Origin of the sequence: Paenibacillus sp. YPG26 (assembly GCF_023704175.1) — a bacterium.
Lineage (GTDB): Bacteria > Bacillota > Bacilli > Paenibacillales > Paenibacillaceae > Fontibacillus.
Map to the genome: position 1 here is coordinate 3,027,672 of NZ_CP084530.1, position 56,274 is coordinate 3,083,945.

Sequence of the window (56,274 nt, forward strand, 5' to 3'; positions counted from 1 at the left end):
TCGGAACAGCCCGGCGCGGAAGATGAATCAGATGCTCCAGGTAGGCCCGGTGAATATCGATGCCAATGATGATCTTGCTGTCGTAATGCTCCCACATGGCGCCTATTCCGCAGCCGATATCCAGCACGCTGTCAGCGAACCTCAGCCGCTCACGGAGTGCCGATATAAAGCGGGGCTCTTCAGTCTCCTCATACATTAGAATCTCCCCCTCTTGGCTTAGTCCGTCATCCACAACTGAAGAGTCAGGCTTAGGCCGGCGTAACGGAGATGAGGTGCTTAAGCTGCTCTGAATAGCGGGCACGGACAACCCCGATCTCCTCGGCAATGACCGCGCTATGACGAACTGTACCCATCCCGGTGTGCCAGCGGTACGCAGTCAGATTCTCATTCAAGTAGGGCAGTGACAATCCCGCCAGCACAGCCCGCATCCAATACTCATAATCATGCGTATAGGTCAGACTCTCATCGAACAGACCGAGCTGGCTGAACAGATCCCGGCGGGCCATCACGGTACACCCATTGACCGGGTTGCTGTGAAGAAAGCTGCTGTAGAGCTGATGAGGTGTAAGCGGCTCACCCCCTGCCCCGTGGCGGGTGACGGACCCATGCTGGTTAATATAATTGAAGTTGGTGAATGAGATCGAGGCCCCCGTCATCTTCATGAACTGAACCTGATGCTTGATTTTATTTCTGTAGAACAGATCGTCCGAGCTCAGCCAGGCAATATACTCTCCCGATGCGTGCTGAATGCCGTGATTGAGCGCCGTTGCCGTGCCCCCGTTGGCCTTGCCCAGATAATAGACCTGCTTCATGTAAGGCTTGATCAGCCTGGTATAGCTGGTAGAGCCGTCATCCACCACGATAATCTCGAGACGATCATAGGTCTGCTTCAAGGCGCTCTTGATCGCCTGTGCAATATAAGGACAGTTATAAAAAGGAATCAGGATGGATACCTTTGGATTCACAGCCACTCCGCCCTTTCTGCCCGGTAATATTCCAGGATATCACGCAGAGACATCTCCCAGGTATACTTCGGCTCCCAGCCCAGTTCCCTTAGACGCACGGGCTGTACAGCTTCTTCAGCCCCGCTTGCCGGGGCATCACCGGCTTCAATAGCAATATTGGCAGTCGATAACGACGCATACAGCTGTGCCACTTCACCAAGTGTGCGCTCAAGACCCGAGCATACCGGGGTAACACTTCCGGTCTCTCCATGCCGAAGAAGCACCTCATATGCCGCAACGGCATCCCGGACATCCAGGAAGTCTCTGCGTTCTTCTGCAGAGGACAGATGAAAAGGCTTCTGCTCCTCCCCCTGTTCTTCATTCACGATATACTTGGCGAGCAGCGCGCATATCCCTGTGGAAGGGCCCGGTCCTATCAAATTGCCAGGTTCGGCGACCAGCACGTCTTGATGGAACAGCTTCCCCCAAGACAAAGCCGTCACTTCTTGTACCGATTTGCTAAGCGCGTAAGGATGTGTCGGGGCGAGCGGCCCGCTGAGCGCGAACTTGAGCCGGGAACCGGCGACAAGGATACGGCTTGAGCAGCCGGATTCCCGCAGCGCCTGAAGGAGATACAAGCTTCCCATGATGTTGCTCTCCATGTACAGCAGGGGTTCCCCCCAGGATTCCGGCACAGAATTCTTGCCGCCCAAATGCAGAACATACCTGGGCTTAACCCGCTTGACCAGCTCCCGAACCTGCTCCCTGCGGGTAAGATCACAGCTAATATACTCGACGCCCGGCTCGCTATACTTTGCCGCATTGCGGACGGCCGCCGCGACATGGTAGCCCTTGGCGACAAAGTAACGACAAGCGTGACGGCCGGTGAATCCGGCCGCGCCTGTGATAAGAACATTAATTTGGCTCATACTGACTCATCCATTCTGCAAGCTCCCGCAGCATGACCGGATAGGCAGGAAGCTTAAATTTGACATCAGCGCGGGTGGATACCAAGGTTCGGTCAAGTTCCGGTTCATCAGTAGGGACAATGCGGACATCCGGCTTATTCCAGATCTCCTTGAACATGTGCAGCAGCTCATACTTGCTGACTGTGTCCGGATGGGCCAGATGAATAAGACCCGATAGCTCCGAATCCAGTGAGGCATCTATCACTTTAGCCAGTTGGAGCGTGGTGACTCCGTTCCACAGCACACGCCGGTAGCCTGACACATCTCCTGTCTGGCTCAGGAACCATCCGAGGAGACCGATCCCCGAGGGGCGGATCTCCGGCCCGATGATCGAGGTCCGGATGGTCAGATGGCCTTGGCACCGGATCTCTCCAAGCGCCTTCGTGATGGCATAAGAGGAAGTCCCGTCGGGCTCCTCTTCCTCTGTATATTTGCCGCGGGTGCCCTGAAAGACACAATCGGTGCTGATATGAATCAGCCGGGCGTTGATGGATTCAGCCGCGCGCCACAGCCGGTGCGGCAGGAAGCCATTGACGTGGTAAGCCCCGATTTTGTCCGCCTCTGCAGCCTGGTTCAATACCCCCACCGCGTTAATGATGACTTCCGGCCGCACGATCTCCACCGCCTTCTCCACGGTGGTTAGGTCGTTCACATCCAGAACGAGGCCCTGCGGGTCCTGAGGATTCCGGGTTGTATAGAACACCTGATGCTTACCCTGCTCCATGAAGTAGCGGACCAGCAGATGACCGGCCATCCCGCTGCCGCCAAATATGAGCAGCTTCATGACAAGAAACCTCCTCGGATGAGGATGTCTTTAATCTCCTCTTTGGTCATCAGATTCTTCTCGGAGCTGAAGCTGGAGAAGGATACCTTGGGGCAATGCTGATAATATTCTTTCAGATCCGGAATATTCAGGGTAGGGAGAATGACCAGATATTCTTCGTCATAGACAACTGTGGTCTGACTTTCGAAGTCACTCATAAGAATTTCGTGAATTTTCTCACCTGGACGGGTTCCAGTCTCAATAATCTCCACATCCTCCCTGCCCGAAGCTTCGATCAGCACCTCGGCGAGATCAACGATTTTGCAGGTCGGCATGGTCATTACAAATATTTCGCCACCAAGGCTCTCTACGGAAGCTTTGAACAGAAGCTTGATGGCATCAGGCAGGGTAAGAAAGAACCGGGTCATCTTCAAATCCGTGATTCGGACCTGTCTCTTCTGCTCAATCTGGTTCGTGAATAAATGAACAACGCTTCCGTTCGTCCCAAGCACGTTGCCGCCCCGGACACAGACGAACTTCGTGCGTGTAGGAAGCAGGTTCGCATAGACAATGAGCTTCTCCCCGATAGCCTTGGTCATTCCATAGAAATTGGACGGATTGGCCGCCTTGTCGGTGGAAATATAGATCACTTTCTTCACTTCATTCTCCATTGCGGCATCAATCACATTCTGAGTGCCGATAACATTTGTCTTCAGCGCTTCATAAGGCTGGTCTTCACAGACCGGTACATGCTTGAGCGCAGCTAGATGGAAGACATAATCAACATTTTTGCAGGCTGCTGTCAGCGCCTCCTTATCCCTGATATCACCGATCCGGAAGGTCAACCGGTCATCTTCAAAAGCGCGGCTCATGGCTACCTGGGTTGATTCACTTCTCGAGTAGATAATGATCTCTTTGGGCTGCTGGGGGAGCAGCTGCCTGATCAACTCATACCCCCAAGAGCCGGTCCCGCCAGTGACTAATATGACTTGATTATTAAACATGCTGTTTCCCTCCAAGCAAGAATTTAACTACCTTCTCCGAGACGTGATCTGCCAAATAGCCTTCTGGACATTCCCAATTCCGGTCCATCTCCGTCATCAGCCTTACCGAATCCGCGATGCGCTCCGCATGCAGCCCCGAGATAATGTTGCTGCCGCAGTCGACAGTCTCGGGACGTTCTGTGGTCTTGCGAAGTGTCACTGTCGGCACATGCATAATGCAGCACTCCTCCTGTACAGTACCGCTGTCCGTCAGCGCGCACATGGCATACCGCTCCAAATGAACAAAATCAAAGAATCCAAAGGGCTCATGAAATTCAACAAGCGGGTTCATCTGCAGCGTGAAATCCTTCGCTATACGTGACTTGGTTCTGGGATGCAGACTGCAGATTAGCCGGCGGCCGTAGACTTCGGCCACTTTATTAAGACCCTTCATAATTTCAAGCAGATGCTCCGGACGGTCCACATTCTCTGCCCGGTGGGTGGTAACCAGGAAGTATTCTCCGGGCTTAACATTCAATCTTGCCAGAATATCACTGGCCAGTATCTGCGATTCGTAGTGCTTCATGACCTCATAAATGGGGTTGCCCGTCAGCACAATCCGGTTGCTGGGCACTCCCTCCTGGACCAAATGCCGCTTGCTCTGCTCGGTGTAGGGCATGTTGATGGTAGAGATGGCATCGATCACCTTGCGGTTCTTCTCTTCGGGCACATCAAGATCAAAGCACCTGTTGCCTGCTTCCATATGCACGACCGGAATTCCCATACGCTCTGCGAGGATCGCGCATAAGGCACTGTTCGTATCTCCCAGCAGCAGCACCTTATCAGGCTTCTCCTTCTCCAGAATCGCTTCGGCCTGCAGGAACATGGCGGAGAGCTGTCCGCCGAGGGAAGCCTGCCGATCCTGCAGCACATAATCAGGAGAACGCAGACCGAGCTGGGTGAAGAAAATCCCGCTCAGACTCGAAGTGAAGTTCTGACCCGTATGCACGAGAATATGCTTGTCGGCATATCGGTCGAGCATGGGAATAATCAGACTTAGCCGAATGATTTCTGGACGTGTTCCCAGAATCGTCATTATCCTCATGTGCTCCGCTCCTTTCTATGATTTTGAGCTTGTAGTTAAGGGAGCAGCTCCAATAAATACATCCTGTTGGATGGTTCCCACAGCCTCCCGCTCTTCCGGCTGAATCAAGCCGTCTTTCTGGACCGCTTCCTATGCTTATGGGCGCCAGACAGACTCCTCCGTCTGCTTCTTGAACGCTTGTGATCCGCTGCCTTGGCCGACCGGCCCGCCTTGGATTTTCTTCGGGGTGTCTCTCTGAGTGCAGCTCTCCTCCGCTTCGCCCGCAGAATTCTGCTCTTCCCTTCATGTCTTCGGTTGTGCCCGGGCCGGCTGCGCTTTCTCTTCCTGTGTCTGCGTATAGACTTGGCTGAATGCTTGGAATGCCCATCCCCTGCGCGATTCGGCCCCGCGGCTTCCGCCGCTGCCGGCTTAACCGGGATACAGCGCAGCCCCCTTGTATCTTCTTCCAGTCGAATCAGCTCCGGATGCTGCAGAGACCACTGAACCAACAGCTGCCTCAGTCTCTCTTCATAGGTCTGGGGGCCATAAGCTTCATTCACCCGCTGCAGATTCATAGCTGCCGTTCCGGCTGCAAGCACTGAATCACCAAGCAGGAGCTGCACCCGGCCGGCTAGCTCATGAACATTCCCCGGTTCTGCCAGCAGATACCCGCAGCCCGCTGTCTCCAGAATTTCCTGAAGCCCGCCAGAAGCGTAAGCAACCACCGGCTTCCCGTAGATCATAGCCTCAAGGGCTGTTAATCCGAATCCTTCAGGCACGAGACTCGGCACAACCACAATGTCCATCGCAGAGTAAGCAGCTTCTACCGATTCCTCGAAGACCACAAAGGTGAAGCGGTCCTTATAAGCCGAGACATTCACTTTGGACAGACATCTCGCGTAGAAATCCTGGTCTATTATCCTTCCAATCACCAGGAAATGGACACTCTTATCGCTATTGCATATGGACAGTGCCATATCTATGAAATGCTCCAGACCCTTCTCCTTCGTCAAAAAAGAAGATATATATCCAATCACACGGTGATCTGGACGGAGCCCAAGCTCCGACCGCTTGCCTTCGCGGATCTGCTCCCACTGCTGCGGATGGACCGACGCAGGATCCCAAGAGGGGAATAGAATCCCTACCTTCGGGGCTGCCGCCGTACCTTGGAATACGGTGACCGCGGATTCGGAAATGCCTGTGATCCACGTGCTGTACTTGTCAATCAAGCCCACAGCCAGGGGGGTGTATTCGTTGATGGTGATACTCTCTGTGATATTCCAGACTACCGGGATACCTAGAGAGGAGGCTGCCATCGCAGGCAGAACATTGACACAGGTGTTGACCAGGACAAGATCAGGCTGCTCGGCACGAATCATCTCGGCTAATTTCTTCAACCCAGGTCCGCTTCTCAGCCGTTCCGCGTCAGTATACAGATTGGCTGATGGGGTATACATTTCGTGAAGCAGCGGGTAAGCGTGTATTCTGGTTCTGATTCCTATTTGTCTGGCCCGCTTGGTCAGCTGTCCCTCCTGCGGGGCAGCCAGAACACAATCGAAGTAGGTAGACAGCTTCTGGCACAATAACAGCAGCAGCTTCTCAGCCCCCGTAATACTTCGGGTGTTGCATACATGTGAGAACAGCAGCAGTTTTGCTCTATTTCCCATCGTCATAGGTTCACCTTCGCTTCACCGAAGAGGAACGGTTCACCTCCGTCTGTACCTGAAGTTCCTTAAGCTTCTCCGTACCTGAGATTCTATCAACCGACAATCACGCTCAGCATTTCATGGATCCGGTGGGAGTAGGTGTGCTCGGCGTAGGTTCTCTCGAGCCCCCTTAGAGCAATATCCCTCCGCTCCTTCTCATGGGTCAGATAGTAATCGACCTTCTCCAGCAGCTCCTGCGGGGATTCGTATGTCTCAATCTCAATCCCCGGAGTATAGAAGCGGGCAAGATCCGCTCTCTGGTCAATCAGCTGCAGCGTTCCGCTGGCGGAGATCTCAAAGGTTCTCGGATTAGGCGAGTCAGCCGTCAGCTTCACCGCATTGTTATTAATCGTGTCGTCGTCATGAGCACGGTGCAGATTGATTACTATCTTCGAACCGCTGTATACTTCGGCAGTCTCTTGCGGCCCCATCCATTTGCCAAGCTCAATACGGTCCGCATACAGAGGGTATTCCGGCAGACGATCCCACCAGATTCCGTTGATCCCCAGCCCACGCTCCATCAGACTGCCAAGGATAGGAGTCAAGAAGTGGATCCGGTTCCAGTAGCCCGACCCGGTGAAACTGATCTCCCTGCGGAAGGCGGATACAGTGCGAATCGGCTTATAATGCTCCGTGAAGGCGCCAAACGGCAGGTAGTGCACATTCTTGCAGCCGATCTGCCGGTAGAAATCCACACAATTGCGCTCAAGTGTAAATACATAATCATAGTGGGGAGTTAGATGAACGGTGATGTCTGTATAGTAGGGATCATCCGTGAGCCAGACTGCCGTCTTCACGCCCATCGCTTTGATCGCCTCTACCTCTTCCACCCTCAGATCCATTCCATCCAGCGAGAGGAGCAGATCCGGGGCATGCTGATCCGCCAGCTGGGCAACAGCCTGACGGGGATCGGTCACAATCACTTCGGCGGTGAGTGAACGAAGCGTCGCAATGACAGCTTCATCAATGGGCGAGTAAGGAAATCCCTTACCTGAAGCCACATATAGCACACGGATGTTCCGCACAGGAAATGAAGTCCGGTACCGGTTCACGATAACGTCCGCACGGCCCCGAAGGTACCCCTCATCGTAACCGTCCTGCAGACCGGCGGCTCTTCCCCGCCCTCTCGGATCCGCTCCGAGATCAGCCGGGACACGCAGCGCTGCGGTCTTTACCTGTTGTCTCAACATATCTTCACTCCTAAACCAGTATTGTGCTGTAGTTCTGCCGCAGAGCTGATCTTGTTCACAAAGGCACTGCCGCAGCGAGCAGCCTGCTGATGCGGTCCCTGAAAGTATGATGCTTGCGGGTCGTCCAGAGCGACCGCCAGGCCATGGTGATCCGTTCCTGCTCGTGCTCCAGATAGTAGGTGATTTTGTCCTGAAGCTCCCGCTTGCTGGAGAAAGTCTCGATATCATATCCAGGGCGGTAATAACTTGTCAGGTCTTCCCGGATATCCGTGATCTGAAAGGCTCCGCAGGAGCTGATCTCATACGTGCGGGGATTGATGGAGCGGCCAGCCAGGTTCCTGCTGTTCCGGTTGTCCAGCCCTGCCTCTGTCGGCCGATGGACGTTGATGACAATCTTGGCTCCGTTGTAATAACGGACGGTCTCCTCCGGATCAATCCAGCCGTGCTGCACACAAGCCGCAAGCTTCTCCTTATGGCGCAGCCGATCCCAGAAGCCGCCTGCAATGAGCACTTTTTTGCCTTCGAGGAAAGACGCCATATCATCAAACAGGGCAACTCTGTTCCAAAAGGCGTTGCCAATGAAACAAATATCATACTGATACGGGGACTGAACCGGCTGAGGTCTGAACAAATCCGCACTGGCTGCAAGCGGAAGATAGTGTACGCTCCGGCATCCGAGCTCCTTGTACAGCGTTACACCTGCGAGCTCGTGTGTAAAAACCGCATCGTAATGCAGCGCGAGTGCTGCTGTCTCGTCAGATAAATACGGATCATCCACGAACCAGACCGCGGTCCGGATTCCCATGGCCCGGAGCTCGTCGATATGGGCGGCATGCTCCGCTGGGAACACATGAAGACCGTTCATGACAAGCACGAGATCCGGACGCACCGATGCAGCCTGGGCCAGCATCTCGTCAGCCTGGGTGACTATACACGCTGCCGCCGCTTCTTCCAGCGCATGTATCACGCCCCGGTCAATGGCATCAAATCCCTGCCGCACATACATCACCCGCAGATTACGGATCTCCGGTGCTTCCACTGGTATTTGTCCAAGTACAGCCTGACAGCCTCCGAGACGGTAACCATCCCAATAACCGGGAGGAACGCCGTCACGCCGATCAGCTTCAAGCAGAGTCCTCACAGCCCTCATCCTATCTGTCTTGGTTTAATGATCCTTATACATATATGCACCGGGGTCACTTGTATCATGGACGACTACCCGTGGCGGGGAAAAATTGGCGGGTGTCCAGCTGCTGCGGCTTTCGCGTTGGACAGGGGTGCGAATTGGCGGTGTCCAGATCGCTGCGGCTCCCGGATCGTCCCTTCGATCGCTGTTGTCCCCCGATTCCCATGATTGAGCTGAATAGGGTTGGAATCCGGGGACAAAGGCGAGCGCTCCGCTTCTACGGGACGATTCCGGGCTCCTCCGCTGCTTCGTGCCGACTGCTCCGCTCGATTGCTTCAAGTTGCTCAAGCGGTATTTTACGCCCTGGGGTGTTAGGCAACTCAAGCGGCCTCTATATGCGGGGAGTACTCTAGCAGCGGGGTTTATCAGCAGAGAGTTACTGTGCTGGAGAAACGGCTTTTCCTCTCTTCACAGGCAGGGATGTTAGGGACGGTCTGCCTGGCCATTCTGCTCAACAGACCTGTACTGCAGGCGACTCACGGAAGTCCTGCTGCTTTGTGCGAATTAATATTAGACAGCTGAACGCTGATTGTTAAGCCTGGATTGAAATTTTACTTTTTGATTAATCAAGAAAAATAAGGATATTAATAAGGAATACAGAATAGTACATAATGTACACAGTGTACACTATGTACATATCATGTAATACGTGATACGATAGGAGGTGAGGAGGGATGTTCATGCAGACGTTATTGGCCACAGAGGTTCGGGCTAATATGAGTTCCTTTATTGATACTGTGGTACGCGAGAAGCCACAAGCTGTTCGTCGGAACAGAGATGTGATTGTGGCAACATCACAAAGCCATATGAAGTTTCTTTTAGAGGCGTATAAGTTGAATTTTGCATACGAACAAGATGAGGATGGCCAATTTTTTGGCAGCCTTCAGGAGATTGACTTTATAGTGGCTGACGGTGCTTCGTTAGAAGAGCTTAGAGAGAATTTAGCGTACCAGTTGATTGAATATTCTAAAGACTATACTGTGGATTTCCAAAAATATTTCGCTGCCCCTAACACAAAAATACACGCACCATACGTGCTCCGAGTCTCTCTCCAAGATGACGTGGAATCCGTAGTCGCACTTTTACACGGATAAAATGCCAAGTTGGAAAGACCAGGAAAGATGGTTAAAGAAAAATGGTTGGACAATGGTGAGAAACACCGGACGTGATATCATATACGAGAAAACCAATCCTGATGGAAGCATTATGCGTACAGCAGTCTCCAAGGGCACTGGAGAAATCGGTAAGGGACTTTTTAGAATGATATTGAAGAACCAATTGGGAATCGACAAAGACGAATGGGACCGTTTAAAGTAAGGACCCGAGCCCTGCTGGACTTTCCGTACAGCAGGGCTTTTTGTTCATCGTTCATTACAACACTTGCGAACACTTCCGTAGCAGGTTTATAAGCGGTCGGCTACTGCAACGCCGCACACCTATTACAAGACAATAAGAAAGAGACTGGCGGGAGGCGCTTCCCTATCAGTCTCTTGGTGTTGAATGATCTATCAGGCTGGGCAGGCCTGAGGATTGGTTTAGCGGTCCGGGTCGCGGTACGCGAGACGGTGGCCGTCCTCGAAGCCCTGGGCGAAGCCGGCATTGAAGCCCTCCTGGTACGTCTCGTTATAACCCTGCTGATATTCAATCACAGGATCTGCTGCGGGAACCACCCGCCGAAGGTCTTCCAGACGGCGAAGCCTCTTTTTCCGCCGGGAGCTTCTATGCTTTAGCAGTTTGCGCTTCAATGATTTGTGCTTTAAGACGCTTTTGCGTGTCCGGCGGGCTGCCGATCTGCCTGGACGGGCCCTTTTGACTCCTTGTCTGCGCAGCTTGCGCGTGCGAATTCTGGTCTTCCTCGACACGAGAAGCCTTCTGCTGCGGCGGGCTGCCGAACGCTTTTTCCTTGCTGCCATTCACAATTCCTCCTGTTCTCCCCGGGCTGCATATGCTGCATGATCTAGAGCTTCGTTGATCCACGGCGTTGTAGGAGTTCCATAATATTGGCGATTCAGCCTCACGCCGGTCAGCATCTGGGCCATCGCGCTCTGATAATTGCTTAGTACTCTTATGTTCTGATACAGCTGCTTCGAGGCTGCTTCGGATTGCTCCGCTACATCCGCGATGCTGTCCAGGATCCGGGCCAGAGCTTCCTGGCTCTTCACCAGGGATTGAACCAGCTGCAGCTTAACCTCATGCTCGGATGGGGTGGGAGCTGTCATTTATCCATATCTCCAAAATCAAAGCCTCCCCCGCCTAACATGCCTCCCATACCGCCGGAATCGCCTGAATCCTCCTGGGACGCAAGCACGGCTTTCAAATTGCTGCTTAATCCGGTCTGAAGCTTCGTAATCCCCTCCAGCACCTCTATAATCTGCTCATGGATGGTTATCGGACTCGCCAGCTGCTTCTCATGATCGTCAAAGCTGTGTCCATGCAGATGATTCAGTGTCCAGTTCCGCACCTTCTCCGCTTCCACGGCCTTCGCTTCCAGCATCATCGCTACGTTCCACTGGATTTTGGCAGAGGCATCGAGCATATTTAAATAGGCTTGATTCCGGCTCATATTATCAACCCCGCTTTGGTCATTCTATTCTTCATCTTCCGTGCCCATTTCCTTGATCACAAGGCCCAGATGCTCGGCAAGAGCCTCCTGAAGATCGGCCATTGCGCTAAGATACGAGACTACGCTTTTGTTCACCCGTCCCGCATTCTCCATCAACCCGTCTACCCCATCAAAGGACGGCTCTGAATCAGGCAGGTCATGCACAATCTGTGCCATCCGGACGGCGACCTGTCTCTCAGCATCAATAACCCGTGCCATCTGCTGATGGGAGTGGGACATATGAACAATCAGATCCGTGATTTTCTGCTCCACCCTAGTTCCTCCCTGCCGGCTGCCTTCCCAGCTCTCCGGTATTTTCTTCTACTCCAACATATGCGCGGGCAAAAAGGTCCGTTCCAAGCTTGGAGATCTTCATTCCATTAGATAGATAGTTACCGTGATTTACAAATAATCTGAGCTCAGCCCATTCCGGGGCAGAATAGGAAGACCTTCCTGCAGATTCTGAATCTCCTCCGGCGCTTCGTCCTGGAACCTGCCGGCAAGTCCCCAGCTTTCCGCCGCATAAGGGGTAATAAATTCCCTGCATGTATTGTGCCGGACCTGAATCAGCCGCCCATCCGGCAGACGGAACAAGGCCCCTTCATGCCCTTCCGCCTGCAGCTTACCTGTACTAAGCCTCAGCCTCAGCTCTTCAGCCCGAATCGGCCTACCCAGTGCAAGCTGCCTGATCTCCAGCATAGATACCCTAACAGGAGCCGGTATCCCCTCCATATACGGTGTATAGTTGATCACAGGCCGCTTAACCCCTTCCTCCAGCCAATAAACCCTTCCCTCTATAACGCTGACCAGAATATGAGCCGGGACAAAATCCGCTGATTTCTGATCTAGATTCAGCATTCCTCCGCCGTAATCAGAAGCCTGTAGCCGCTTATGGAAGTCTCCCCATTTGGCCTGTAACAAGCTGCGGTCCTCTTCACTGACTGCATCATCTGCCCCAAGACCAGATGCCCCGCCAGCAGGAGCCCCCGCCTGATAAATGAAAGTGTCTCCCGCGATAACCATCACCCGCCCGAGATGACGAAGGCGCATCATCCAGTCCTCCCATCCGGCATTGCGGCCGCATCCTTCTGCCAAATATCCTGTCTTCTCCAGCATCTCCCGCTTAATCAGAACGCAAGAGCTTGCTAGACGATCAGCAGGCACCCAGCGCTGACTGTCCGTCTCTGCGGCAAGTGACCCCATGTCAGATAGCGTACGGTAAGAAGCCTCCATCCCCTGCGGTCCTTCCATAGGGTGCATAACCGGGGCGACTGCCCCGATATCCGGCCTGCTCTCCAGACACTGGACCATGTTATGCAGCCAATTCCCCGTAACCCGCATATTCGCGTCAAGCCATACGATCTGGTGTCCCTTGGCCATCATCAATCCTGTGTTCACCGCCCCGGCAAATCCCCGATCAGCCGAGTGGGTGCCAATCCGAATGTTCCCTCCACGTCTACGCAGAGCGGATGCTGTTCCATCGGTCGAAGCATGGTCTACTACAATAATCTCATAAGGCATACTTGTATTTGCCTCTATGCTGTCTATACAGCTCATCAACGATTCCCGGCTGTTCGATGTGGGAATGATGATGCTGGCTCCTTCAAATCTCCTTGTAAAAGCTTCCTGTCCGAGCCTGAGTCCCTGCCGATACCCGGCTTCCCACCCTCGGCTGAACTGCTTGTTGCGGCGCGGCGCGGGTGCGGATTCAGGAAGCATGGGCGCAGCTGTATGCGTTGACACGCTTATTGTGTGTCCTGCCGTACCTGGCTTGCTTCTGGCTCTGTGCGGCATTAGGCGGCCCTCCTTAAGGCAAGCGGTATATAACCCTTAGCGAATTGTTCTCCAGGGCAGCGGCCTAACCTCTGCTCTGGAAGAACATTAATAAAAGGAGGGGATGCCCTTCGGCTCCGCCCCCCCATTTTGGACAATCTTCTTGCTGCAGACTTGCTATAATCACGGACTAACAAACAGAAAGTATTGTTCGCTCCTCACAATCCCTCCCGGTATTCCCCGCTTTCAATCCGGCGGCTCCATTCCTCTGACTGAGCATACCAGCTTACCGTGCTGCCTAGACCCTCTGCCAGATCAATTTGGGGCTTCCAGCCGAGCTTAGCCTGAGCCTTGGAGGGGTCAATCGCATACCGTCTGTCGTGTCCAAGCCGATCCTCTACGAATTCCAGCAGACTATGCGGCTTGCCCAGCAGATCGAGAATAGACTCAGCCAGCTCGAGGTTGCTCATCTCGTTATGCCCCCCAATGTTGTATACCTCTCCGGGGGTCCCCAGATGCAGCGCCAGATCGACGGCTCTACAGTGATCTGTGACATGGAGCCAATCCCGGATATTCTGCCCGTCACCAAATATGGGAATCCTGCGATTCTTGAGCGCACGTGTAATGATCGTTGGGATCAGCTTCTCCGGGAACTGGCGGGGACCATAATTGTTGGAGCAGCGGGTAATGATAACCGGAAGCCCATAGGTATGGTAATAAGACCGGGCTATCAGATCCGAGCCTGCCTTGCTTGCGGCATAGGGGCTGTTCGGAGCGAGCGGGGATTGTTCTGTGAAGAATCCATCCTCTCCGAGAGTTCCGTACACTTCGTCTGTTGACACATGAACGAACCTCTTCACTTGATGCCTTCGCGCTTCTTCAAGCAGGTTCAGAGTTCCTATCACATTGGTCTGAGCGAACAGTTCAGGGGTCTGGATACTCCGGTCCACATGCGATTCAGCGGCAAAATGCACAACCGCATCAACCTGATCCTTAAATGCCCCGCGGATCTGTTCCGCAGACCGGATATCCCCCCGAATCCAGCGGTAGTTCGGATTACTCCGGAAAGACTCCGTATTATCGGGATTTCCGGCATAAGTCCCGGCGTCGAGATTGACAATATGAAGGGAAGGGTAGTTCCCAAGCATATACTCGATAAAATGGCTTCCTATGAAGCCCAGCCCTCCTGTAACAAGCAGTCGGGTCACAGCTGAACCCCCTTCATCTGCTGATTGGCTTCCTCCAGAGATTCGAACGTTCCCGCATCGCCCCACCATTTGCGCAGAACATCATATTCAAGCTTGCCCCGCCGGGCATATACATTGTTCACGTCCGTAATCTCCAGTTCCCCCCGGCCCGAAGGCATTATGCCGCGAATAGCTTCGAAGACCGTGTCATCGTACATATATATTCCTGTGACACAGTAGCCGGACTTCGGCTGTGCGGGCTTCTCCTCAATATACGAGATCAACCGTTCATTCTGTTCATCGAATACGGGTACTCCATATCTTCGCGGGTCATCGACCTGCTTAAGCAGCACCCGTGCGCTTCCGTAAGGCTGCTGGAGAAATCTGTCTACGAATGGGGTTAGATCATCCAGGAACAAATTGTCTCCAAGCAGCACGACAAATCTCTCCCCTGAAGCGATATAACCCCGAGCCAGATCAAGAGCCTCGGCTATCCCTCCGGCGGCTTCTTGTATTCGGTAAGTAAGGCTGACACCCAGAGCCTCTCCGCTTCCGAAATAATCTGTGTATAAGCCAGCCGACTGTCTCCCAAGAATGATGAGAATATCGGTGATGCCTGCCTGACGGAGTCGGTCAATAGCGTAGCTCACCATCGGCTGCTTGCCCACGGGGAGCAGATGCTTGTTGATAAGACGGGTAAGCGGACTTAGCCTGGTCCCTGTCCCGCCCGCCAAAATCACGCCTTTCATGGACCCTCCTCCTTCGTCATGAAGTCATTTTAGTTATATAAATATCAGGGGATCTACGCCCCACTTCTCGATATACAGCCGTCTCCCCCTGCTGACCATCTCAGCCCACCCTTCCGGATGTCCCGCCTTGAAGCTGGCACTGCCTTCATGGTGGATGAAGGCATCTCCGCAGATCAGCAGCCTGTAGCCATGAGCTCTTGCCCGGTAGCAGTAATCGTCGTCTTCATAATGGCCGGGACTAAATCTCTCATCGAGCTGTCCTACCGCTTCGAACACGCTTCGCTTCATCAGAAAGCACAGGCCTACAATACGCATAGTCTCCTGCCATTTGGCCGGATCGGGCACGTTATAGGCAGCCGCGAACCGATAGAACTCTTCGGGTCCGCTGTAACTGCACTCAACCTGCTGCCTGCCGCTCGCATAATTAGTTACGGGACCAACGATCCCGATATCCTCGGCACTATACAGGGCCGCCACGAGATTGGAGAGCCAGCCTGGCCCGGCAAGGCAATCATTGTTAAGCAGCATCAGCTGGTCCCCGCTGGCAATCGACAGCCCCCGGTTGCAGGCGGCCGGGAATCCCGTATTCGAGGGCAATGAGATGAAGATGAGTCCCTCCCGCACACAGTATTCTACGGTCCCGTCATCCGAGCCGTTATCTACAACGATGATCTCATAAGGATCCGGAGTATGCTGCCGGATCGACTCAATACATGAAGACAGCAGGTGAAGCCCGTTATAGGTCGGAATAATAATACTCGTTAACCTGTTCATATGGAATTCCTCGCTTTAGCCAGTTCGGCCCGTCCCTGAGAAGTGAATCCCAGGCGGGGTCCCGCGCTGCTCATCGCTTCTCCAAGCGCTTCGATATGATCGCCCAGAATCATCCTTGCCACCCTGTTGCCGCTTCCTGTATTGCCTGTTCTCACACGATTGTTGCGGATTACATCCACAGCCATGGGAGCTGTGACTACGAGTCCATGCTGGATGGCCAAGGCCTGGGCTTTGGGCGGCACAGCCAGGGCAGCGGTTCCTATATTCTCAACAGCCCGTCTTGACAGAGCATGAGGTACCGCAGTTAGCGAATTGGCCCTGAGATCCGGCCTACCGAGTACAAGATTCAGGAATGACTTGCTGCGTGTGACTTCATCCTGCCTGGAGAAGACGGGCAGCCAGGGAGTAATATTGTTCAGGGCCAGATCAGCCCCCTGATCTACCGCATAGAGGAAGGCGCCAAGCTCCACTGCCGGGATGACCAGGTCCCCGTCAGTGAACAGCAGAATATCTCCTCGGGCAGCTGCCGCTCCCAGAGAGCGGCCCACATCGTGACCCAGGCGCTCCGGGAAATGCAGGATAGTCACTCCCGGATGCTTACGGACTTCCGCAAAGCTTCCATCCCTGCATCCATTAAGCACAACAATGATTTCGCGGAAAGGCAGCTTCGCAAGCTCAGATAATACCGCCGAGATCGTCTTCATTTCATTACATACCGTGACCACGGCCGAGGCGCTTCGCCTAAGCGGAAGCGGAAGACCGCAATGCACATGCCGGGATACGGAGGCATACCCCTTGGAGTACGCTTGCAAGATCGGAGCCAACCGGGTGAAATGCATATTCGCCAGTCCCGATCGGTCGTGCCATGCCGCGTATGTCATTCGCATGTGGTCAACATTTCGTTGTTCACGGCGGACTGCAGCGGCTCCATCGATGCCGGCCCGATAGGCTTTAAGTTCAAGCCTGCCATATGCAGCCTGCCGCTTGCGCGGAACCCTCCTTCGGGTCCGTTGTCTGGCCCCGAAGCGGACTCCCGCCTTATATTTGAAGCTTCGAGCCCTGGATCTGCGGTTAGCCGCAAGTCTCCGCCGGAGTGGCCTTCGTCTATTCCTCATCGGAGCCTCCCCCGCTGACGGTCCATATCATCGTGGCCTGCCCGGGGACCCAGCTTGTCAACCAGCCAGCACACGGCCTCCAGATGATCCCCGGTCACAAGGGATGTAAGTGAATCCGTCCCTTTTATGCGCGGTCTGGAAGCATTTAATCGTCCTACAGGAACCGGGTGAACCGGCTTTATCACGAGTCCTAAAGTCACCGCCATCGCATGAGCCAGCGGAGGAATCTCTAGCGCTGGATATCCGATAATCTCCACAGCATGGCGGCTTAGCGCATGTGGAACCGCGGTTAAGGATGCTCCTCTGAGATCAGGGCGTGAGACAAGAGCGTTCAGAGTATGTTTGGCCAGAACCACGGGATGCGCATCCTTACGGTCCACAGGACCGCTGTAATCATTGAGCGCCACATCAGTTCCGGATAACACCGCATTAACAAAAGGCCTTAGATGACGCGCAGGTATCTCCATATCGGCATCAATGAAGAGAAGAACTCTGCCCTTGGCGGCCTCGGCACCGACACGTCTGCCCACATCGTGTCCGAGCGGATATGGATAATACAGGAGACGGGCACCATGCTTCCCCGCTATTTCTGCGGTCCCGTCAACCGAGCCGTTGGCTACCACGATAATTTCACTGCTCGGATGCACCCTGGCTGCCTCTTTCATTACACCTGCTATCGTACGCCGTTCATTCATCGCGGGAATAATGATGGACACCAGCGGGTCGGGATCATTAACGACATGCCAGCTCTGCTTGGTTCTTGATCTCGAACGGGAACTTCGGCGGATCCTGTTCACGGTCGTCTTGTTCCGCCTGCTCTCCATGGCCATCCACCTCCCTGTGACTGAATTGTTCCATGGACTATACCTTAGCTTATGTCACACCGGATATCTTGTAACGGCAAACGTACAATTGTCATCGACTGCATTTCAGCCCGCCTGGCGGAATAACAGTCCCTGTTAGCAGACGACTCATCTGCAATACAGCCAAAAGGCTGATCAGACACCGCTGAGTGGTGTCCGATCAGCCCTTTGGCTGCTTTTATCAAATCCCCGCCTAAATTCAGCTCCACGAAGCCCAATTAAGCAGTCAGGACTACACGCTGCAGCTGTGTATCACTTTGGACAACCCGGCCCCCATTAGGTCCGCCCACCGCGCCGCGCAGTGCTGCCATCTGAATTCGCTTCTGGCAAGTTCTCTCCCTGCCAGCCCGAAGCTACGCTTCAGCTGTTCATCTCCAAGTATCCGCAGCACACTGTCTTCAAGGGCTATATTTGCGCAGTCCTTGGGCAGCAGGATACCCGATCTGTCGTGCTGTACAATTTCGGGAATTCCCCCCACCTCTGAGGCTATTACCGGCACAGCTGAGGCCATAGCTTCCAGGTTAACCAGCCCGAAGGCCTCATTCTCAAGTGAAGGGACAACCACAACATCAGCCAGATTATATAAATCCGCAACACGCGGATAAGGAACATAGGATAGGAACGACACATGTTCACTCACCGGCTCAGCCAGCTTCTTCAAGCTTCTTACATAAGCCGTCTCCCGGTTCACTCCGTAGAAGGCACTGCCGACGATCAGAGCAAGTGCGCTCTGCTCCTCTGCCACAATTCGGGGCAGCGCGGCCAGCAGCCGGTGAATTCCTTTTCCCTGAAGCAGTCTGCCGACGAAAAGAATAATCTTCCGGTTCTCCCATCCATACTCGGACAGTCTTGCACGTCTAAGGGCCTCTCCTGCCGGTGTCCAGCGAGGGGTGAAGTCTTCGAGGCTGACACCCAGCGGATTCACATGCACCGGAGTCCTTAGCTTGGGGAACCTGCGCAGCACCTCTTCACGCAGATAGCAGCTGTTCACAATAATGCCGTCCACACTTCCCAGCATCAGGTACGCTTTGCTTTCTGGAAGACAGGACGGACTGATGAAGGTTGTGGAGTGAAGCGTCAGATTAACCCGAATATGAGGCAAATGCCTCTTCAGCCCATAAGCCAGCGCAGGACGGTTATGCACATCGGCGGTATCCGGCATCCAGTTCCTTAGATGACGCAGAATGCCGGGCAGGTACGCAGCACCTCCTGGGATCCGATAACAGGGTACTGTCCCGAGCATGCCCTTGGCTGGCAGGTGGCCTCCCGATCTGCTGAACACCCGAATATCGAATTCGCCGGGTACAAGGGGCATCGTCTTCTCAATGACGCGTTCTACGGAGCTGCTCCGCCCTGATGGAATGACAAATACCCCCGGCGTAATGACGGCCACCTTTTGCTGAACTGACAACTTAAGTCCCTCCCTAATCCGGCTTTTACAATCTTAATATATTGGGGGAACCGGGGAGGTGTGACACCGTCCCAAAACAGGCGTCTGCCGCGGAACAGTCGTCCATTCCTTTTAATCATCTATACATAGACTGACATAAGACACTTGAACAACAGGGAATCACCGAAGATGAAGAGGAGGACCGGGCATGAGCTACAGATATGTGGGTATTCTGCTTAATGCTGCGATGTACCGCGGCGTGCCTAGGCGAAAAACCGGACAGGAATCACTCTCGAACTATGAAGAAGCGGCGGCAGAATTCGGCTTGATCCCTGTGTTTATCCATATCGGCGATATCCATATCCGTAAGGGGCGGACAGCTGCCTACATCTATCAAAACCATCAGTATGAGCAGGTGTCCATGCCCATACCTGATGTCATTCATAATCGCGCTATCTTTCAGAACAATGCCGCCCACCCGACAATCAGGGTTCTCATTTCGAGAGGTGTAGAGGTATTTAACGTGAACAATCGTTATGGCAAAGATGTCATACACCGCCTGCTGTCGGCCGACCCCTTCTTAAGAGACAGTCTGCCTGACACAGCGGTGTTCTCCTACCCAGCCCTTCGCCGTTTCATGGAGATCCATCACGATCTGATTCTAAAGCCATGCCGGGGGACGGTGGGAAGAGGAATAATACGGTTACGTCATGACAAGTCCGGTTGGAGAATCACTTATCCCTCATCGATGCGCAGGCCGGCCTGCATCCAGCACAAGCTTCGCAGAGGAGAGCTTCCCCCCTATGTGCAGCAGTATCTTCACCGGTTCCCATATCTGATTCAAGAACGGATTCCACTTGCAGAAAGCAAAGGCCGTTCCTTCGACTTCCGGGTGACGGTGCAGCGGGGAATGACCGGAGAGTGGGCAGTCACCGGCATGTTCGCCAAAAAATCCCCGCCCGGCATGTTCGTCTCCAATCTGGCGGGAGGAGGCAAGGCTTGCCCTGTACCCGAGCTCCTTGCCGAGGTTATGCCCTCTTCCCAGACCTCCGTAGTTATTGCTCAGGTGGAGCACTTGGCTCTAACTATAGCAAGTTACTTATCGATGAAACTTCCGCTCCTTGCAGACCTCGGGCTCGACATTGGAGTAACCCAAGATGGCCGAATCTATTTCATCGAGTGCAACGGACGTGATCAGCGGTACGGCTTCAAGAAGGCTGGCATGGGCGATATTTGGAAGGCAACGTACCGTGAACCTATGGCCTTCGCCTGGCACCTGCACAACCGCAGGGAGTGAATTGATTATCGATGCCAGTAATGCTAAGCAGCCAACAAAAGACGTGCATTCCCACATTGGGACTGCACGTCTATTTATCTTTTATACATATGTCTTGACCATTACTTCATATTAATCAGGACCTAATTACATAGCCATCGGCCACTATGAACTCCCTGCTTGTGCTGCCTTCAGAGATATCTACCGTAATAGGGAACAACTTTGCAGCTTTATCGGAAGGGAACCAGATTCTCCCCACTGCGGCAAGAATGAGCAGCCCTTCCTCATCGCCCAATGGAGAGAATGTCGGTCCCGCTGACTTATAGGACTGGAGAGCATACTCACCTCTCAGTGTGTCGGACAATGCTATTACATCCCGGGCGGGCAGACCTATTTCACTTATGTTTTTAACATCTGCAGCCGTAAAAGGGCCCGTATCCTCATCCTTCAAATCATGCCGTGCGATGAATTCCAGAATATTTCCCACAGCATCACAGAAGTAGATTGAATCGGAATGCCAAGTCTCGTGATACTGAATATCCTGCCCGTTAACCGAATACACAGCTATCCCTTTGTGCTGCAGCCAGCTCAGCGCCTGCTCACATTTCCGCTCAGGAATGTTGAACGCAAAATGGTAGTACGGAGACTCATCCAGATGGGAACGCGTAAAGGTAAGTACCGACTCACCGGCCTTGAGCGAGATGACCTCCTCCGTTTCGGTTAGAATCGGCTGTTCCAGCAATCCATGATAAAACGATTTGACGGCTTCGATCGAGTCCGTCAGCAGCTCCACCTCTCTAATTCGCATAACTCTACCTCCGATTTCACTATTTTTTAATGTGCCATCCTGTGGATTAGACAAAATTTAGTAATCTTATCATAGTTCCTAATTCTCAATATTTTGCTGTCAAAATCCGATAAACTAATAAAAAGATGTCTGTTCGAAAACGCAAACTTACCGAGAGGTAAGGACGCAAAGCCACAGGCCAGAATAAAGCAATGGCGGCTGGGTTGCCGAAAACAGCAATTACCTTACCAAGGGGAGATTTGCTGTATGATCAATGAAATGGGTCTATCACAAATGAGCTACGAAACCTTAATTACAGCATACCAAAATGCAGTTAGGCTTGAGCTGAATCAGGAGTTCCTGCAGCTGCTTAAAGACGAGATTGAACGAAGACAAACCCTGGAAGAAAGCGATCCATTCCCATCACTTTAATTGCAATTGGCACCTTCAAGCGGGATTATTTTGAGACAAAGCCAGACCGTATGAACATAATGCTATCATCCATATACACTATTTTCCATATGTGGTTCAAGCAATTGTGGATCAAAATAAGGGGTAATGGTTGATTTCATGCGGGTTCTATGTCAATATAAGCTTTGTCTTATCTGTTTGTAAGGAGGTTGCCCCATGGCAAAAAAAGTGATGAGGCTGATGACCGAGCTTTCCTCCCGGAAATGGATCTCTCAAATTATGGGTCACTTTTCCCATTCCGGATTCAGCCGTCACATCATTCGCACTTTTGCAAGAACTTATAATATTCCGCTGCACGAAGCGGAGAAAGATATTAGCGAATACCGCTCCCTGAATGAATTCTTCTCCCGCCGTCTGAAGGCGGGCATGCGTCCGATCCCTGATGTTCCAGATGCCCTGATCAGCCCCGTTGATGGACTGATTACCGGCATGGGACCTGTCAATGCAGGCTTAATCCCGGGGGTCAAGGGACAAGATTATTCTCTGGCGGAGCTTCTGGGCCATTCTCCACATATGGAGACCTATAAGAATGGGTACTTCTTCGTGCTCTATCTGAGCCCGACCAACTACCACCGCATTCATGCTCCGGTTACAGGCCAGAAGGTCGAGAGCGAGCATCTGAAAGGCCGGGTATTTCCGGTCAATGATTTTGGTCTGACTCATATGAAAGGCGTGCTTAGCCGGAACGAAAGGCTGATCACCTACATCTCCCATGAACGGGGTGAGGTCGCCGTCGTTAAGGTTGGAGCCATGAATGTCAGCAGCATCAAATATACAGATGAGACCGCGAGCTCCTGGAACCGCGGCGATGACATGGCTTATTTCGAATTTGGCTCCACGGTTGTCCTGTTGACCGAGAACGGAACCTTCGAACCTCTGCCAGACCTGGCCATCGGCACACCTGTGAAGCTGGGTACTCTGCTCGGGAGATTCTACCGGGATTAAATGTGATATCGAAAGGCATCAAGCAGCCTCGGGAGAGACGGCTTGATGCCTTTTTGGATTTCCTGGAATATGCAAGCCTTCATGAAGTAAGCCGGACCCGTTGAAGAATCTGCCCATAAAAAGAAGCTGCCGGATCCCCAGCAGCCTCTTGACAGCACGTCTGTGCCGAATATGTGATTGACTTGACATAACTTAAGTATTAGAACCAGAATTCTTCACGTTCAGCAGCTGGCCGAACCCGGCGCATACGATTCCGAAAAATGCTGCAACCTTGAGAAAAGCTCCCTCTGCTGCGCATCCGCCGTCTTCTGCTCATAAGTGACACCTCCTCCCTTACTTACTTAAATTTAACATAAATAACCATTACCCCGCTACTCTTCTCTTGAAACATCATCTCAAAAAAATATTTAGCGGATCTCCGAGGGACTCTTGCCTGTATATTGCTTGAATTGGCGGCTGAAGAAGAAAATATCCCGATAACCAAGGGCATCCGCCACCTCCGTCACGTTCATACCCGCATGCAGCAGAAGATGCTGGGCACGGTCAATTCTGCACTTGATAATATAGGATTGAACGGAGGCCCCGGTCAGCTCCTTGAATTTGATCGAGAAGTATCTGGCCGAGAGACCTGCTCTGGCAGCGAGATCTTCAACCCGGTGAGGGAGACCTGGATGCTGCAGCACATAGTTGGCTACCTCGTGAATGACCTCGGTCAGCTGATTGCTAACCTTCCTCTCTACAGGGCCTTCCCGCTCCTGCCGAAGCAGATAGATCATTAGCTGTTTCAGAATGAGACGGGCTTCTTCCTCAGCCGCATAAGCTTTAATGAGGAAGAGCCGCACATAACGGGACAGCATATATTCGAAATCGAGTGTATCCTCAATCACCCGGTAAGCTCCCGGCACCTCGGATACAGGCTCGTCAATATCAAAGTGAATGTAGGTCAGCACAAGCGGCTTTTGCGGATTATGCGTTGCACTCGTATAGTCGCCCGGGCGGAACAGGAAGCAGCTTCCCCGGCTGACCGGAATCGAACGGCCGTTCAGAACTACGGTTCCTTCGCCGCTCCATACGTAGAACAAATCGTAATTCTCAAGCGGTTTCTCCCGCTTCTGCCATTTCCATCCGGGTTCACAGACGATCTTGGCAAAGGCAGGCTTCAGCACAAATGAAGACGTAGAAGCGTGAAGCATGACACTCCTCCTATGAATAATGACATTCTCTTGCTTGCGGCTCTGTTTATATTAAGTATACCTCGTATTCAGCTTTTCTTGTACAAGCCTCCAGGATTTCGTAAGCCGCTGAATTCCCTCGGCAAGCTCATGAATATCCAAATGCGCAAAGGAGAAGCAGGCCGCGGGCAGAGACGGAATCAGCCCATAAGCACGGGCATCCCTGAAATCAACGCCGTTCCCGGCGGACAGCTCGCACAGCTGCTGGAATTCCGCTTCAGAGCGATGCCACAGCGCATAGATATGAAGCCCGGCATCCGCGGGCAGCACGCGGAACAGCTTCTGCATCTCGCCTGCTGACAAGAGGCTGCAGAGCGCATCATGCCTGGCGTGGTAGATTCTCCGCATCCGGCGAAGGTGCCGGTCATACTCGCCCCGGATCATGAACCGGGCGAGCGCCCGCTGCTCCAGCGCTGCCGGCGGGGTTGGCTCATACAGCGCCTTGGCGCAGCGCATCGGTGTAATCAGCCCCGGCGGCAGCACCGCATAGCCGATGCGCAGTGAAGCGAACATCGTCTTCGTGAACGTGCCGATGTAGACGACGCGCTCGTCCTTGTCGAGCGCCTTGAGCGGCTCAAGCGGCCGCCCGCCCCAGCGGAACTCGCTGTCATAATCATCTTCGATGATGACCGCATCCTTCCGGCGGGCCCAGGCCAGCAGCTCCTGCCGCCGCGGCGAAGACAACACGGCGCCGGTCGGGAACTGCCTGCCCGGCGTAACAAAGAGCAGCCGCGCCTGCCAGTCCTGCGGCACAATCCCGCTGCCGTCAATGGCAGCGGGCAGCGGCCTGCCGCCGCAGGCGCGAACGGCCTTGACGATCCCGTGATAACCGGGATCTTCCACCACGGCCGGCTCTCCTTTCCCCAGCAGCAGCTGGGTCAGGAGAGCAATGGCCTGCATGGAGCCGCTGAAGAGGCATATTTGCGCAGGCTCCGCAGTGATGCCGCGGCTCCTGCGCAAATGGGCAGCTATCGCGGCCCGCAGACCTTCATCCCCGAACGGATCTTCGGGGATGAGCGCCGCCTCGCTTGCCACAGCTTCCTTGCCCGCATAGGCAAGCGCGCTTCTCCACTCGGCATGCGGAAAGTGCCGCATATCCCCTCCGCCTTCCGCGAAGGAGATGCGGCCCCTGTCTATGTCCGTGCGAGCCGCTGACTTAATTCTATTTCCCTCCCGCAATCCAGCATGATGATCCCGGCTAACGAGCTGCCAATCCAGCATTCGCCTGCCCCACGGAGACAACGGGAGCTCAGCCTGAGCAGGTGTTCTCTCCGTTACCCCGGTAAGCAGTGGGGCCACATAGGTCCCCTTCCCTACCTCTGGCAGTACATATCCTTCTGCAAGCAGCATATCGTAGGCCTGGGCTACACTGCCTCTGGATATTCCATACAGCTGCGCAAGTTCACGGCTTGAAGGCAATCTTGTCCCGCCAGGCAGCGTCCCCTCATGAATAGCTGACCGAAGCGCGTGATACAGCGCCAGATATTTATAGCGGTACTGCCGCAGGCAGGCTTCCCAGGGGAGTATCAAATCCACGCTCATCCACCTCTCTCTGGATCTGCAAATCCAATCCATTTCACACTATCCCCAATGAATAATTCCTTTTCTTAAGCTCAGCTTATACAGATTGAACTCATTTTTCATTAATCAATGGACCAATAATTTTACTGTAAATTGGTTCTTTTTATATGTCAATTTCAGTTTTATGCTGAGAGTAACAAACAGCAGACGGCGTCAGCCACTCTATTCACTTAAGGGGGATATCAGATGAGAAGGAAAGAATTCACAGTAACCGAGGAGCAGGAAATTGAGCAGTTTCTGTTCTCGCAGAGCTTCGGGTTTCTCGGGACCACGGACCAGGACGGGTGGAGCCGGGTTACCCCGCTAAACTTTGCTTACGGACAAGGGGTGTTTTATTTCCACGGCAGTCTGGCCGGCGAGAAGATGAAGCATCTTACAGCCGATAACCGGGTAAGCTTCACTGTGGCCGAGGAATATGCGCGAATTCCCTCTTATTACACCGATCCGGTCAAGGCTTGTCCGGCAACGGCTTTTTTCAAGAGTGTGATGGTGAAGGGCAGAGCGGAGAGGATTACGGATCTTACCGAGAAGGCTGAGGCTTTGACGTTATTTATGAAGAAGCTCCAGCCCGAGGGAGGATATGCCCAGATTGATGCGGCGGATCCCGCTTATGCCGGTGAGCTGAAGGCGGTATCTGTGGTGCGGATTATTCCTGAGCAGATTACAGCCAAATTCAAATTCGGACAAAATATGAACGAGGAGAAGCGAAGCCAGATCACTCAAGGACTCCTGGAACGCAATCAGGGCAAAGATAGGGAGACGGTACACTTGATGACACAATTTTGTCCTTTTCATAAGGAATAAGTGCCTTTTTTGTCCGTGACGGTTCCGTGGGTAGAATGTTATAATGTTAGGCAGTAAAAACCGGAACTATGGAATCCACACAGACTGGAAGGATGAAACGCGATGAACCCACTTGCCGAACAGTTAAACGAGAATATCAAAGCTGGTAATGCCAATGTGTATGAGGTGCTCTCGACACTTGGAAGAGAAATCTACTTCCCTAAGGAAGGCATCTTGAGCCAATCTGCTGAAGCCACAGCGAATGCCAAGAAGTACAATGCGACGATCGGGATTGCAACCGAGAACGGCGGACCCATGCACCTTGCCGTATTTCAGGAATCGCTGTCTGAATTTGATCCCAAGGATCTGTATCCTTATGCTCCTCCGGCTGGCAAGCCCGAGCTTCGCAAGGTATGGCGCAGCAAGATGCTGCAGGAGAACCCTTCTCTGGAAGGCAAGAGCTTCGGCAATCCTGTCGTGACGAACGCGCTCACCCACGGACTCAGCATAGTGGCGGATCTCTTTGTGGGTGAAGGAGACGCGGTGATCTACCCGGATAAGAACTGGGAGAACTACGAGCTGACCTTCGGAATCCGCCGTCACGGTCATATCGTGAACTACCCGCTGTTCACAGAGCAGATGACTTTTAACAGTGCGGGTCTTCGTGAAGCATTGCTGGCACAGAAGGACAAGGGCAAGGCTGTAGTCATTCTGAACTTCCCTAACAACCCGACCGGCTATACTCCCGGGGAAGCGGAAGGCCGTGAGATTGTTGACGCCCTGTATGAAGCGGCAGAGGCGGGCATCAACTTGGTTGTCGTTACCGATGATGCCTACTTCGGACTGTTCTTCGAAGACTCCATGCATGAATCCTTGTTCGGCAAGCTGGCGGGACTTCATCCGCGGATCCTTCCTGTCAAAATTGACGGAGCGACCAAGGAAGAGTACGTATGGGGCTTCCGCGTTGGCTTCATTACATTTGCCAGTGACAATCAGGAGGTGCTCACCGCGCTGGAACAGAAGACCCTTGGCATTATCCGGTCGACCATTTCAAGCGGAGCTCATCCTTCCCAGACTTTTGTCCTTGAAGCGCTTAAGTCTCCGGAGTTCGGATCTCAGAAGGAAGAGAAGTTCGGCGTGATGAAAGGACGGGCTAACAAAGTCAAGTCCCTCCTCGACAGCGGCAAATACGGAGATGTCTGGGACTACTACCCGTTCAACTCCGGTTACTTCATGTGTCTTAAGCTGAAGGATGTCTCTGCGGAGGCCGTTCGTCAGCATCTGATCCATCAGTATGGAGTCGGCACCATCGCGCTGGGAGAACATGATCTGCGCGTTGCTTTCTCCTGTATCGCGGAAGAGAATCTGGAAGAACTATACGACCTTATCTACCAGGCGGTTCAAGATCTCCAGCAATCTTAAGCTCAACCAGGCCATGGCCCAAGCACAGAACCCATCCCTGCCATACTATACCGTGTACCTATACAATAGTTCAGGGAAAGGGGTTAACTCTCATGGGTGAAATCAAAGAGTCAAGAGGCGGTTACGGTGGAATTGGTGGTGCATTTACAAGCACAGGTGCAATCCTAGTCCTGTTCATCCTGCTTGTGATCATCAGCCGTACCATTCTCCTCTAAAATATGCTTGGAAATCCAAAAAGTCTGCCTCCCCAGTATCTACTGCGGGAGGCAGACTTTTTTTGGCATTGCGGAGTAGAAATGTTATTCATCTTCCTCTTCCAGCTTCCAGCTGCGTGCGAACCGGCTTCTTAACAGAATCACCAGGATTATCCCCGCTGCCAGGCTGAACAAGAGCATTGCCGGCCGGGTGTAACCGAGTACAAGCATAGGCAGCCACGTGATTACAGCCAGAGCAGCTTGGACCCGGAACATAAGGCGCAGGGCTGCCTCAATATGGGCCCCTTCCGGCACGGGATAGAATGAGGCTGCCGGGGAATCGCGGTGATACTGGCGAAGTGTGCTGAGCTGCATCCCTGCCGCGAACAGGAAGAACAGGTAAATGACCGGTCCCCAGATTGAATTACCCGTCCACCATACAAGCAGCATCGAAAGCAGGGTCAGCCTGACAATAATGCCCAGAAGTTCACTTCGGACGAAGGTCTTGATTAAGAGATAACGGAAGGCGGTATCTTGTCCCCAAGGAACCGTGTTCCCCATCCCGGCCAACCAGCGGCGCGGGTATACCTTCTGTCCTTCCGCCGGTATATCAACGAACCAGCCAAGCAATAGCAGCACCCGCGAGGCCTGCGCCTTCTCGGTCGCAATCAGCATCTCCCAAGGAACCTGATGCTTCACAGTCAGACGCAGGGATAATACATAATTGACCCCGACTAGAATGGTGAAAAGCGCGCTTCGCAGAGGTGGCTGCCAGATCCATGCCGCAAGCATTAGAATAACGAGGCACCAGCGTAGCAGGCGGTATCCGCTTCGGGCGCGGGCAGAGCTCATCCGCAGCTCCTGCCAGGCGCCGTAGGAGCTGATCATTTTGAGCACAACAAGCGTAAGAGCCATAAGCCAGAGCGGCTTCGGATCCGGACTGCTGCGAACATACAGCGGCCACACAGCGATGAGAAGGATGAAGAGTCCGATTAGCTTATATATTATCCCACTGCGGTAAGCCGGGGTGAGATAAGGCTTCATCCTGTATTCCTGAGGCAGCAGGAATGTAAGGTCCGCTGGCTGCAGATACGTTCTGAAGCTGGCATACACCGTAAGCGGAGCAAGCAGAATTAACATAATCCAGCGAATGGGAAGCTCAGGGGGAATATGCTTCAGGAATGAGGTGTACCAGGCAGCAAAGGCAATGAACAGAATAAAGGTAAGCACAGCCACACCGCTTTGCACCACATAAGGAAAATACGGGACGATCTTCCCCCAAAAGGCGGCTCTCCGGCGGCTGCGCAGTGTTCTTAAATCCATGACATTACTCGCCGCCCTTCACTAGAGCATAGAAGATATTCTCCAGTGACTCTCCCGGTGCGTTCGCTTGCTGTGCAATCTCGTCCAGCGTCCCCTGCGCAACTACAGCTCCCCGGTGGAGAACTACGAATCTGTCACAATAGTGCTCAATCGTGGACAGAATATGAGAGCTGAGCAGAATCGACGCCCCGCTTCTCTTCATCTCCAGCATGAAATCCAGCAGGGAGCGAATTCCCAGCGGATCAAGCCCCAGGAACGGCTCATCGATAACATAGAGCGGCGGACGCGCCACGAAGGCGCTCATGATCATCACCTTCTGCTTCATCCCTTTGGATAAATGCATAGATAAGCTGTCTGCTTTCTCCCTCATGTGGAACAGATCCAGCAGCCTCTCCGAGCGCTCACGGTAAGCCTCCGGCTCAACGCCATAAGCCCGGGCTGTGAACTCCAAATGCTCACGGACCGTCAACTCTTCATACAGCAGCGGAGATTCCGGCACGAAAGCCAGCGAGGATTGATAGCTCTGCGGCGATTCATCCCTTGTCTTGCCCTGAACCAGAACCACCCCTTTATGAGGTGTCATTAGCCCAAGAATGTGCTTCATGGTCGTACTCTTTCCCGCTCCGTTCAGACCGATCAGACCGACCATTTCGCCCGGCTTCACATCAAAGTTAAGATTATGCAGCACCGGCTTCCCCAGGCTGTAGCCTCCGCTAAGCTCTTCAAGCTGCAGTACAGGTGTTTGTTCCAAGATCAGCCCCCCTTTACCAGATCAGATCAAATCACTTCGATTCACTTCACTTTAAATCGCTTCAAATCACTTCAAATCACTTCAATTCATACTCCTAACCAACCTGCCTGACAGGAACCCTACGAACGAGGCGGCTGTTTATCCTTGAGCCACTTCGGTGCACCCTTGTTCTTACGGTCACGGTGACGGTCCAGCTTCCGTTCGCTGACCTTCGATTCACTTCGGTTAGCTCTGGCATCCCCACCTGCCGTGCGGCTGATTGTACTGTTCTTGTCCTTACTTCCCATGCTTGCAGGCCTGACTCCGCGTTCTGGACGTGGTCTACTTGCGGAACCCGCCCTTGCTCCTCCTGCTTCGTGAGGATCAACGATACGTCCACCATACAAGGCGCGCTGAATGAACTCGATGCCAAGCTCCTTCGCGAACTTGCGGATGATGAATTCCTCACGGGGAGTAACGAGAGAGACGGCTAGTCCCTTACGGCCCATTCGCCCAGTCCGTCCCGAGCGGTGCACATAATGCTCCGAATCGATGGGCGGATCATAGTTGATAATAAGGCCTAGGTCTTCAATGTCCAGCCCTCTTGCCGCTACGTCACTGGCAATAAGCAGCTGGATGCTGCCTTCACGGAACCGCCGCAGCACAAGGCTCCGGGTCGTCTTGTCCGCATCGCCGTACAAGGCTTGCGCGTGAAGACCAACAAAGTTCATTTTGGCTTCTACTTCACCAATGTCCTGGGTGTTGTTAACGAATACGATGGCTTTGGGCGCATTATAGGTGCGGACGATACGCCGCAGCGTATCCACCTTCTCCCGTTCCTCAGTGACAAAATACACATGATCCAGGGTCTTGGACGTACGCTGTTCAGGTTCAATTCCGATCTCCGCCGGATCCTTCATCTCCCGATAGGCCAAGCTTCTAATCTCAGAGCTTATGGTTGCAGACAAGAAGAGAAGCTGTCTATCCCGGAGAGCTGCCCGGATAATATGCTCTACATCTCCTGAGCCGCCAAGCTGAAACACCTGGTCTACCTCATCCACAACCAGGGTCTTGACCTCATGCATCTTGAGCTTCTTCACAGCCAGCAGTTCCTTAATTCGTCCAGGCGTTCCCACTACAAGCTGGGGATGAAGCTTCAGCTTCTCAATCTGCCGTCCAATAGCGGCCCCGCCAATCAGAGCCTGTGCATGGATGCCCAGGGATTCGCCATAGCGCTGGCTTTCCCGAAGAATCTGCATAGCCAGCTCTTGCGTTGGCGCAAGAATTAGAGCTTGAGGCGATTTGACAGCCGGATTGATCCGCTGCAGGATTGGCAGCAGATAGGCCAAGGTCTTCCCCGTTCCGGTCTGCGACTGGGCGAGCACATCCCTGCCCTCCAGAACGGCCGGAATCGCCTGGGCTTGTACTTCGGACGGCTCTGTAATCCCGTATTCGGCCAGCTCCGAGGTTAATGCCTCATTCACACCGATTGAAGGAAACGTATTTATTGTCATGTAAGTATCATCCTTTATGTTTAAAGTCATTTAAAGCATTATGCAGTCACCGAAATGCGCGATATTTCCATTATATGCGAAACCTTCGATACCAACAAATCAAGATACATCCTCAAATCAAAAAAAGCCTCTCACTCCACGCCCGGAGTAAGAAGACTTGAAATTTATTTCTTATTCAAAAGTTTATAGCTGAGCCTGTCGGCCAAGCGGGGGAACAGCTGGTATAACTTGATTCCCATGCCTGCGGCCCACGGCAGATCAACTTCCGCTCTCCGCTTCTGGATCACCGAGACGATAGCAGACGCTACCTTCTGCGGCTTCATCATGAACCATTTCACATTCTTCACATAGCCGCCACCTGGATCTGCCAGCTCGAAGAAAGGCGTATCGATCGGCCCGGGATTCACTGTGGATACCGTTATGCCGAACTCTTTGACTTCCTGTCTCAACGCGTTGCTGAATCCAAGCACCGCATGCTTGGTGGCTGTATATGCAGTGGATTTGGAGGTCCCCAGCTTGCCCGCTATAGAAGCAATATTTACAATTTGGCCAGTACCTGCTCTCTTCATGAAAGGCAGAACAGCCTTGGTACACCGGACAATCCCCATATAGTTCACATTCATCATATCCGCAAATCCCTGCACAGGCATCTCATCACAATACTCGAATTTGCCGTAGCCGGCATTGTTGAGAAGCACATCAATTCGCCCATAGGATTCATAGATCCTATCGAATACCCTGGCCACCTCGTCATCGCTGCCGACATCCAGAGGAATAATCTCATGCTGTCCTGGAAGCATGGCGCCAACCTGTTCCAGCTTGTCCACTGAACGGGCAGTCAGAATCACAATGGCTCCCTGCTCAGACAGCATTCTTGAAGTCAAGGCTCCTATGCCGCTTGATGCCCCCGTCACAACAACTACCTTATCTCTCAGCATCTCCACCCGCATCCTTTCCCCATTCGGCGGTCTCTTCTCCGTCTCTCTGGAACCCCCGTTCCATATGCCGCCGTAGATGGTTCTATTCTACGAGATCATAACCTGAATATCCAGTTCGCCTACCCCATTGATCGTAAGTGGAATGAACAGCGCCTTGGAAGATGAACTGTCAGCACTGCTTGTTGATTTCACAACTTTGGGTGGAGTAATATCCACGGTGAAGCCCTGGTTCGACAGAATCGTACTCGCATTACCACTAATCATATTCCCCAGCTCTGAAATGGCGCTTGTTCCCATCTCGTCCATCTCTGTGATCACAAAACCACCCATCATGAGCGATACGATTCTCAAAGCGACATCCTCCTGCAATCCGAAGACCACATTGCCGCTGAGCTGTCCCGTCATGCCAACTTGAATCCATATGTGGTTATCCATATGAACAACATCCTTAATTCCAAGACTTCCGGCGGAAGGTGAAATTTGAATCACTTGTTCAATTACAAGCTTCGCGGATTCTAAAAAAGGATTGATCACTTCTGCCTTCACATAAATGCGCCCCTTTGCTCTGGGAAATTCCGCTTTCGCAACAATAGTCCCATCTTTGGTTAATTAATATTATACTTTATTCCTAGAAATAAATCATTACAAATTCATAAATACAAACCCTGTGAAATGAAGAGATTAAGATATATGGTCCTGGTCTCCTGATACATTGCCCTGATGAGGTGAATAGCCTATAATTATAGGAAAAGATTACACTTTTCTGATACGGAACAAGCAAATGTGATGTGTTCGAGCAATAAGGAGGAGTCCTATGAACATAAGTCAATTGGAGACGCTCATAACCATCTCCAAAACAAAAAGTTTTCGTAAGGCGGGCGAGCTTTTGAATCTGACCCAGCCTGCAGTGTCCGCTCAAATCAAGAGTCTTGAGGACGAATTTAAAACTGTTCTTGTTGATCGCAATCAGCCTGTCACCTTAACGGACCGGGGTCAGGTTTTTCTTGAGCATTCTGAACGGATTGTGGATATTGTGGAGGAATTGAAGCAAAAGCTCTCTGATATGGAGCATATTCCGCAGGGCCATATCGTGCTGGGTACCACCACATCGATTGCCATCCAGATTTTGCCTCGCATTCTGTCCTATTTCCAGGATCAATTCCCGTTAATCAAGACAAGCATTCAATCCATGCCCTCTTCCCAAATTTATCAGAACGTGGAGAATGGACTTGTGGATGTGGGGATTGGGTATCTGATCGAGCGAAATCCGCAGATTCATGCTTCAGCCCTGTATTATGACACCTTTGAGCTTGTTGTCTCCCCTTTCCATCCATTGGCACAGGCAAGGAACCCAGTTCTGAAAGATCTGCAAGGTGTGCCGTTAATTCTTCTCTCACCCGATACCGTTGGACGCAGATTCGTAGAGGATGTATTCAAGCAGCATCATATCGAGCCAAATGTGGTGATGGAGCTCTCAAGCAGCGAGGAAGTCAAGCGGATGGTCGAGATCAACCTGGGTGCCGCAATCATATCCAAGCAGTCCATTTCCCGTGAGCTTCGGCTTGGCACACTTCGCATTGTTCCTATCATCGAGCTTGAGGTTACCCATCCTGTCGGCGTTATCTATAAATCCAGTCGTTACATCAATTCGGCCATGCAGCAATTTCTTAACGATCTAAAAGGAATGCCGGAGACCCATTTCATCAGTTCAGAGTAGATAACGACGTACTGGCCCATTGAAAGGAGTATACAGCTTATGAAATTTGATCTTCACACTCACCATTTTCGGTGCGGCCATGCCGACGGAAATATTCGAGACTACATTGAGGCTGGAATTGCCGCTGGTCTTCAAGTAATTGGCATTAGCGATCATACGCCTTATTTCGGGAGTCCGGAGGAGCAGCCTTTTCCCCGAATTGCTATGGCCAAACAGGAATTAGTCAACTATGTGAATGAAGTACTCGCACTCAAGACGGAGTATGAGGGGAAGATCGACGTCCTATTGGGGATTGAATCTGACTTTTTCCCGGAGCATGCTGAGACTTATCGCCAAGTACTTGCTTCCTATCCGTTTGATTATATTATCGGCTCGGTTCACAGTACTTTTAATAGCAGCATCTTCAATAAATCCCGCTGGAAGGGTCTTCGGGACAAAGAAAGAATTGAGCATAAGGAAGAATACTACAATCTGATCCGTCAATCGGCGCGCAGTGGAATGTTCCAGATTCTCGGTCATATTGATGCCATGAAAGGGAACTACCCTGCCTTCTCCGATATTCCAGCAGAGGCAGCGATCGAGGATACCTTGAAGACGATTGCAGAGTCCAATGTGGCTATCGAGATCAACACCTCCGGTAAGACCAAGCTCAGCGGCGGCTGGTATCCATCAGATGCGATTCTGGAGCGGGCTTTGTTCCACAAGGTTAACGTCACTTTTGGATCAGATGCCCATAAGCCTTTCCGGGTAGGCGATGAATGGGCAGAGGTCGCCAAGCGTCTTAAGGAGATCGGGTTCAAGGAATGGGTATACTACAAAAACAAACAGCAAATCTCCGTGCCTCTCTAGAGTACGTCTTATCATACAGTCATAGTCAAAAGAGATCCGAGGCCTGACCTGGCATGGCTTATACCGCGCTACACCTAACCCCCTCCCCACCGGAGCGGGGTTAGACGTTATGTACAAAAAAAAGAGAACCCGAGAGGTTCGCCTCATCAGGTTCCAAAAACATTCAATATATTCAAAAGGGGGTCATGCTTCTATCTTACCCGCTTTCTGTTAGCGTTTAATAACAGCAATATTTCATTTGTGTAACAAAGCGTAAGGGAAATGTTAAACCTTCAGGGTAAATGTAATCAGTCTGGGATTACCATGCAAATTCATGCCGCCTTGGGGCTCTTCCTCTCTGCTCATCCCACAGTTCATCATGACCTTCCGGGAAGCTCTGTTGCTCTCCTCACATCTCCCCTGTATTAGCTTAAGGCCCAGCTCTTGAATTCCTAACTCGATTATAGCGCGAACCGCCTCGGTCGCGATCCCTTTGTTCCAGTAGGCAGGAGATATGCAGTAACCGAGAATGGCGGTTCCCTTCTTGTCATCCCATTTCTGCAGTGAGACCAGGCCGATCAGGCTCGTATCTTCATGCAGACAGACTGCAAAGTGCAGTGTGGACAGCGTGCGGTTGGACTCCTCGAAATATCGGTAGAGACGTGAGGGAAATAAAGCAGGAAAAGAGTGAAGGCCAAGATGCGGATATACGGAAGGATCTGAGATGCAGTTATACAGATTGGTTTTGTCTTCAGAGGTAATCTGTCTAAGTATAAGCCGATCGGTGCGAATTAAAGGGTAGTTCTTCCTGATGGCGGCTTTATCCAGCATATAAGCTCCCCGGATCACAGTTAAATCTCCTCAATCCCTTCATCGGATTCCCCGCCTTTGTCGCTTTTTACAGGATTATTGCGTGGCCCCCCGAGCGGTCCGCCCAGTGGTTCTTCCTTAAAGATCTGACGGAACACCCCAATCATGGATAAAGCATAGGCCACCGTTACAAAGCTGAATAATATTTCCATAATTACAACCAGCCGGCTGGTATCGTCCACGGGCCTGATATCCCCATAGCCTACAGTAGCGAAGGTGGCCAAGCTGAAGTAGAGAAAGGAGATCAGCTGAGAGATCAGGCTGTCACCAATGTTATCACCCTTAAATGCGCTTTCACCAAATGTTTTGTAGATTGACGTATACACCACCATGAAGAACAATATACACATCACTGTGGCGCTAAAAATACGGATCACCGTTGACTTAAGCTGCACCTCTTTGTTCACCGACAGTGCAATTCTGTGGAAGATGAAGATGATATAGAAGATCACCGAGAACAGCACGAACAGCAAAATAACTGCCCTCATCAAAGCGGGCGGGGCAAGTACAGAGGCAAAATCAATGAGCCCCAGCAAATCCTGCAGGCACAAGGCAATATAAATGATCACAGGTGCCAGAAGAATAACCCTTCCCGTAATACGCTTATCCACCCTGTAAAAGAGGACAGCCAATACAATTAAAGCCACCGCATCAAGGAAAAGTATTAGCGTCTGCATGTCAATCTACCTCCTCATTTCAAATTCTGCAGGAGAATCATTACCCTTAACAGGGTATGTCCGTACCATCCTAAATATGGGACCCATCCGGCTAAAGGGCTTTAGCTAGCTAACCATATTATACAAAAAAAGGCCGCTCCCTTCGACAGGGAGCAGCCTCTTAATGAAATTCTTCCTATACGCTGAGCCAGCGCTTGAACATATGCTTGGTGGTCTGCTTATTCATCTCGGCAATAGAAGTCGTCAGCGGAATACCTTTCGGGCAGGAACGCACACAGTTCTGCGAGTTGCCGCAGCCCTCAATGCCTCCATCCTCCATTAACGCTTCCAGACGTTCTTCCTTGTTCATCTCCCCGGTTGGGTGTGAATTGAACAGTCTGACCTGCGAGATCGCTGCCGGACCGATGAAGTTCGTCTTCTCATTCACGTTCGGACAAGCCTCAAGACACACCCCGCAGGTCATGCACTTGGACAGCTCGTATGCCCATTGACGCTTCTTCTCAGGCATCCGGGGTCCCGGTCCGAGGTCGTAAGTACCGTCAATTGGAATCCAGGCCTTAACCCGCTTGAGTGCATTGAACATCCGGCTGCGGTCAATGACCAGGTCACGAACGACCGGGAACGTCTTCATCGGCTCCACACGGATCGGCTGTTCCAGCTTATCAATCAGGGCCGCGCAAGCCTGGCGCGGTTTGCCGTTGATAACCATCGAGCATGCCCCGCACACCTCTTCCAAACAGTTGGATTCCCAGCATACTGGAGTCGTGTGCTTGCCGTCATGATTGACCGGATTACGCTGAATCTCCATCAGCGCGCTGATTACATTCATACCGGGACGATATGATAATTCGAACTCCTCTGTATAGGAAGCCGAGTCCGGCTGATCTTGGCGTGTGATAATGAACTTCACTTTTTTAGCAGCTGTTGTCTGCGCCATAGCCTGTTCCCCCTTCTATTAATCCTTCGAATAGTCTCGAACGCGCGGCGGGATCAAGGATACATCCACGTCCTCATATGCGATTTGAGGCCCTTCCGGCGTCCATGTAGCTTTGGTTGTCTTCAGGAATTCTTCATCATTACGATCCGGGAATTCCGGCTTATAATGGGCACCGCGGCTCTCATTGCGCAGCAGAGCTCCAAGTGTCATGGCTTCGGACAGCTCGAGCATGTTCCACAGCTGACGGGTAAATGCCGCGCCGCTGTTGTTCCAGTTCGACACATCATTGATATTAATGTTCTTATAACGGACTTTAAGTTCCTTAATCTTGTTAATCGTCGCTTCAAGCTTGCTATTATAACGAACGACGGTCATATTATCTGTCATCCACTCGCCGAGCTCTTTATGAATAACATAAGCATTTTCGGTACCATTCATGGCAAGGATATTCATGTACTTCTCTTCCTGCTGCTTCTTCGCACTGCTGTATACGCCTGGCTGGATATCTTCAGCTGATTTCTTAAGACCGCGGATATATTCCACTGCCTTCGGACCAGCCTGCATGCCGCCGAAGATGGCAGATACGAGCGAATTCGCGCCAAGCCGGTTGGCGCCGTGATATTGATACTCACACTCTCCAGCCGCGAACAGGCCGGGAATATTGGTCATTTGGTTGTAGTCCACCCACATGCCGCCCATGGAATAATGGACTGCCGGGAATATTTTCATAGGAATCTTACGCGGGTCATCACCCATGAACTTCTCGTAGATCTCGATAATACCGCCAAGCTTGACATCAAGCTCCTTCGGGTCTTTATGGGATAGATCAAGGTACACCATGTTCTCCCCGTTAATCCCCAACTTCTCATCGACACATACATGGAAGATCTCGCGGGTTGCGATGTCGCGCGGCACAAGATTGCCGTATGACGGGTATTTCTCTTCAAGGAAGTACCACGGCTTGCCATCCTTGTAAGTCCAGATGCGTCCACCCTCACCACGTGCGGATTCCGACATCAGCCGCAGCTTGTCATCCCCTGGAATGGCGGTCGGGTGAATCTGTATGAATTCACCGTTCGCATATTTGACACCTTGCTGATATACAGCACTCGCCGCTGTACCTGTGTTGATGACAGAGTTCGTGGTTTTACCAAAAATAATACCAGGGCCTCCCGTCGCCAGAATGACGGCATCGGACATGAAGGTCTGGATCTCCATGGACCGCAGGTCCTGAGCACAAATTCCGCGGCATACGCCCTCATCGTCCAGCACTGCCGAGAGGAACTCCCAGTGCTCATGCTTGGTGACAAGTCCTGCGGCTTCATATCTGCGAACCTGTTCATCCAAGGCGTACAGGAGCTGCTGCCCGGTAGTAGCGCCTGCGAAGGCGGTCCGGTGGCGCTTCGTGCCCCCGAACCGGCGGAAGTCAAGCAGGCCTTCCGGTGTCCGGTTGAACATGACGCCCATCCGGTCCATCAGGTGGATAATTCCAGGTGCCGCTTCACACATCGCCTTAACCGGCGGCTGATTGGCAAGGAAGTCTCCGCCATAGACGGTGTCATCGAAATGCTCCCATGGTGAATCACCTTCACCCTTGGTGTTAACTGCTCCGTTAATTCCACCCTGCGCGCACACGGAGTGTGACCGTTTGACCGGCACGAGGGAGAACAGCGTTACATGTACTCCCGCTTCCGCAGCTTTGATGGTGGCCATCAAGCCGGCTAGACCTCCGCCGACAATGACAATACTTTGTTTAGCCATAATCTATCGTCACTCCCTTATTATCCAATGAATGTTCCCAGGGTCTGAAGCAGTGCTTCGCCGCTCGCCTGAAATTCCGCATTACGGAATGCGAACAGCGACCAGATGAACATGATTGATACGATTACGAACAGAACCATGCAGATGTTGGAGGATACGCGCTGCGCACGAGGACCCACCGTTATTCCCCAGCTGACGAGGAACGACCAGAGACCGTTCGCGAAGTGGAACGCAGCTGACAGAATCCCAATCAGGTAGAACACAAAGTACACCGGATTGGTTACAATGTCATGCATAACGCCTCCCAGCTCTTCATGTGATACATGCCCTAACGCTACCTGTACACGAGTCTCATAGAGATGCCAGATGATAAATACAAGAACAATTACCCCTGTAACCCGCTGGAGCAGGTAACGCAGATTCCGCTCGTTGCGGTATCTTCCGTTGTTCGGCGAAGCCTGAAACGCAATGTAGAGTCCATAGATCGCATGGTAGATTAAAGGTAAGAAAATACCAAAAATTTCAAGAATCAGCACTAACGGCAGTCCGTTCAGGAAAGCCACACTATCCTTGAACCCCTGCGCCCCGCCCTCTACGGCAGAAAAATTCGTAATCATGTGTTCCAGAATGAAGAAACCTAGCGGTATAACACCCAGCAGTGAGTGCAGTTTTCTGGAATAAAACCCTTTCATAATTGCGCATACCCCTTTCCGGAATCCATCGTAACCGGCAGTATCAGAGACTGGCCGATACCATGTGAACAACTTGTGTCAGTTTTATGTTACTCCTTTTGAACTTATAATGGAATTGCAATATAATTATTAAATGTTATGTTATTTATGCATAAGGGGGCCTGACCATGTTAGAAGATCTACTTGTCTATATCACAGTGGTAGAGCAATCGAGTCTTAACAAAGCTTCAAAGCTGCTTAACCTGTCCCAGCCCGCCCTGTCACGCAAGATCGCGAAGCTTGAGGAAGAACTGGGGGTTCTGCTCTTCAACCGCAACGGCAAACGTCTGGAGCTAACCCGTACAGGTCAGCTTGTCTACACGTATGCCATCGAGCAAAGGCAGCGTCACGTGCAGTTTCTGGAGTCGATCTCCAGATACAGGCAAGCGGAGCGAAGCGTCCTGACTCTGGGAGCCAGTCTCACCACTATTCAGACTACGCTGCCTCCTCTGGTCGAGGCGCTCATGAATAAATACCCGGATACGGAGCTCAAGCTCGTTACCGGCAAGACTCATGAGATTGTGTCCAGCGTACGGGACAGAAAAGTCGACTTCGGCGTTGTGGCTTCATCCATTGAAGAGCCCGGCCTGCTGTGTATTCCACTCTTTGAGGACCATCTGGAGCTTGTCGTTCCCGTTCAGCACGAGCTGCTGCAGGAAGAACAGATTACGATGGAAGATCTTAGTGGACAGCCGATGATTATTTTCTCCAAAGGAACTTGGTACCGCCGAGTAATTGATGAATTATTCGCAAGACATAATGTCATCCCTGACATCAGAATGGAGATTGATTCCTTCGAGGCCATTGTCCGTCTGCTGCCGACCTGCAAAGCCGCGGCTCTCCTGCCAAGGTCATATCTCCGGGCGCCCCTGCTGGATAAGAATGAAGTGGTCACTATTCCCATGAGGGAGCTGGAACAGACCCGGAGAAGAACGTGCCTGATCTTCGGTCAGAAGACAGATCTGAATGCCGAGACCCGCCAGTGGATCGCCGAGATGAAGAAAACCCTCTCCAGTGCCATTTCCGTGTAAGACGGCTGACTGGCACATAAGAGAGGGGACTTATTCATTCCCTACTATTAACCGATTCCTCGAACTCCTCAATATTCTCGTTGGATCCGATAATCACCATAATATCACCCGTCTGGATCTGGTCCATCGCCGTAGGAGCCACGATGCAGCCGTTCGGCTTTTGAATGGCTACGATGCTGCACCCATAGCGGGCTCTCGGGTTCAGGTCACTAAGCGTCCGCCCATCCAGGGACTGGGGCACCTTCAATTCCACAATGCTGTAATCCTTCGACAGCTCAATATAATCGACCAGATTCGGATTCACAAGCTGATGGGCTACCCGCACTCCCATGTCTCTCTCCGGATAGACTACCTTGTCTACTCCAAGCTTCTCAAGGGCACGCCCGTGAAGCGTGGAGATCGCCTTGGATACCACCGTGCGGATTCCCATCTCTTTCAGCAGAATCGTGGCCATAATACTCGTCTGGATATCGTCCCCAATGGCTACAATCCCGCAGTCGAAATTGCGGATTCCAAGCGACCTAAGCATCTCCTCGTCTGTTGCATCGGCAACGACTGTATGGGTTAAGAAGTCGCTCATATCCGAGACAACCTCTTCATTCCGGTCTACTCCTAACACTTCATAGCCAAGTTCAATAAGCTCCATGGCAAGACTTGAGCCGAAGCGGCCAAGTCCAATAACCACAAATTGTTGTGTCTTCATCATAGGAAAATCTCCTTTTAACCAATTATCATTTTGCCTTCCGGATGTCTGTACAGCTCTTTCTCCTTCTTAGGCCCGAGTGCGTAGGCAAGAGTTAACAGTCCCAGCCTGCCCGCGAACATGGTCAGAGAGATCAGCACCTTGCCGAATACCGTCAGCTTGGCTGTCAGCCCCATGCTGAGTCCCACGGTTCCGAACGCGGAGGTGGTCTCGAACAAAATACTCAGGAAGCTTGCGTCTTCCGTGGCTGAGAGAATCATCGTTACAGCAATAATCAGGAACAGCGCGAACATCGTGACCGTGATCGCCTTATGAATACGCTCCTGTGCAAGGCGGTAGCGGAACAACACAAGCTCCTCTCTTCCCCGGATCATGGCCAGCACCGCGCCGACAAGAATGGTGAAGGTCGTCGTCTTGATCCCTCCACCCGTGGAGCCCGGCGATGCGCCGATAAACATCAGGATAATGATAAAGAACTGGGTCGCCTGTCTAAGAGCGCCGATATCCAGCGTATTGGCCCCGGCTGTTCTCGGAGTAACCGACTGGAACAGGGAGCCCCAAATCTTGCCCCCCCAATCCAGAGGCGCGAGCGTCCTCGAATTCGTGAACTCGAACACGAAGATAACCAGAGTGCCTATCGCAATAAGCACAGCCGTCATTGAGAGCACAACTTTGGAATGAAGCGAGAGCCTCCATTTCGTCCGGCGATTACGGAAGCCGGTTAAATCTGAGATCACGACAAAGCCGATTCCGCCCGATACAATCAGGAACATGGTGACCAGATTAACAACAGGATCATTAACGAACCCGGTCAGGCTCCGGTATTCGCCGAACAAGTCAAAGCCCGCATTATTGAACATCGACACCGCGTGGAAGATGCCGAAGTAGACCGCTTGTCCGACCGGCATCTCAAAGGCCCACCGGATAGAGTAGACCAGCGCGGCGCACAATTCGATCAGCAGGGAGTAGGTTAACACTTTCCGGATAAGCCGGACGATTCCCTCCATCGTATTCTGATTCATAGCTTCCTGAAGCAGAAGACGATCCTTCAAAGAAATTTTGCGTTTGAATACCATAGCGAACAAGGTGGCCATGGTCATGAATCCCAGCCCGCCGACCTGGATGAGCATCATAATGACAACCTGGCCAAATCTGGTGAAGTCCAAGCCTGTATCCCTGACGACCAGTCCTGTTACGCAGGTTGCCGACGTGGATGTGAACAGCGCATCAATGAATGCAAGCGGCCTTCCGCTCGTATTCGAAATCGGGAGCATAAGCAGCAGTGTGCCAAGCATAATAATAGCAGCAAAGCCAAGCACCAGGATTTGGGGCGGGGATAGCTTGGGTATTCTATACTTCAAAACCTGTTCACCTCTTCATTAAGAATAGCAATTGTGTTATCTTTACTGTGGCTTAAGTTTGTTTCATCTATTTACATATTAATATAAATTAAAGGAGTTTGCTCATGAAAGCTGAAAGGCCGATACACAAGCTGCCGCCAAACAACAAAGCTCTATGGATTATGGCCGTCATTGGACTGGCTGTATTCCTGTACATTCAGGTATTTCCTCTCACCTCCAACTCTACAGATGGACTCCAGCAGGAGCGTACTGGTCAGATCATCAGCAAAGAGAAGGCAATACAGGCAGCACATCAATTCACGGAGACCACACTCGGCCTTGACCGCACGGATACGGAGACAAAGCCTCTGGTCACCTACCAATCTGACTCTGAATTCTATGGCTACTTAAGCAAGTCAAATCTGCTTACTGCGTATAATAATAAATATGAGAAGCGATTCCCTTACGACATCTATCGTGTCAGCTTCTCGAATCCCGATTCGCATATCAAGCAGCTTGAAGTAGATGTACATATGACTACGGGCGCTGTTGTTGGCTTTGAAGCCGTTCAGCTGTATTCCCGCAAAGACCGGGAGGTCATGCTGGATCAGAACCAGCCAGTCGCCCTGCAGACTTTGCAGCAGCTGGAAGGGAAGCTGTCTCTGACAGACAAACAGAATAAAGCGATTCCCTATCTCGAGGCCTTAGGCTACCGGGCTCATGAGCTGGACCTGGCCAGCGGTCCGGATGATCTCGGTCTAACCTATCTGGTTAGCAAGCACGTGATTGGTGATGCTCATGCCGAGCTGAGGTTCCAATTCGAGTATGGTCAAGTGTCCTCCATGGAGGCCGCCTTCAGCGTACCTCGGTCTCACCTGGATTATGTAGAATCGCAGACCCGCCTGGCTAACTGGCTCTATTTCGGTGGATACGCGCTGCTCTCCTTCGTGCTTGGAATTCTCGCTATCGTGTATAGCGCAAGAAGCCGTCCGTACGCTTCCTTTGGACGGGGTATTTTCCTGAGTGTATTTTACTTTGCGGTTAACATCTTCTCTGTCATCAATCTGATGCCTATCCTGCAATCTCAGAACATGTCCAAAGGGACGTTCACCATCCTACTTGTGATTCAGTTCCTATTCACACTGATGGTCAGCGCTTCAATCTACTTCTCTCTCGTAGGCGGAGATGGCCTGTGGCGGAAGCAGGGGAACAACATGTGGATGCGCGCCAATGAGCCTGGTTATGGGAGACACGTTCTGAATTCAATGACCCAAGGCTATGCATGGGCCTGCATCCTGCTGGGTGCCCAGTCTGTTATCTTCGTGCTGCTTGAAGGAACGATTCACGCCTGGTCCACAACCGATGCTACCCAATCGACCTATAATATGGTATACCCTTGGTTATTCCCTTTGGTAGCCTGGACTGCGGGCATTGGGGAAGAAGCCGTATACCGGTTGTTCGGCATCCCAATACTGAAGAAAATATTCCGCAGCGTCTGGATCGCCAGTCTGATCTCGTCCTTAATCTGGGCGTTCGGCCATACGCTGTATCCCATCTATCCCGTCATCTCAAGACCGATAGAGCTGGCCTTCATTGGCTTGTTATTCAGCTTCATCTTCCTACGCTCGGGTTATATAACTGTTCTTTTCGCCCATGTTATCTTTGACAGTATTCTCATGGGGCTAAGCCTAATGATCATGGGGGGTATTGGTAATATCCTGACAGGCATTTTCTATATTCTGCTCCCTGGAGTGGTAGGTTACTTGATCTATGTATTCAAGCGGCGGCGAGAGCCGGGACTGCCTACCTTTGTCCAGGAAGATTAATAACTTGGCACAATCGCGTTCTCATTCACCAACAAGACTAAAGCAGGCCACCTAAGGTAAATTCCCAGGTGGCCTGCTTACTTATTTAATAACACGGCTCTGTTCAAGTTAAATGTTGATTTTTGATACCTATCCGAATTCTTAATATAATCAATATAAGAACAAGTATTCGGGGAGAATGGTAAAAGGAGGAATAGTTATGACAAATAACGTAAAACAGAGAAGAATAATTCTAGACTTAGCAGTTACTTTAGATGGCTTTATTGAAGGGAAAAATGGAGAAGTTGATTGGTGCATTATGGAGCCTGATATGGGGTTTACTGATTTCTTAAATCAAATTGATACAATTTTATATGGTAGAAAAAGCTACGATTTATGGGGAAGATATATTCCAGAAAATGAAGCCCCTGATACCGAAAAAGAAATTTGGAAATTGGTTCATAGTAAAAAGAAATTTGTTTTTTCCAGAACACAAAATGAGATCGACAATCAAGCAGTATTTATAAATGATAATATTCTTGAAGAAGTAAATAAATTGAAGAAAAAGTCTGGTAAAGACATCTGGCTATATGGGGGAGCGAGTCTCATTACAACTTTTATCAATTTGCGGCTTGTTGATGAATTTAGATTATCTATTCACCCAGTTGTTTTGGGAGAAGGAAAACCATTGTTTATTGATTTAAAACAGAGGATACATTCAAAAATGGTTAATACAAAAACATTTTCCTCTGGCGTTGTGCAAATAATTTATCATTCAAATGGTAACTAAATAATCTTCCACTCCAAAGATGTGTTGTAATAAATATTATAGTGTAATACTCGACAGTAGTTTCACCTATTGAACTAAAGGGGAACCCACTAATAATGGGTTCCCCTTATATTTTGGAATTATCAAAATTAAATTTTAACAGAGCCAATAACATAAATAATAAATATTTCAGCTTGCAGCATACTACGGAGTTACACTCTCTTCTTCGTCCCGGAGAGCAGCTATAATCTGTCTGGCAAGCTTATCGCCTATGGATAATGGCCGGAAATCTTCAATGGAAGCTTCTTTGATCTTCTTCAGAGAACCGAAATGCCTCAGCAGTGCCTTTCTCCGCTTCTCTCCAATCCCCGGAATCGAATCCAGACGCGAGGTCACCATTGACTTGCCCCGCTGTTCCCGGTGGAAGCTGATCGCAAAGCGGTGAACCTCATCCTGTATACGCTGCAGAAGGTAGAACTCCTGGCTGTCTCTGGGAAGGTTAACCGGCTCCGCCGGATCTCCGATCATGAGCTGGGCTGTCTTGTGCTTCGTATCCTTCACCAGACCGCCTACGGGAACGAATAGTCCCAGCTCATTCTCCAGAACATCAATAGCCGCAGAGATCTGCCCTTTACCGCCATCGACCACAATCAGATCGGGAAGCGGCAGGTTCTCCTTGAGCACCCGCTCGTACCGTCTGCGGATGACTTCGCGCATGGTCTCGTAGTCATCCGGGCCCTGCACGGTCCGTACTTTGTATTTCCGGTATTCCTTCTTATCGGGCTTGCCATCCGTAAATACTACCATAGCAGATACCGGATTGGCGCCTTGAATATTGGAGTTGTCAAATGCTTCGATTCGCCTCAGCGAGGACAGACCGATCCAGTTACCCAGACTTTCCGAGGCTTTGGACGTGCGTTCCTCATTCCGTTCAATCAGGCGGAACTTCTCGTTCAGGGCTACCCGGGCATTCTCGACACCCATCAAGACCATTTGGCGCTTGAGTCCGCGCTGCGGCACATAGACCTTGATTCCAAGCCACTGCTGCAGTGAAGCCGCCCCGCCAACCGCGTCCGTCAGTCCGGAAGCCGCCCGATCTGATGACATTAAGTCTGCGCCCTCGGCACCCGTCTTATCGTCAGCATCCGGCTCTTCGGCTGATTCTGCCGGCTCTGTACTGGATAACTCACCACCAGCCGCATCCTCTTCCGAGATTTTGGCCGCAAGCGCTTCGGCCGAGAGAAACAGGGGCTTGGCCTCATTCACAGAGGGGACATCATTATCAGCAGCAGCCGCAGTGCTTTCTCCCTCACCTGGTTCGCCGTCCGTCTGCTGCTCGCGTTCTTCCCGCTCCTCGCTCTCCTCCATACCCGGCAGCAGAATCTCCTGCGGCAGAGCCGGATTATCGCTGTAGTACTGGGTTACGAAAGAGAGGAAGTCAGAGTAGGCATCGCCATAGAACGGAAATATGGAGGCATGACGTTCGATCATTTTACCCTGGCGCATGTACAGAATCTGTACACACATCCACCCTTTGTCCACAGCGAATCCGAAGACGTCGCGGTCTCTGGAGTCCGCCATGGATATCTTCTGCTTCTCCATAAGCGCATCGATATTAATGATCTGGTCACGAAGCTCTTTGGCTCTCTCGAAATACAGATCCTCCGCCGCCTCTTCCATCTTGCGCCGAAGCTCTTTCTTAATCTCCTCATGTCCACCGCTCAGGAAGCGTGTAATTTCCTGGGAAATCTCGTCATATGATGTCCGCGGAACCTCCTGTACACAAGGAGCCATACACTGTCCCATGTGATAGTACAGGCATACCTCCTTCGGCATAACATTACACTTCCGAAGCGGATACATCCGGTCCAGCAGCTTCTTGGTCTGATGGGCCGCATATCCATTCGGATAGGGGCCGAAGTACTTCGCTTTATCCTTAAGTATCCGCCGGGTCACTTCCAGGCGCGGATGCTCTTCATTCGTTATTTTGATATACGGAAAAGTCTTGTCATCCTTCAGCAGCACATTATAGCGCGGCATATGCTTCTTAATCAGATTGCACTCCAGAATGAGTGCTTCCATGTTGCTTGCAGTTACAATATATTCGAAATCACGTATCTCGGTCACAAGCCGCTGCGTCTTCCCGTCATGACTGCCCCTGAAGTAGGAGCGGACACGATTCTTCAGCACTTTGGCTTTGCCGACATAGATGATGGTGCCTTCTTTGTTCTTCATTAAATAACAGCCTGGAAGGTCTGGAAGAAGAGCAAGCTTATCGTTGATCGCTTCGAGTGCCTTCTCCTGCTCATTCCATTCCTGGATGAAATCGTCCACACAACTCTCTCCTCTCCGCTTGAAATCCTGCCCTGAGCGGGATGGACCTTACCTTACAATGTCTTGCAATCAACGAAAGAAAACGCCCCCGGGGCATACCGGAGGCGTCTTTGCTTACAAGAACAGATTACTGATGCTTTGCAAGCAGATTCTTAAGGGACTCTTTGGAGTTCAGACCGACAACCTTATCGACCGGCTGGCCGTCTTTGAAGAAGATCAATGTAGGAATGCTCATCACGCCGAAACGGGAAGCCGATTCAGGATTCTCGTCCACATTCACTTTTGCAATCTTAACGTCTACCTCACTTGCCAGTTCATCCAGAATTGGAGCCAACATTTTGCAAGGACCGCACCAAGGCGCCCAGAAGTCAACAAGTACAGTTCCTTGTCCTTCTACTTCAGTACTGAAGGATTGATCCGACACATTTACGATAGCCATGTATATCTCCTCCTTATGGTTTAGAACATCATATGTTGTAGATAAGTCAGTCCATGAATGGAATTAAAGCTTAAGTTCCTTCCATATAGCGACAAATTAAGTATACCACATTTTTTTAGTAAATGGGAAACAGTAAGAGCCTGTTGTTCTTTACAAATGTTTTGGCGTTTGGTTATACTAATAATAACCCAAAACGGTTTTGTCTATGACTATTTTTATGGATTAATTTTGACGAGGAGGCCCCGGCGCCATGGAGACCCCAATTCGCGTGAATGACCCGCGGCAGCACATTAACGAAGAACCCCGTAATGACTTTGGCGATCTCATGCTCGGCTTCACCGGCATGTTCGCGCTGATGTTTGTAATTTTCTTCGGCATGGTTATTTGGAAGTTCATTGCCAGCTAAGGCCCGCCAACTGAAATTTAATAATGATGAAGAATAAGCGAACACCTTCCACGTAGAAATACGACAGGAAGGTGTTTGTTCTTTGTATAGGGGGAACGAATTGTCGTCTCACTATACTTTATTAACATTTATAATACGTACCACTACCTACTAAAAAAACCTGCCCGCTCCTTGCTGGAGTCAGGCAGACCTGGGCGACCGCCCTGTTCACTTATCTTCGGCTTCCCCGCTTGTTAGTTCCATTCACGGTTACCACATCCACGAATGGGGCTATCCGGTCCATGAGCCGCTGGCCTTTGTGAGCTTCTTCCCCATCCTTGCTGGTGAAGCTTAGGTGCTTCTCCAGAGCCTTAAGATCATAGTTCGAGGTGTAAAAGGTGGGCTTGCGGTTCATACGGTAGTTCAGGATCGCCCCCATCACATGGTCGCGGACCCAAGGATTCAGGTTCTCCGCCCCGATATCATCAAAGATCAGCAGATCCGCTTCCTTCATGATCTCTACCGTCTCCTTCAGCTTCTGGCTGTCCTGGAGCATAGACTTCAGATCCTCCACAAATTCCGGCATATATACAATAACGCCCGAATGCCCTACTTTGGCCAATTCATGCAGCAGATAGGTCATCAAGAAGGTCTTGCCTGTCCCAAAATGGCCAACAAGATACAGTCCATGCGGGGACAAACCGTTCTCCCGGGTCTCATTGATATACCGGAACACCTGAGCTACCGCAGGCGAACGCATGCTATCCTTGGACATGATCTCTACCATGTCATAACCTTCCTGCAACGCCCGCTCATCCACATAAAAGCTGTGAATCCGCTTCTTCACCTCAAGCTCCCGTTGCCGAGTGAGATGCTTCGGACAAGGAACCTGCCTGTCGTACAACTGGGCTCTGCCTGTCACAGTCTCCACAGTAAGCCGGGTGAAATGCCCCTGAAAATCATTGGGGCAGAGATCCAGCCCCGGACAAGCGCTGCAGTGCCGGTTGTCATTCACATATTGATATAACTTGCTGAGATTCAGCGTGAGCTGATTCTCACTAATTTCGGGATATTGGGAACGCAGCTCCTGGACCAGAGGATCATGGAGCAAATCATTCAAGATTTGCTCCGAACGGCGCCGAAACTGCGGACTTTTCATCTGTTGAAGCATTTCCCCCAAAGATTCCATGTACTCACCTTCAATCTGTTCCATTCTCAAATTCCGTTGTTCTTACCCGCCTGCATCATTTCGGCCATCTTGATCAACTCGGCAAACTCTTCTTCCGATACGCCGCCGTCCTGATCCGTACCGGTACTCTGCACAATAGGAATCTCCGGCTTCAGCCTGGCATTTCTGGAGTAAGGCCTTGCCCGGCCTGCTGGAGCACCCGCGGCAGCCGTCTCGTTCTTGACCTTCACTTTAGCCTGTTCCCGGATATAATGTACGGCCTTCTCATACGTGTTAACCTGCTTCATCAGCATATTGGAAGCAATCGCGTTCACGAAGTTACGGTTGATCCGCTGTTCTCCACCTGAGGTCAGAAGAGCCATCAAATAATGGATCAGCACATTGATAACTTCACTCGGCAGCTTATAATTGTGATCAATGTTCTCGAATATATCCAGTAAATTATCCGGTATTGCGCCAGGGAAAAAGGTCTTCAGCAGCCTAGTATAAGGCTCATTCCGCAGCATCATATTATATTGGTGAATATCGCATTTCTCCATGAACTGAGGCGGTACCTCGACATAGAATTCCATCTGCACCGCATGCTCCAGCGGAGCCTCGTTCGTACCGGCATGCTCCTGCTGTCTAAGCGAGATCACCTTGCCGCCCTGAACCTGACGCTCACCCTTCCGTTTCTTCTCCTGCCTGAAGAAGAGATTGGCCCTGCGCTCAAGCTCCTCCTGCAGAATACGGCCATCCGGATCAAAGATATCGTCTTCGTCCAGCAGCCGGCACAGATCCTGAACGGATAGCTCATACTTGCGGGCCACGTAATTCACGGTGCCCAGCTGTTCTGTATTATAACGGAGTCCTTCTACATAAGTGCGGTTAGCGGAATTGCGCGGAAAGCGCAGAATAATATCCGCATAATTGAACCCCTCTTCTTCAGCAATCCTGAGACCGGGTTGTCTGGAGATTGAGACTTCAGCAATCGCCTGCTCCAGCTCATAATCAATAGAGTGGGCATTCAGTTCGAAAATCTCGTAGAAAGGAACGGAAATATTCTCCTTGTTCATGGAACGGCCGGGGAAATCCCCATTCTCTTTGCTCCACAGCTGTTCCTGAAGAGAGAGCACGGCAAATTTGCCAATCTTGTCTCTCAGCAGAAGCGTCAAATGCTGGGTCTTGAAGAATTCGGCCGGGGACAAAGGGGCTTGAAGTTCATATTCATATAAATAATCATCATTCTCCGGCAAATAAATCCGGCTGGTCTGCAGCAGTCCAACAGCTTCCAGCTTGGAGGTCAGCTCAACCAGAAGCTTTCTGCCCTTCTCGCTTGGCTCAAGTCCAAGTGTTAGGAACAAGCGGCGCTGCTGCTCTACCGGGGAATAACCGACTTTCTCCATCGGTACCTGCTGAACGAGAAGATGATAAAGTGAAATCGCAAAAGCGCCTACCATAGGCTGATAGACTTGACTTAGCATAGTTCCGTCTACGGTGCCAAGACCGAAATCGCGATATACGCAGAAAGAATGATTTTCTGAAAAATGGTGTAAATTAGTGATCCGCATAACCTATCGCTCCTTCTCGTGGCCAAATGTAGACTTTATCTATTCTAGCACAAATCTCTCTGACCGGAATCGTTAAAAGATTACAAAATTCGCCGATATTGGCTGATTACAAGCGAGCGATTCATGGATCACGTCTCTTTTGCCAATTATTCGGGCTTGTGCAAATCTAAGTAGACTTCCTCTATAAAAGCACGGGCTCCTCTATTATGTGAAACGCTGCTTTCGCAAGACAATATGGCAGCAGTGAGATAGACAAATAGACTGCACCTGTCAGAATGCAGTCTGTTCACATTTGTATTTGAACCCAGTTAAAACATCTTATATCCGCCAAGCCGTAGCTTCTGAATAGTCCAGCCGCTGAGAATAGCCCCTGCAAGCCCTGCAACCGCTGTCAAGTAATCCACCACACGGAAGGATTGAAGATAGGCTCCCATAGGCTGTGTATGATCCCATAACGAGTATACGACTATAGGCAGTATTACGATGATGAAGATGTAGCTAGGAAACCATGTTGTCTTCATCAACATATTTAGAATAAATCCGATGCCGAACATCATGACAAAAAACAATACCATGAGTATAAAAACGATGATAAATCCCAATCCCATGACGCTTTCGTGCTCCCCTCTATCAACACTAATGTCAGTGTACTAAAAAATTGCAGACCCTGCAATGAAGTTTGTGAAGACCTGATGAAGCCATTTGCCCGCCCAGCCTCAATTAGCTACAATGGAACAAGAGCATGAAATAATTAGGAGTGATAAGATGAACGAGGCAGCTTTAACACTAGAAGGATGGTACGCGCTTCATGATTTCCGCGCCATGGATTGGACCGCCTGGAAAGCAGCGGATGACGAGGAACGTGCCGTAGCTCTGGATGAACTACACGTGTTTTTACAAGAATGGGGAGCGGTTGAAGAAGCCGGTACAGGAAGCACCGCAGTATATTCAATCATTGGACAAAAGGCTGACTTCGTGTTCATGTTCCTTCGCGAATCGCTTGAAGAGATCAACCGCTTGGAGACAGCTTTCAATAAAACCACCTTTGCCGAGTATACTACCAAAGCTTACTCCTACGTCAGCGTAGTGGAGCTAAGCAATTACCTCGCTTCAGGCGAGGGAGATCCGCGGCAGAAACCGGAAGTTATTGCCCGGCTTCAGCCTGTACTTCCCAAGTCCAAGCACATCTGCTTCTATCCTATGAACAAGAAACGTGAGCTTGCTGACAACTGGTACATGCTGTCGATGGAAGAACGCCGCAATTTGATGCGCAGTCACGGCCTGATCGGCCGCGGGTATGCCGGCAAGGTGAAGCAGATCATCACAGGTTCTGTTGGTTTTGATGACTGGGAATGGGGCGTAACCTTGTTCGCGGATGATCCTCTTCAATTCAAGAAGCTGGTCTACGAGATGCGCTTCGATGAAGTCAGTGCAAGATACGGAGAGTTCGGCAGCTTCTATATCGGCAATCTGCTGACTGATGAATTATTCGCTGAGATGCTCAAGCTGTAATAGGGATTTTTCTCTGCATATAATAAGGGTGCCATAGGAACATTATTGTTCCCATGGCACCCTTTTTGAATAACATACAGGTTAACCGTATCTTAGCCTCAGCTTAATCCTCATCCTCTTCCTGCTCCAGCCGCTTCAGAGATTCGAGGAACTCCGCCGTGGCCCGGTCCCGGTCCCTGCTTTTTTCCTTTAGCCGTTCAATTGCAGGAAGAATCAAGGTATCTATTTCCTTCTGTACATGGTAGGCCAGGTCATAGCGCTGCTGACTCTCCAGGAAGGATCCGGCTTCGATCAGTCCGTTATAACGATCAAGCTCGTCACGTGTGAGCAATCCGCGTACCTGAACACTGCAATGCCGCATCTTAGAAGAACCTTCCTTTTCTCAGGACTAGCGGAATACCGCCAATAATGAACAAGTAACGCAGATCTACCAGTTTCTTGAGCTGTGCTGCCTTCCATCCCTTGAACTTCCTGGTTCCCACCGCTCCTATTGCTTCCCGCTTACCTAATGAAGCTACCGTTCCTTTATTACTGAAGACGAACTTCTTAAGCTGCTGATTGCGGATGGAAGCCACGACGTTATGCGCACAAGTCACTCCCTGCTGCATGGCAATCTGGGCCGTTGGAGGATAAGGTCTGCCTTCCTCATTGAACATTAGCGAATTGTCTCCAATTATGAACACATGCTCATGTCCAGGAGCCCTCAGATATTCGTCAATCTTCACCCGGCCCCGCATGGTCTCAAATCCGGCGCCCTCTACCAACCGATTGCCCCGGATTCCTCCCGTCCAAATGACCGTCGCTGACTTGATCTCTTCGTCCGTTGCCAGGATAACGCCCTTGGATGTGCATTCCTTGATCGCCGTTCCTATCTTGAAGGTAACTCCCTTCTTCTGGAGAACATTCATCGCATATTCCACCAGTTCCGGATCAAAGCCTGGAAGCGCCGTTGGGGCGGCCTCCACATTGTAGATATGTACCAGGGATGGATCCACATCATACTCCTTGCATAGGTCAGGAATCCGGTCAGCTAACTCGGCAGCGAATTCGATCCCGCTAAAGCCAGCTCCGCCAATGACGAAATTAAGCCGGTCCTTCCGGTTCTCATCGATCTTATACTGGGCGAATTGATATTCAATGTGCTGACGAATCAGGCGCACGGAGTTAATACTGCGAATCGTCATCGCATGCTCTGCAAGCCCCGGAATCCCGAACGATTCGGGCTCACCACCAAGAGCAATGATCAAATAATCATAAGATAACGTTCCGTCCTCCAAGATGACTTTTTTATCATATAGACGAATTTCCTGCACATTAGATTTAACCAGGTCAATCTTGAATTCATCAATCAGCTTGGAGATCTGGACTCGTGTATGATCTATGGATTCCGTTCCTGCGGCAGGCATGTGCAGATGTGTTGTGAAATAATGATAATCATGGCGATTCACGAGGGTTACGTCAGCTTCGTTATAATTCAACTCCTTCTGGAGCTTCTGAGCGGTGAGTATCCCACCGTATCCAGCACCCAGAACGACGATTTTAGGTATGGAACTCATGATTTGTTCTCCTTCCAACTGCTTCAATCTATATTTGTTCAGAACGCCAAAATTATTTGTGAAATTATACACTTGAAACTTCAGGGTATTGCCACCTAAAAATGAACATCTTAATAGTACTCTTGCACATCTGAGCTGTATTCAGCTTCGTTTTTCCTCAAATTTGCAAAATTTGGGCTTTTGACTCTTTTGAATAATAAAGGCTTTAAAGTAAAAGATCAAGTCTTTATTTCAGGGGCATTTGTGCATGTTCTTAGGCATTATGCGGATGGTTTCTGAGTTATTTCAGAAAAATTTGCAAGAAAAGAAAGCATCATTATAATTAAGTGGTATTGACTTATGTCTATTTTTGGAGGTGCTTAGTTATGTCTGACCTTAATCAAAGCAATGACTTCACAGATCTGCTGATTATCGGCGGCGGTCCTGCGGGCATGTTTGCTGCCTTTTACGGCGGTATGCGTCAAGCATCCGTGAAATTGATCGAGAGCATGCCTCAGCTTGGCGGGCAGCTTGCCGCGCTCTATCCTGAGAAATATATTTACGATGTTGCCGGCTTCCCTAAAGTTACAGCTCAGGAGCTTGTTAATAATCTAAATGAGCAAATCAAGCATTTCAATCCGGATATCCGCCTTGAAGAGAAGGTTATCAATGTAGAGAAAAAAGATGAATGCCACTTCATCGTCACAACCAATCAGGGTGAACACCATGCGCGTGCAGTAATTATTACCGCGGGTGTTGGGGCGTTCGAGCCCCGCCGTCTTGAGCTGGAAGAGGCTGCCCGGTTCGAAGGCAAGAACCTGCATTACTTCGTAAGTGATCTCAGCAAATTCGCCGGCCGCAAGGTTCTCATTAGCGGTGGAGGAGATTCCGCAGTAGACTGGGCGCTTATGCTGGAGCCTATTGCCGAGCAGGTTACTCTTATTCATCGCCGGGATAAGTTCCGGGCCCATGAGCACAGTGTTGAGAACCTTATGTCTTCAAGTGTTCAGGTCATTACACCAACCGAGATCACGGTTCTTCACGGAGATGACACCATTGAACGTGTGGTACTCACCCACACCAAATCAAATGAGACCCAAGAGATTGAAGTAGATGATGTTATTATCAATTTCGGATTCCTCTCTTCCCTCGGTCCAATCGCAGAGTGGGGCATTAACATTGAGAGCAACTCCATTGTTGTGGATTCGCGAATGGAGACTTCTGTTCCCGGCATTTTTGCAGCGGGAGACATCACTACCTACCCGGGCAAATTAAAGCTAATCGCCGTAGGCTTCGGTGAAGCCCCTACAGCAGTGAATAACGCCAAAGTCTATATTGATCCATCCGCCAAGCTATCGCCTGGACACAGCAGCAATCTCAAGCTCTAGATGGAATCTATAGAAGTCCTGGACATCTGAGCTCGTTTAGTCCACCTGAACACATGTTATAACACAATGAAGGGTATCTTAACTTCTGGACACATTCGTCAAGAAGGAGAGATACCCTTGTCTTATATATGCTCACTATGTAACGGCCTGTTCAATCTGTCATTAGGTTGTCCAACTTGTGGACAACTCCTTGAGGATTGCGGGAGAGTTGAAGATTATAAAGGTCCCTATAGTCCCTACAATTCAGCTGATCAATACTCCGGGGCCGCTTCCGAACAGGCAGGCTGCGAACATATCGTG

59 protein-coding genes and 1 riboswitch (1 of these 60 cut by a window edge) are annotated in these 56,274 nt (G+C 51.2%); of the genes, 16 read left to right on the forward strand and 43 right to left on the reverse strand.

Annotated features, from left to right (window positions below; all coding sequences use genetic code 11):
* The 10 genes from LDO05_RS14330 to LDO05_RS14375 form a co-directional block, all read right to left on the reverse strand.
* Positions 1–196: the beginning of a class I SAM-dependent methyltransferase gene (locus LDO05_RS14330; RefSeq protein WP_251376050.1), read on the reverse strand. 392 nt of this gene lie to the left of the window's left edge; 196 of the gene's 588 nt are visible here — the first part of the coding sequence; the start codon lies at positions 194–196; its stop codon lies off the left edge, out of view.
* A 52-nt stretch (positions 197–248) separates the two neighbouring features.
* Positions 249–965 carry a glycosyltransferase gene (locus tag LDO05_RS14335; protein WP_251376051.1) on the reverse strand — a complete coding sequence of 239 codons (717 nt, stop codon included), beginning with the start codon at positions 963–965 and terminating at the stop codon, positions 249–251.
* Complete coding sequence (locus tag LDO05_RS14340; RefSeq protein ID WP_251376052.1) at positions 962–1,873, reverse strand: NAD-dependent epimerase/dehydratase family protein; 912 nt, start codon at positions 1,871–1,873, stop codon at positions 962–964. Before LDO05_RS14340 ends, LDO05_RS14335 begins: the two co-directional genes overlap by 4 nt.
* Complete coding sequence (locus tag LDO05_RS14345) at positions 1,860–2,696, reverse strand: dTDP-4-dehydrorhamnose reductase family protein (protein ID WP_251376053.1); 837 nt, start codon at positions 2,694–2,696, stop codon at positions 1,860–1,862. The genes LDO05_RS14340 and LDO05_RS14345 overlap by 14 nt, the downstream gene beginning before the upstream one ends.
* A complete protein-coding gene (locus LDO05_RS14350) occupies positions 2,693–3,679 on the reverse strand; it encodes a polysaccharide biosynthesis protein (RefSeq protein ID WP_251376054.1) in 987 nt (328 codons plus the stop codon). The genes LDO05_RS14345 and LDO05_RS14350 overlap by 4 nt, the downstream gene beginning before the upstream one ends.
* The gene (gene wecB / locus LDO05_RS14355; RefSeq protein ID WP_251376055.1) at positions 3,672–4,763 is read right to left on the reverse strand and encodes a non-hydrolyzing UDP-N-acetylglucosamine 2-epimerase; all 1,092 of its coding nucleotides are present in this window, start codon (positions 4,761–4,763) and stop codon (positions 3,672–3,674) included. The genes LDO05_RS14350 and wecB overlap by 8 nt, the downstream gene beginning before the upstream one ends.
* 104 nt (positions 4,764–4,867) lie before the next feature.
* Entirely contained in the window at positions 4,868–6,409 is a 1,542-nt protein-coding gene (locus LDO05_RS14360) for a glycosyltransferase family 4 protein (RefSeq protein WP_251376056.1), read from the reverse strand.
* A 92-nt stretch (positions 6,410–6,501) separates the two neighbouring features.
* The gene (locus tag LDO05_RS14365) at positions 6,502–7,638 is read right to left on the reverse strand and encodes a CgeB family protein (RefSeq protein WP_251376057.1); all 1,137 of its coding nucleotides are present in this window, start codon (positions 7,636–7,638) and stop codon (positions 6,502–6,504) included.
* 55 nt (positions 7,639–7,693) lie between these two features.
* Complete coding sequence (locus LDO05_RS14370; protein WP_251376058.1) at positions 7,694–8,788, reverse strand: CgeB family protein; 1,095 nt, start codon at positions 8,786–8,788, stop codon at positions 7,694–7,696.
* A gap of 15 nt (positions 8,789–8,803) precedes the next feature.
* Positions 8,804–9,103 carry a hypothetical protein gene (locus LDO05_RS14375; RefSeq protein WP_251376059.1) on the reverse strand — a complete coding sequence of 100 codons (300 nt, stop codon included), beginning with the start codon at positions 9,101–9,103 and terminating at the stop codon, positions 8,804–8,806.
* Positions 9,104–9,504: 401 nt separating this feature from the next.
* Here LDO05_RS14375 and LDO05_RS14380 point away from each other — a divergent pair, with 401 nt between their 5' ends.
* A complete protein-coding gene (locus LDO05_RS14380) occupies positions 9,505–9,918 on the forward strand; it encodes a hypothetical protein (RefSeq protein WP_251376060.1) in 414 nt (137 codons plus the stop codon).
* Between the two features lies 1 nt (position 9,919).
* A complete protein-coding gene (locus LDO05_RS14385) occupies positions 9,920–10,141 on the forward strand; it encodes a type II toxin-antitoxin system HicA family toxin (RefSeq protein WP_346657584.1) in 222 nt (73 codons plus the stop codon).
* A 218-nt stretch (positions 10,142–10,359) separates the two neighbouring features.
* Here LDO05_RS14385 and LDO05_RS14390 read toward each other — a convergent pair whose 3' ends face one another.
* The 11 genes from LDO05_RS14390 to LDO05_RS14440 all read right to left on the reverse strand — a co-directional run bounded on the left by LDO05_RS14390 (position 10,360) and on the right by LDO05_RS14440 (position 19,298).
* Entirely contained in the window at positions 10,360–10,737 is a 378-nt protein-coding gene (locus tag LDO05_RS14390) for a hypothetical protein (protein ID WP_251376062.1), read from the reverse strand.
* Positions 10,738–11,043, reverse strand: coding sequence for a hypothetical protein (locus LDO05_RS14395; RefSeq protein WP_251376063.1), 306 nt, complete (start codon positions 11,041–11,043; stop codon positions 10,738–10,740).
* Positions 11,040–11,387, reverse strand: a complete 348-nt coding sequence (locus LDO05_RS14400) for an alpha-helical endospore appendage domain-containing protein (RefSeq protein ID WP_251376064.1) — start codon at positions 11,385–11,387, stop codon at positions 11,040–11,042. Before LDO05_RS14400 ends, LDO05_RS14395 begins: the two co-directional genes overlap by 4 nt.
* Positions 11,388–11,411: 24 nt before the next feature.
* Positions 11,412–11,699 (reverse strand): nucleoside-diphosphate sugar epimerase, encoded by a 288-nt coding sequence (locus LDO05_RS14405; RefSeq protein ID WP_251376065.1) that lies wholly within the window; start codon positions 11,697–11,699, stop codon positions 11,412–11,414.
* Between the two features lie 129 nt (positions 11,700–11,828).
* Positions 11,829–13,220 (reverse strand): glycosyltransferase family 2 protein, encoded by a 1,392-nt coding sequence (locus LDO05_RS14410; RefSeq protein ID WP_251376066.1) that lies wholly within the window; start codon positions 13,218–13,220, stop codon positions 11,829–11,831.
* Positions 13,221–13,417: 197 nt separating this feature from the next.
* On the reverse strand, positions 13,418–14,407 hold the full coding sequence (gene rfbB / locus LDO05_RS14415) for a dTDP-glucose 4,6-dehydratase (protein ID WP_251376067.1): 990 nt from the start codon (positions 14,405–14,407) through the stop codon (positions 13,418–13,420).
* A complete protein-coding gene (locus tag LDO05_RS14420; protein ID WP_251376068.1) occupies positions 14,404–15,135 on the reverse strand; it encodes a sugar phosphate nucleotidyltransferase in 732 nt (243 codons plus the stop codon). The genes rfbB and LDO05_RS14420 overlap by 4 nt, the downstream gene beginning before the upstream one ends.
* A gap of 33 nt (positions 15,136–15,168) precedes the next feature.
* Positions 15,169–15,909, reverse strand: a complete 741-nt coding sequence (locus tag LDO05_RS14425; protein ID WP_251376069.1) for a glycosyltransferase family 2 protein — start codon at positions 15,907–15,909, stop codon at positions 15,169–15,171.
* On the reverse strand, positions 15,906–17,024 hold the full coding sequence (locus LDO05_RS14430; RefSeq protein ID WP_251376070.1) for a glycosyltransferase family 2 protein: 1,119 nt from the start codon (positions 17,022–17,024) through the stop codon (positions 15,906–15,908). The genes LDO05_RS14425 and LDO05_RS14430 overlap by 4 nt, the downstream gene beginning before the upstream one ends.
* Entirely contained in the window at positions 17,021–17,848 is an 828-nt protein-coding gene (locus LDO05_RS14435) for a glycosyltransferase family 2 protein (RefSeq protein ID WP_251376071.1), read from the reverse strand. The genes LDO05_RS14430 and LDO05_RS14435 overlap by 4 nt, the downstream gene beginning before the upstream one ends.
* A 271-nt stretch (positions 17,849–18,119) precedes the next feature.
* Entirely contained in the window at positions 18,120–19,298 is a 1,179-nt protein-coding gene (locus LDO05_RS14440) for a glycosyltransferase family 4 protein (protein WP_251376072.1), read from the reverse strand.
* A gap of 187 nt (positions 19,299–19,485) precedes the next feature.
* Between LDO05_RS14440 and LDO05_RS14445 the strand changes: the two genes are divergently transcribed.
* Positions 19,486–20,574 carry a YheC/YheD family endospore coat-associated protein gene (locus tag LDO05_RS14445; protein ID WP_251376073.1) on the forward strand — a complete coding sequence of 363 codons (1,089 nt, stop codon included), beginning with the start codon at positions 19,486–19,488 and terminating at the stop codon, positions 20,572–20,574.
* Between the two features lie 115 nt (positions 20,575–20,689).
* Here the strand turns inward: LDO05_RS14445 and LDO05_RS14450 are convergent, their stop codons facing one another.
* Positions 20,690–21,361: a VOC family protein gene (locus LDO05_RS14450; RefSeq protein ID WP_251376074.1), complete on the reverse strand. Its 672-nt coding sequence runs from the start codon at positions 21,359–21,361 to the stop codon at positions 20,690–20,692.
* Positions 21,362–21,491: 130 nt separating this feature from the next.
* A riboswitch (cyclic di-GMP riboswitch) is annotated at positions 21,492–21,572 on the forward strand.
* Positions 21,573–21,607: 35 nt separating this feature from the next.
* On the opposite strand from LDO05_RS14450, the gene sda reads away from it, so the two are divergent.
* Positions 21,608–21,772 (forward strand): sporulation histidine kinase inhibitor Sda, encoded by a 165-nt coding sequence (sda, locus tag LDO05_RS14455; RefSeq protein ID WP_251376075.1) that lies wholly within the window; start codon positions 21,608–21,610, stop codon positions 21,770–21,772.
* Positions 21,773–21,967: 195 nt separating this feature from the next.
* Positions 21,968–22,756 (forward strand): archaetidylserine decarboxylase, encoded by a 789-nt coding sequence (asd, locus tag LDO05_RS14460; protein ID WP_251376076.1) that lies wholly within the window; start codon positions 21,968–21,970, stop codon positions 22,754–22,756.
* A 407-nt stretch (positions 22,757–23,163) separates the two neighbouring features.
* Here asd and LDO05_RS14465 read toward each other — a convergent pair whose 3' ends face one another.
* The gene (locus LDO05_RS14465) at positions 23,164–23,949 is read right to left on the reverse strand and encodes a helix-turn-helix domain-containing protein (protein ID WP_251376077.1); all 786 of its coding nucleotides are present in this window, start codon (positions 23,947–23,949) and stop codon (positions 23,164–23,166) included.
* 51 nt (positions 23,950–24,000) lie between these two features.
* Entirely contained in the window at positions 24,001–25,524 is a 1,524-nt protein-coding gene (gene pdxR, locus LDO05_RS14470; protein ID WP_251376078.1) for a MocR-like pyridoxine biosynthesis transcription factor PdxR, read from the reverse strand.
* Positions 25,525–25,755: 231 nt separating this feature from the next.
* Here pdxR and LDO05_RS14475 point away from each other — a divergent pair, with 231 nt between their 5' ends.
* From LDO05_RS14475 to LDO05_RS14485, 3 genes are all read left to right on the forward strand, one after another.
* Complete coding sequence (locus tag LDO05_RS14475) at positions 25,756–26,373, forward strand: pyridoxamine 5'-phosphate oxidase family protein (RefSeq protein ID WP_251376079.1); 618 nt, start codon at positions 25,756–25,758, stop codon at positions 26,371–26,373.
* A 102-nt stretch (positions 26,374–26,475) separates the two neighbouring features.
* Positions 26,476–27,774, forward strand: a complete 1,299-nt coding sequence (locus LDO05_RS14480; RefSeq protein WP_251376080.1) for an aminotransferase class I/II-fold pyridoxal phosphate-dependent enzyme — start codon at positions 26,476–26,478, stop codon at positions 27,772–27,774.
* Positions 27,775–27,866: 92 nt separating this feature from the next.
* On the forward strand, positions 27,867–27,989 hold the full coding sequence (locus LDO05_RS14485) for a YjcZ family sporulation protein (protein WP_251376081.1): 123 nt from the start codon (positions 27,867–27,869) through the stop codon (positions 27,987–27,989).
* 84 nt (positions 27,990–28,073) lie between these two features.
* Here the strand turns inward: LDO05_RS14485 and LDO05_RS14490 are convergent, their stop codons facing one another.
* The 5 genes from LDO05_RS14490 to LDO05_RS14510 all read right to left on the reverse strand — a co-directional run bounded on the left by LDO05_RS14490 (position 28,074) and on the right by LDO05_RS14510 (position 33,019).
* Positions 28,074–29,291 carry an ABC transporter permease gene (locus LDO05_RS14490; RefSeq protein ID WP_251376082.1) on the reverse strand — a complete coding sequence of 406 codons (1,218 nt, stop codon included), beginning with the start codon at positions 29,289–29,291 and terminating at the stop codon, positions 28,074–28,076.
* Between the two features lie 4 nt (positions 29,292–29,295).
* The gene (locus tag LDO05_RS14495; RefSeq protein ID WP_251376083.1) at positions 29,296–30,042 is read right to left on the reverse strand and encodes an ABC transporter ATP-binding protein; all 747 of its coding nucleotides are present in this window, start codon (positions 30,040–30,042) and stop codon (positions 29,296–29,298) included.
* A 119-nt stretch (positions 30,043–30,161) separates the two neighbouring features.
* On the reverse strand, positions 30,162–31,535 hold the full coding sequence (locus tag LDO05_RS14500) for a DEAD/DEAH box helicase (protein ID WP_251376084.1): 1,374 nt from the start codon (positions 31,533–31,535) through the stop codon (positions 30,162–30,164).
* Between the two features lie 164 nt (positions 31,536–31,699).
* Positions 31,700–32,479 (reverse strand): SDR family NAD(P)-dependent oxidoreductase, encoded by a 780-nt coding sequence (locus LDO05_RS14505; protein WP_251376085.1) that lies wholly within the window; start codon positions 32,477–32,479, stop codon positions 31,700–31,702.
* An 81-nt stretch (positions 32,480–32,560) separates the two neighbouring features.
* Entirely contained in the window at positions 32,561–33,019 is a 459-nt protein-coding gene (locus LDO05_RS14510) for a chemotaxis protein CheX (protein ID WP_251376086.1), read from the reverse strand.
* Positions 33,020–33,287: 268 nt separating this feature from the next.
* Between LDO05_RS14510 and LDO05_RS14515 the strand changes: the two genes are divergently transcribed.
* On the forward strand, positions 33,288–34,190 hold the full coding sequence (locus tag LDO05_RS14515) for a LysR family transcriptional regulator (protein ID WP_251376087.1): 903 nt from the start codon (positions 33,288–33,290) through the stop codon (positions 34,188–34,190).
* A 39-nt stretch (positions 34,191–34,229) separates the two neighbouring features.
* On the forward strand, positions 34,230–35,039 hold the full coding sequence (locus tag LDO05_RS14520; RefSeq protein ID WP_251376088.1) for a histidinol-phosphatase: 810 nt from the start codon (positions 34,230–34,232) through the stop codon (positions 35,037–35,039).
* Positions 35,040–35,303: 264 nt separating this feature from the next.
* Here the strand turns inward: LDO05_RS14520 and LDO05_RS14525 are convergent, their stop codons facing one another.
* From LDO05_RS14525 to LDO05_RS14545, 5 genes are all read right to left on the reverse strand, one after another.
* On the reverse strand, positions 35,304–35,867 hold the full coding sequence (locus LDO05_RS14525) for a GNAT family N-acetyltransferase (protein ID WP_251376089.1): 564 nt from the start codon (positions 35,865–35,867) through the stop codon (positions 35,304–35,306).
* A gap of 2 nt (positions 35,868–35,869) precedes the next feature.
* Entirely contained in the window at positions 35,870–36,565 is a 696-nt protein-coding gene (locus LDO05_RS14530; protein WP_251376090.1) for a potassium channel family protein, read from the reverse strand.
* Between the two features lie 175 nt (positions 36,566–36,740).
* Positions 36,741–37,502 carry a succinate dehydrogenase iron-sulfur subunit gene (gene sdhB, locus LDO05_RS14535; protein ID WP_251376091.1) on the reverse strand — a complete coding sequence of 254 codons (762 nt, stop codon included), beginning with the start codon at positions 37,500–37,502 and terminating at the stop codon, positions 36,741–36,743.
* A gap of 18 nt (positions 37,503–37,520) precedes the next feature.
* A complete protein-coding gene (gene sdhA, locus LDO05_RS14540; RefSeq protein ID WP_251376092.1) occupies positions 37,521–39,263 on the reverse strand; it encodes a succinate dehydrogenase flavoprotein subunit in 1,743 nt (580 codons plus the stop codon).
* 20 nt (positions 39,264–39,283) lie between these two features.
* Positions 39,284–39,955 carry a succinate dehydrogenase cytochrome b558 subunit gene (locus tag LDO05_RS14545; protein ID WP_251376093.1) on the reverse strand — a complete coding sequence of 224 codons (672 nt, stop codon included), beginning with the start codon at positions 39,953–39,955 and terminating at the stop codon, positions 39,284–39,286.
* A gap of 167 nt (positions 39,956–40,122) precedes the next feature.
* Here LDO05_RS14545 and LDO05_RS14550 point away from each other — a divergent pair, with 167 nt between their 5' ends.
* Positions 40,123–41,025, forward strand: a complete 903-nt coding sequence (locus LDO05_RS14550; protein WP_251376094.1) for a LysR family transcriptional regulator — start codon at positions 40,123–40,125, stop codon at positions 41,023–41,025.
* Between the two features lie 34 nt (positions 41,026–41,059).
* Here the strand turns inward: LDO05_RS14550 and LDO05_RS14555 are convergent, their stop codons facing one another.
* Both LDO05_RS14555 and LDO05_RS14560 read right to left on the reverse strand, forming a co-directional pair.
* Positions 41,060–41,728, reverse strand: coding sequence for a potassium channel family protein (locus LDO05_RS14555; RefSeq protein ID WP_251378736.1), 669 nt, complete (start codon positions 41,726–41,728; stop codon positions 41,060–41,062).
* A gap of 17 nt (positions 41,729–41,745) precedes the next feature.
* The gene (locus LDO05_RS14560) at positions 41,746–43,089 is read right to left on the reverse strand and encodes a TrkH family potassium uptake protein (RefSeq protein WP_251376095.1); all 1,344 of its coding nucleotides are present in this window, start codon (positions 43,087–43,089) and stop codon (positions 41,746–41,748) included.
* Positions 43,090–43,193: 104 nt separating this feature from the next.
* Here LDO05_RS14560 and LDO05_RS14565 point away from each other — a divergent pair, with 104 nt between their 5' ends.
* The gene (locus LDO05_RS14565) at positions 43,194–44,894 is read left to right on the forward strand and encodes a CPBP family intramembrane glutamic endopeptidase (RefSeq protein ID WP_251376096.1); all 1,701 of its coding nucleotides are present in this window, start codon (positions 43,194–43,196) and stop codon (positions 44,892–44,894) included.
* Positions 44,895–45,093: 199 nt separating this feature from the next.
* Complete coding sequence (locus tag LDO05_RS14570) at positions 45,094–45,663, forward strand: dihydrofolate reductase family protein (RefSeq protein WP_251376097.1); 570 nt, start codon at positions 45,094–45,096, stop codon at positions 45,661–45,663.
* Between the two features lie 183 nt (positions 45,664–45,846).
* On the opposite strand, the gene uvrC is transcribed toward LDO05_RS14570, so the two are convergent.
* Both uvrC and trxA read right to left on the reverse strand, forming a co-directional pair.
* Positions 45,847–47,877: an excinuclease ABC subunit UvrC gene (gene uvrC / locus LDO05_RS14575; protein WP_251378737.1), complete on the reverse strand. Its 2,031-nt coding sequence runs from the start codon at positions 47,875–47,877 to the stop codon at positions 45,847–45,849.
* Between the two features lie 226 nt (positions 47,878–48,103).
* Entirely contained in the window at positions 48,104–48,415 is a 312-nt protein-coding gene (trxA, locus tag LDO05_RS14580) for a thioredoxin (RefSeq protein ID WP_251376098.1), read from the reverse strand.
* A 250-nt stretch (positions 48,416–48,665) separates the two neighbouring features.
* Between trxA and LDO05_RS14585 the strand changes: the two genes are divergently transcribed.
* Positions 48,666–48,821, forward strand: a complete 156-nt coding sequence (locus tag LDO05_RS14585; protein WP_251376099.1) for a YqzM family protein — start codon at positions 48,666–48,668, stop codon at positions 48,819–48,821.
* 211 nt (positions 48,822–49,032) lie between these two features.
* Here the strand turns inward: LDO05_RS14585 and dnaI are convergent, their stop codons facing one another.
* From dnaI to LDO05_RS14600, 3 genes are all read right to left on the reverse strand, one after another.
* Positions 49,033–49,989 (reverse strand): primosomal protein DnaI, encoded by a 957-nt coding sequence (gene dnaI, locus LDO05_RS14590; RefSeq protein WP_251378738.1) that lies wholly within the window; start codon positions 49,987–49,989, stop codon positions 49,033–49,035.
* 26 nt (positions 49,990–50,015) lie between these two features.
* A complete protein-coding gene (locus tag LDO05_RS14595; protein ID WP_251376100.1) occupies positions 50,016–51,539 on the reverse strand; it encodes a replication initiation and membrane attachment family protein in 1,524 nt (507 codons plus the stop codon).
* A 308-nt stretch (positions 51,540–51,847) separates the two neighbouring features.
* Positions 51,848–52,141, reverse strand: coding sequence for a YuiB family protein (locus LDO05_RS14600; protein WP_251378739.1), 294 nt, complete (start codon positions 52,139–52,141; stop codon positions 51,848–51,850).
* A gap of 163 nt (positions 52,142–52,304) precedes the next feature.
* Between LDO05_RS14600 and hemQ the strand changes: the two genes are divergently transcribed.
* Entirely contained in the window at positions 52,305–53,051 is a 747-nt protein-coding gene (gene hemQ / locus LDO05_RS14605) for a hydrogen peroxide-dependent heme synthase (protein WP_251376101.1), read from the forward strand.
* A 103-nt stretch (positions 53,052–53,154) separates the two neighbouring features.
* Here hemQ and LDO05_RS14610 read toward each other — a convergent pair whose 3' ends face one another.
* Together LDO05_RS14610 and LDO05_RS14615 are read right to left on the reverse strand one after the other, a co-directional pair.
* Positions 53,155–53,412, reverse strand: a complete 258-nt coding sequence (locus LDO05_RS14610; protein ID WP_127200138.1) for a hypothetical protein — start codon at positions 53,410–53,412, stop codon at positions 53,155–53,157.
* A 1-nt stretch (position 53,413) separates the two neighbouring features.
* Positions 53,414–54,607, reverse strand: a complete 1,194-nt coding sequence (locus tag LDO05_RS14615; RefSeq protein ID WP_251376102.1) for an NAD(P)/FAD-dependent oxidoreductase — start codon at positions 54,605–54,607, stop codon at positions 53,414–53,416.
* Positions 54,608–54,972: 365 nt separating this feature from the next.
* Here LDO05_RS14615 and LDO05_RS14620 point away from each other — a divergent pair, with 365 nt between their 5' ends.
* Complete coding sequence (locus LDO05_RS14620; RefSeq protein WP_251376103.1) at positions 54,973–55,974, forward strand: NAD(P)/FAD-dependent oxidoreductase; 1,002 nt, start codon at positions 54,973–54,975, stop codon at positions 55,972–55,974.
* Positions 55,975–56,274 lie beyond the last annotated feature (300 nt).

What these genes read in the sequence shown, in the direction of transcription:
- LDO05_RS14340 (WP_251376052.1), bottom strand. Translation starts at nt 1,873, where the DNA reads ATGAGCCAAATTAATGTTCTTATCACAGGCGCGGCCGGATTCACCGGC.
- LDO05_RS14345 (WP_251376053.1), bottom strand. Translation starts at nt 2,696, where the DNA reads ATGAAGCTGCTCATATTTGGCGGCAGCGGGATGGCCGGTCATCTGCTG.
- LDO05_RS14350 (WP_251376054.1), bottom strand. Translation starts at nt 3,679, where the DNA reads ATGTTTAATAATCAAGTCATATTAGTCACTGGCGGGACCGGCTCTTGG.
- wecB (WP_251376055.1), bottom strand. Translation starts at nt 4,763, where the DNA reads ATGAGGATAATGACGATTCTGGGAACACGTCCAGAAATCATTCGGCTA.
- LDO05_RS14360 (WP_251376056.1), bottom strand. Translation starts at nt 6,409, where the DNA reads ATGGGAAATAGAGCAAAACTGCTGCTGTTCTCACATGTATGCAACACC.
- LDO05_RS14365 (WP_251376057.1), bottom strand. Translation starts at nt 7,638, where the DNA reads ATGTTGAGACAACAGGTAAAGACCGCAGCGCTGCGTGTCCCGGCTGAT.
- LDO05_RS14370 (WP_251376058.1), bottom strand. Translation starts at nt 8,788, where the DNA reads ATGAGGGCTGTGAGGACTCTGCTTGAAGCTGATCGGCGTGACGGCGTT.
- LDO05_RS14380 (WP_251376060.1), top strand. Translation starts at nt 9,505, where the DNA reads ATGCAGACGTTATTGGCCACAGAGGTTCGGGCTAATATGAGTTCCTTT.
- LDO05_RS14385 (WP_346657584.1), top strand. Translation starts at nt 9,920, where the DNA reads ATGCCAAGTTGGAAAGACCAGGAAAGATGGTTAAAGAAAAATGGTTGG.
- LDO05_RS14390 (WP_251376062.1), bottom strand. Translation starts at nt 10,737, where the DNA reads ATGGCAGCAAGGAAAAAGCGTTCGGCAGCCCGCCGCAGCAGAAGGCTT.
- LDO05_RS14395 (WP_251376063.1), bottom strand. Translation starts at nt 11,043, where the DNA reads ATGACAGCTCCCACCCCATCCGAGCATGAGGTTAAGCTGCAGCTGGTT.
- LDO05_RS14400 (WP_251376064.1), bottom strand. Translation starts at nt 11,387, where the DNA reads ATGAGCCGGAATCAAGCCTATTTAAATATGCTCGATGCCTCTGCCAAA.
- LDO05_RS14410 (WP_251376066.1), bottom strand. Translation starts at nt 13,220, where the DNA reads ATGCCGCACAGAGCCAGAAGCAAGCCAGGTACGGCAGGACACACAATA.
- LDO05_RS14420 (WP_251376068.1), bottom strand. Translation starts at nt 15,135, where the DNA reads ATGAAAGGCGTGATTTTGGCGGGCGGGACAGGGACCAGGCTAAGTCCG.
- LDO05_RS14425 (WP_251376069.1), bottom strand. Translation starts at nt 15,909, where the DNA reads ATGAACAGGTTAACGAGTATTATTATTCCGACCTATAACGGGCTTCAC.
- LDO05_RS14430 (WP_251376070.1), bottom strand. Translation starts at nt 17,024, where the DNA reads ATGAGGAATAGACGAAGGCCACTCCGGCGGAGACTTGCGGCTAACCGC.
- LDO05_RS14435 (WP_251376071.1), bottom strand. Translation starts at nt 17,848, where the DNA reads ATGGAGAGCAGGCGGAACAAGACGACCGTGAACAGGATCCGCCGAAGT.
- LDO05_RS14445 (WP_251376073.1), top strand. Translation starts at nt 19,486, where the DNA reads ATGAGCTACAGATATGTGGGTATTCTGCTTAATGCTGCGATGTACCGC.
- LDO05_RS14450 (WP_251376074.1), bottom strand. Translation starts at nt 21,361, where the DNA reads ATGCGAATTAGAGAGGTGGAGCTGCTGACGGACTCGATCGAAGCCGTC.
- sda (WP_251376075.1), top strand. Translation starts at nt 21,608, where the DNA reads ATGATCAATGAAATGGGTCTATCACAAATGAGCTACGAAACCTTAATT.
- asd (WP_251376076.1), top strand. Translation starts at nt 21,968, where the DNA reads ATGGCAAAAAAAGTGATGAGGCTGATGACCGAGCTTTCCTCCCGGAAA.
- LDO05_RS14465 (WP_251376077.1), bottom strand. Translation starts at nt 23,949, where the DNA reads ATGCTTCACGCTTCTACGTCTTCATTTGTGCTGAAGCCTGCCTTTGCC.
- LDO05_RS14475 (WP_251376079.1), top strand. Translation starts at nt 25,756, where the DNA reads ATGAGAAGGAAAGAATTCACAGTAACCGAGGAGCAGGAAATTGAGCAG.
- LDO05_RS14480 (WP_251376080.1), top strand. Translation starts at nt 26,476, where the DNA reads ATGAACCCACTTGCCGAACAGTTAAACGAGAATATCAAAGCTGGTAAT.
- LDO05_RS14485 (WP_251376081.1), top strand. Translation starts at nt 27,867, where the DNA reads ATGGGTGAAATCAAAGAGTCAAGAGGCGGTTACGGTGGAATTGGTGGT.
- LDO05_RS14490 (WP_251376082.1), bottom strand. Translation starts at nt 29,291, where the DNA reads ATGGATTTAAGAACACTGCGCAGCCGCCGGAGAGCCGCCTTTTGGGGG.
- LDO05_RS14500 (WP_251376084.1), bottom strand. Translation starts at nt 31,535, where the DNA reads ATGACAATAAATACGTTTCCTTCAATCGGTGTGAATGAGGCATTAACC.
- LDO05_RS14515 (WP_251376087.1), top strand. Translation starts at nt 33,288, where the DNA reads ATGAACATAAGTCAATTGGAGACGCTCATAACCATCTCCAAAACAAAA.
- LDO05_RS14520 (WP_251376088.1), top strand. Translation starts at nt 34,230, where the DNA reads ATGAAATTTGATCTTCACACTCACCATTTTCGGTGCGGCCATGCCGAC.
- LDO05_RS14530 (WP_251376090.1), bottom strand. Translation starts at nt 36,565, where the DNA reads ATGCAGACGCTAATACTTTTCCTTGATGCGGTGGCTTTAATTGTATTG.
- sdhB (WP_251376091.1), bottom strand. Translation starts at nt 37,502, where the DNA reads ATGGCGCAGACAACAGCTGCTAAAAAAGTGAAGTTCATTATCACACGC.
- sdhA (WP_251376092.1), bottom strand. Translation starts at nt 39,263, where the DNA reads ATGGCTAAACAAAGTATTGTCATTGTCGGCGGAGGTCTAGCCGGCTTG.
- LDO05_RS14545 (WP_251376093.1), bottom strand. Translation starts at nt 39,955, where the DNA reads ATGAAAGGGTTTTATTCCAGAAAACTGCACTCACTGCTGGGTGTTATA.
- LDO05_RS14550 (WP_251376094.1), top strand. Translation starts at nt 40,123, where the DNA reads ATGTTAGAAGATCTACTTGTCTATATCACAGTGGTAGAGCAATCGAGT.
- LDO05_RS14555 (WP_251378736.1), bottom strand. Translation starts at nt 41,728, where the DNA reads ATGAAGACACAACAATTTGTGGTTATTGGACTTGGCCGCTTCGGCTCA.
- LDO05_RS14565 (WP_251376096.1), top strand. Translation starts at nt 43,194, where the DNA reads ATGAAAGCTGAAAGGCCGATACACAAGCTGCCGCCAAACAACAAAGCT.
- LDO05_RS14570 (WP_251376097.1), top strand. Translation starts at nt 45,094, where the DNA reads ATGACAAATAACGTAAAACAGAGAAGAATAATTCTAGACTTAGCAGTT.
- uvrC (WP_251378737.1), bottom strand. Translation starts at nt 47,877, where the DNA reads ATGAAGAACAAAGAAGGCACCATCATCTATGTCGGCAAAGCCAAAGTG.
- trxA (WP_251376098.1), bottom strand. Translation starts at nt 48,415, where the DNA reads ATGGCTATCGTAAATGTGTCGGATCAATCCTTCAGTACTGAAGTAGAA.
- LDO05_RS14585 (WP_251376099.1), top strand. Translation starts at nt 48,666, where the DNA reads ATGGAGACCCCAATTCGCGTGAATGACCCGCGGCAGCACATTAACGAA.
- dnaI (WP_251378738.1), bottom strand. Translation starts at nt 49,989, where the DNA reads ATGGAATCTTTGGGGGAAATGCTTCAACAGATGAAAAGTCCGCAGTTT.
- LDO05_RS14595 (WP_251376100.1), bottom strand. Translation starts at nt 51,539, where the DNA reads ATGCGGATCACTAATTTACACCATTTTTCAGAAAATCATTCTTTCTGC.
- hemQ (WP_251376101.1), top strand. Translation starts at nt 52,305, where the DNA reads ATGAACGAGGCAGCTTTAACACTAGAAGGATGGTACGCGCTTCATGAT.
- LDO05_RS14610 (WP_127200138.1), bottom strand. Translation starts at nt 53,412, where the DNA reads ATGCGGCATTGCAGTGTTCAGGTACGCGGATTGCTCACACGTGACGAG.
- LDO05_RS14615 (WP_251376102.1), bottom strand. Translation starts at nt 54,607, where the DNA reads ATGAGTTCCATACCTAAAATCGTCGTTCTGGGTGCTGGATACGGTGGG.
- LDO05_RS14620 (WP_251376103.1), top strand. Translation starts at nt 54,973, where the DNA reads ATGTCTGACCTTAATCAAAGCAATGACTTCACAGATCTGCTGATTATC.